Origin of the sequence: Pectobacterium aquaticum, assembly GCF_003382565.3 — a bacterium.
GTDB classification, from domain to species: domain Bacteria; phylum Pseudomonadota; class Gammaproteobacteria; order Enterobacterales; family Enterobacteriaceae; genus Pectobacterium; species Pectobacterium aquaticum.
Genome location: NZ_CP086253.1, coordinates 3399156 through 3456826 on the forward strand (window position 1 = coordinate 3399156; position 57671 = coordinate 3456826).

The following is a 57671-nucleotide window of genomic DNA, read 5'->3' on the forward strand; positions in this document are numbered from 1 at the left end:
CAGGAAGAACTGCGCCGCGCCCCAGCTGTAATTGCCCTGCTGATCGACCGCGCCACCGCCGGAAAAATAGAAGCGTCGTACCTGAGAACGCGCATGGTGATAGCGCCCGGCAGATGACCAGCCGTAGGAACCGGCGAACATGCCGTCCGCACCGTAGCGATCGCGAATACGACGATTTTCCTGCGCAACCAGATCGAGTGCGACGTCCCAATCCACCTCAACAAAGTCCTCCCGGCCGCGCAGCGTTCTGTCGCTGTTTTCGCGTTTCTGAAGCCAGGAACGACGCACCGAAGGCCGACGGATACGCCGGTCGGAATACACCAGCGGTACGATGGAATCGAGCATGGCGGACGGTGCTGGATCGTCAGCAAACGGCTCGCACCGAATCAGTCTGCCGTCTTCAACCACAGCGGTAAACGCGCCCCAGTGCGCAAGATGTGGATAACGTTTAATCGCCATGACAACCTCAGAGAAACATCAATTTTGTTGATAATTAACCAGCAGTGAAGATCCTGAACCGTTCGCAGTACTGCTTTGCGCGTTCTTCAACACCCAGACTCGGCCATAGTGGTTATAGAAGCCCGCCGAGTGACCGGCATCCGGCCCAATGCCCTGATACATATCGAAGTGCTGGCCTTTAATCGCCCCGCCGACATCCAGCGCAATCATCAGGCGCATTTCATACTTGCCGGTGAATTTGCCAACGTTATCCAGCAGCGGCACTTCCATTAACAGAGCCGTACCTGCCGGGATCAGCGAACGGTCAGAGGCAACAGAGGCTTTCGCCACCAGCGGCACGGCGCTAGCCCCTTTGACGGGCGCAGACATCATTGGCTTAAAGAACACAAAGGAAGGATTCTGCTCAAACAGTTCACGCACTTCATATTCAGAATGCTGCTCCGCCCATTTGCGGATCGCCTGCATCGACATATCTTCACGCGCAACTTCACCACGATCGATCAGCACCTTACCAATACTGCGGTAGGCATGGCCGTTTTTGCCAGCGTAACCAAAGAACGTCAGCGGACGTCCATCGCCAAAATCAATATAGGCGCTGCCCTGCACTTCCATCATGAAGTTATCGACCAGCGAGTTAGTCCAGGCGAGAACCAATCGTTCATCCAGCGCACCTGAATAAATACCGGCGCGATCTGGCAGTCGACCGTTCTTTTTGCCTTTTGACGGCATAGCATATAAAGGATGGCGGAATTCCCCCTGACGGGTATGGCGCGCCTGCAACACTGGCGTGTAGTACCCCGTGAACTGCACGTTACCAAAGTTATCAACGCCTTCCATCTGCCAGGCGTTCAGACCAAACTTGCTCAGCTCGCGGGTATCGGCACCGGACATCATCCAGTTTTCAATCGCCTGAAAGGTCGTATTATTGCGCGAGTACAGATTAGGTGACGCCGACCGAATTTCAGAAACCTGGGTCATGAAATCCCGTGCGTTGACCGGTTTTCCTTTAGCATTAGGCTCATTGACCAATTCCAGAGGCTGGTTGAGGTGACCATCTTTATATTGCTGCCCGCGATCGGTTGGCCTGGATTGGCACCCCGCCAGAATGGCAATGACCACTGCGGTCAGCACGTATTTTCCCCACCGTCCCTTCATCTTTGCGCTCGCTTTTTACATCAAAAAATTTACCGTCGAACGATAACAAACGGCTATCGAGAAAGGAATGGGAGAGCACATAAATCCACGGGTCAAACGAATGCCACTCGGCACACGGCATCGTAAAAAATCGATTTTTCTGTTAATCGTCGTATTCCGTTCACAAAACCATCCATTCGGTGACAAATCAATCCGATCGATGATAAATTAACCACCCAACAACCCAATGCCGCGTTTTTTACAGAAATAGGTTGCATCAATGTTCATGACGAGTATAGTGCGCATCCACGGACGCGGGGTGGAGCAGCCTGGTAGCTCGTCGGGCTCATAACCCGAAGGTCGTCGGTTCGAATCCGGCCCCCGCAACCAATTGATGTGAGTCGTCCATCAAGAGATGTGAAAGCAGTAAAAATAAGTCATTACGGACGCGGGGTGGAGCAGCCTGGTAGCTCGTCGGGCTCATAACCCGAAGGTCGTCGGTTCGAATCCGGCCCCCGCAACCAATTGATGTGAGTCGTCCATCAAGAGAAGTAAAGATAAGTCATACGGACGCGGGGTGGAGCAGCCTGGTAGCTCGTCGGGCTCATAACCCGAAGGTCGTCGGTTCGAATCCGGCCCCCGCAACCAACTAAGACTAAAACGATAAAGCACCTTAACGGGTGCTTTTTTGTTTTCTACGTCATCTATTTTCCATGCAGTTCCTATACCGCACCCCAGACCTATTTATTCCCTCTGAACCGCGCCAGCAAGACGCGGTCACCGCACGTGCTACATCGACAACATCAACTACCGTTCGGCCTGACTGGCAAAGTAGGCTTTAATTCCTGCAAAAATGGATTCCGCAATTTGCTGCTGGAAATGGCTAGTGCGCAGCTTACGCTCTTCTTCCAGATTACTGATAAAGGCCGTCTCAACCAGAACAGAGGGGATATCTGGGGCTTTCAGTACTGCAAACCCGGCCTGATCGACGCTGTTTTTGTGCAGACGATTCACCTTGCCCAGCCGGGTCAGGATATCTTTACCAAACTTCAGACTGTCGCTGATGGTCACGGTCTGCACCAGATCGAACATGGTGTGATCCAAATAGCGATCGCCGCTCATGTTCACCCCACCGATCAAATCCGATTCGTTCTGGGTCTCTGCCAGAAATCTGGCAGCGGTACTGGTTGCCCCTTTCTTCGACAGCGCAAAAACCGACGATCCTCTTGCCGATCGATTGGTAAACGCATCAGCATGAATCGAAATGAACAGATCGGCACGCTGCTTGCGCGCTTTCGCCACCCTTACGCGCAGCGGAATGAACACATCTTCATTACGCGTCATATAGGCTTTCATGTTGGATTCATTGTCGATCAGCTTGCGCAAGCGGCGAGCGATTTGCAGCACGATGTCTTTCTCGCGCGTTTTATTCTTGCCAATCGCACCGGGATCTTCACCACCGTGACCGGGGTCAAGCATGATAATCAGCGGACGATCCCACCCTGCTTTCCCAGCTTTCGGCGCTTCTGCCGGCAGCGTACGTTCCAGATCGCCTTTGTTGTAATCCTCCAGCAGCGCCAGCAGCGGATCGTCTTCGTTGTCGTAGCGCCCTGCCGCAGGATACAAATCCAGCACCAGCCGGTGCTTGAATTCAGCCACTGGCCCCAGCGTAAAGACCTTGGTCGTCGCCTGCTGCTTGAGTTCCAACACCAAGCGCACCGTGGTTTTATCAAACTGGCCGATACGCGCTTCTTTAATCAGGGCGTCGTTATCTGACGTAAACTGGCTGGCGATCTCCTTCAGCACGCTGTTCAGATGAACATTTTCGATATCCACCACGATGCGTTCAGGATGACTCAGACTAAACTGTTTATATTTCAGCGGGTGATTGGATTCCAGCGTGACGCGGGTATAGGCGGAGGACGGCCAGACGCGCACGGCAACGACCTGTGTCGTCGCCGCTATCCCTACACCACTTACGCTTAACAGCCAGGTTGCTGCTGCGGTTTGTAATAGACGCCGTCGAGTCAAATGATGATTCGAATGAGACATGCCACTCCGATCTGATTGCTGTGCGCTATCCTGTGCTGTTGTGTTGCCAGTGCACTGGATAGGTCATTAAAAAATGAATAAAGGTAAAAATTGTCAAAAACTTTAACGAATCTATCCCACTCTGTCATGCAAAAATCATGTGCAGGCCTTATAACAGGCGGATATCATAAATTTGAAGCATTAACCTCGCTTTTCTGGTTAATACTTCCTCTTGCCTTTTACGTCATAAAGAATAAAAATACAGAAATTACGAATAAAAATGCAAAGAGGGCTCGCAGTGAAGGAACGGAGTACAGAACTGGTTCAGGGCTTCCGCCATTCAGTTCCCTATATCAATGCCCACCGTGGCAAAACGTTTGTCATCATGTTAGGTGGCGAAGCCATTGAACATGCCAACTTCTCTAGCATCGTAAATGATATCGGGCTGCTACACAGTCTGGGGATCAAGCTGGTGGTGGTTTATGGCGCTCGTCCCCAGATCGACGCCAACCTGACAACGCATCACTACGAGCCTCACTACCATAAAAACACCCGCATCACCGACAGCGCCACGCTGGAGCTGGTCAAGCAGGCGGCGGGAATGCTGCAGCTGGACATCACCGCTCGGCTGTCGATGAGCCTGAACAACACACCGCTGCAAGGTGCCCACATTAATGTCGTCAGCGGTAACTTTATTATCGCGCAGCCGCTTGGCGTTGATGACGGTGTGGATTACTGCCACAGCGGCCGTATTCGTCGTATTGATGAAGAAGCGGTTCACCGCCAGTTGAATAGCGGCGCGATTGTGCTGCTCGGTCCGGTTGCCGTGTCAGTCACGGGTGAAAGTTTCAATTTAACCTCGGAAGAGGTCGCGACCCAGCTCGCCATTAAGCTGAAAGCGGAGAAGATGATCGGCTTCTGCTCCTCGCAGGGCGTGACCAATGAAGAAGGCAACATCATTTCCGAGCTGTTCCCTGATGATGCACAGCAGCGTATTGATGCACTGGAACAGGCTGGCGATTACCATTCGGGTACGGTCCGATTCCTGCGCGGCGCGGTCAAGGCCTGCCGTAGCGGCGTGCGCCGCAGCCACCTGATCAGCTATCAGGACGACGGTGCGCTGTTGCAGGAACTGTTCTCACGCGACGGCATCGGTACGCAGATCGTGATGGAAAGCGCCGAGCAGGTTCGCCGTGCGACCATCAATGACATTGGCGGTATTCTGGAGCTGATTCGCCCGCTGGAAGAGCAAGGCATTCTGGTCAGACGCTCGCGCGAGCAGTTGGAAATGGAAATCGACAAATTCACTGTCGTGGTACGCGATAACCTGACTATCGCCTGCGCCGCGCTTTATCCGTTCCCGGAAGAGAGCATTGGCGAAATGGCCTGCGTCGCAGTTCACCCGGATTACCGCAGCTCATCACGCGGCGATATGCTGTTACTGCGCGTTGCCGCTCAGGCACGTCAACAAGGTCTGCAAAAGCTGTTTGTACTGACGACGCACAGCATCCACTGGTTCCAGGAACGCGGCTTTTTACCCGCCGAAGTGGAAATGCTGCCGAAGAAAAAGCAGGCGCTGTACAACTACCAGCGTCGCTCGAAGATTCTGGTGCTGGATCTCTGAGTTATTCCACTCGATAACACTTCTCGTGGCCGACCGTAAAGTCGGCCACGATCTTTCATCCGCTTATGGCCGCTTGCCAAACTCACCGCTCACGTTGTTCATTTCAATAAGCCATCAGACAGGGATATCATGCCAATTTGTCAACGCAATTCACACCCGCAGCGTATCGTACTTCCCTAACTGAATGGCATCTTACTAGCAGAAGAGCGCACCATTAATGCGCTAATTCTCTCTTCCAAGCCGCTATAGCGCTGCGTTGGCGTTTTCACCGCTCGGCAGAGAATACGGACATCGGTATAAAGTGACAAACGCTGGCGTGCACGCGTGATGGCGGTATACACCAGTTCCCGCGTCAGCACCGGTAAATAGTGGTTCGGCAGCACCAGCGCCGTATGATCGAACTCCGATCCCTGCGATTTATGCACCGTCATCGCATAGGCCGTGTCATGCGGCGGCAGACGGCTTGGCGTAACGTCTTTGGTTTCGCCATTCGGCAAGGGGAAAAATACGCGCAGCTCCCCGCTTTCCCCTATCATGGCGATACCGATGTCACCATTGAACAGACCCAATGCGGCATCGTTACGTTCAATCATGACCGGTCGGCCGGGATACCAGCGGTTAAGCGGATTACGACTGCGTTGAATCAGCCCAGCCTGATGCAAAGCCTGCTCGATGCGCTGATTCAGCCCTGCAACGCCAAACGGCCCTTCACGCAACGCGCACAGCTGGCGATAGCGCTGGAAAGCAAGCAGAACAGCGTCCGGCGTGGCTCCCGCCGCCACAAGCTGTAGATAATCACGATACCCTTCGACACACTGTGCCAGCATGGCCTGATACTCTTCAGCCGCGGTTAACGGGCTACAGGTAATATCGGCAAACTCGCCGTTTAACACAGCACGCACACGAGCGTCATCACCGCCGTTCACCGCCAGCGCCAGTTGGCCAATACCGGAATGCGGATCGAAACGGTAGCTCCGGCGTAACAGACAGATACTGTCACCAACCGTCGTCTGTCCTTCAGGACCACGTTCATCCAGCTTACAACCCGTCAGCCGCTGCAATTGCTGCGCCCGCGCATGGCTATAGCCAGCTTCGGCAAAACGACAGATGTCACCTAACACCGCGCCCGCCTCGACGGACGCCAGTTGATCGCGGTCGCCCAGAAAGATAATTCTGGCGTGTGGTGGAAGCGCGGCGATCACATTCGCCATCATCGGCAGATCGACCATCGACGCCTCATCCACAATCAGCACATCCAAATGCAGCGGGTTGTCCTGATGGTGACGCAGACGATGGCTGTCCGTCACCGCCCCCAAAAGACGATGCAGCGTTGTCGCTTCCTGCGGAAACGCTTCCCGTAACCGAGGATCCACCGCCAGACGGTGCAGGGCCTGCCCCAGCGACTCCGTGAGCCGCGCAGCCGCTTTCCCAGTCGGCGCAGCCAGTTGAATACGTAACGTCTCTCCCGTATTCAGCTCAATCAACGCCGCTAACAACTTAGCCACCGTCGTGGTTTTCCCCGTTCCCGGCCCGCCGGAAATCACCGCAATGCGGCGCGTCAAGGCGACAGCCGCGGCCACCTTCTGCCAGTTAATCTCTTCGTCCGTGTCAGGAAACAGCCGATCCAAAACCGCCCGAATTGCAGGTTCATCGACGGGGATCGTATCGCGCTCGCTGGCGATAAACTGCGCCACGCGGCCTTCACTCTGCCAGCTGCGCTGTAAATACAGCTTTTCTCCTTGCAGCACCAGCGGCGTCGGCTTGCTGCCGTCGCTGACGGCATCGGACGCCAGTAAACGCTGCTGCCATGCGGCAACTGTGCTTAGTCCTGTCTCCGCAAGTAGATGTTGCGCCAGTTCAGGCTCGCGGCCGTCAAACAGCGTCTGCGCCTGCAAGTTCTCCAGCGGTAAACACACATGCCCCGCCCCCGAGTGCGCACTCAGGCAGGCGGCAGCCAACAGCAGATCGGGCTGCGTCTCATCCGCCAGCATTCTGGCGAACTGAACATCCAGCGGGCGCAGCAACCGCCGCGCCAGTGCCGTTTCAAGTAACGCAATCATGAGGGAATTCCTGTATCAGCATCGTCAAGCGTCTTTCCCTTGAAGAGCGCATCCAGCCCGAAAACAAATTCAGTAGAGGGACGACAAGCAAAAATGCCATTGCCGGGATGCGACGCTTCAACGCCGCGTAAAAACAGATAAAAAACCCCACCAAAATGGCGCTCATAGTCATAATCCGCAATGCGATGACGCAGATAGCGGTGCAAAGCCAACGTGTAGAGCTGATATTGCAAGTCGTAGCGGTGTTCAGCCATCGACTGCATCATGGCCGTTTGGGTGTACGCGCTGGCATCAGGGCCGAGCCAGTTGGACTTATAGTCCAGCAGGTAATAGCGCCCTTCCCAGCGGAACACCAGATCGATAAACCCTTTCAGCATGCCTTTCACCTGCTGAAAAGAGAGCGCTGGACACCGCGCGGATAGCGGATCGTGATGCTTTGCCAACCGATCGAGCTGCGCCGCCTGTATTGGCGCATCAATCGGTATATAGAACTGTAATTCGGCCTGCTTATCGGCGTTATCCAGCGCCGATAGCGCGATCCCTTGCTCATTAAGCGGCGTATGCAAAAGCGTATCCATCCACGCCTTTAACACTGGGTTCCAATGCGCTTCAAATCCCTGTAGCTGCAGTTGCTCAGCTAGCCAGTCATCCTCAACGGGCTGAGTAAAATCCAGCGTTTCAAACAGGCTATGCAAAAACGTTCCCGGACTCGCACCGCGCGGGAACGTATGCGGTGTCAGTTGGGTTTCATCCGCTTCTTGACGCTCACCTATCGCTTCGATATCCAGACGCGGCACCAGATCCTGTGCGCTTGCAGAACCCTGCTGCTGAAGCCCCGAATAGCTGGTTACTCGCCAGCCGTCGCGCAGTTGGCGTTCAATGTGACGAGCCCGCAACTCTGCCAATTCTGGTCTATCCGGCTGCCAGCGCTGTTCTTCCGTTGCCTGTAGCGGTGTTAATGCGACACCATCGCCAACCATGCCTTCCAGCTCGCTGACTAACGTGGCAGCCTCGGCTTCTTTACCCCGTTGGAGTAAATAGCCCAGCGCGCTCTGGTGCATATCGCTGCTGCCGTCTTTCTTACGCGACCGCTGAACCGGCGCGACGCCCACGCTACAGTGGTAGATAGAACGGGTCAGCGCGACATACAGCAAACGCAAATCTTCCGCCAGCCGCTCTTCTTCCGCTAGCGCCTGGCTTTCTTCATTATTTTGCAGATCCAACACGGCATGATAGTTCTCTCGATCGTGATAAATTCCCTGATCCTGCACGCGGAAGTTACTGATGAAAGGCAGCCACACCAGCGGATACTCGAGCCCTTTCGATTTGTGGATCGTCACGATCTGCACCAGGTGACGATCGCTTTCCAAACGTAGCTGCTGGTTCTCTGCCTGCGGATTAGGTTGGACGATCTGCTGTGATAGCCAGCGCACCAGCGCATGTTCGCTATCAAGCGTTGCGGAGGCATCCTGCAACAATTCACCGATGTGCAAAATATCGGTAATCCGGCGTTCGCCCTCAGCACTCGCCAGCAGGTTCTCCGCCAGTTGATGTTGACTCATCAACGCCCGCAACATCGGCAGCACGCCGCGCTGACGCCACAGAGCACGGTAGCCCGCAAATTCATCCACCAGCGCATCCCATGCGGCTTCGCTTTGCCCTAAGGCATCAACCTGTTCGGCATCCAACCCCATCAAGGCCGTCGCCATGGCGCTGCGTAACGTGCGCTCTTGCTCGGGTGCCAGCACCGCCTGCAACAGCCACAACATATCGCTGGCTTCTGGCGTACTGAATACGCTGTCTCGATTGGACAGATACACCGAGGGAATGGATAAACGGCTCAGCGCGTCACGAATCAGCGAGGCTTCACGTCGGCTACGCACCAGCACGCTCATGTCAGATGCCCTGACCAAACGGCGAGAATCGTCGGTGATCAGCCAAGCTTCGCTACGCTGGCTGGCCGCCAGCCAATCACGAATCTGCGCCGCACACTGGCGCGCCATCCGCTGCTGATAATCTCCTATGCCAATCGGTTCCGAACCCGTTAGCCAGAATTGCAGCGCAGGCTGCGGCTGTCCCGCAACCTCAAACACCAAACCGCGCTTAGATTCAGCCGGCTTGACTGGCAGAAAAGGGATATTTTGGAAAATAAAAGGATTCTCCAGACGTTCAAACAAGCGGTTAACGCCGCGTACCATCTGGTGCGACGAGCGCCAGTTCGTGCCCAGCGTATAGTGTGCGGCCACTTCTCCGCGTGCGTGCATATAGGTAAAAATATCCGCACCGCGAAACGCATAAATAGCCTGCTTAGGGTCACCGATCAGCAGCAGCCCACACTGCGACTGCCCGACGTACAGCGTTCGGAAAATACGGTACTGTTGGGGGTCGGTATCCTGAAACTCATCGATCATCGCCACCGGATAGCGTTCGCGAATGGCGCTGGCAAGCTGTTCCCCACCCGGCTGCTGCAACGCAACATCCAGACGGCTCAGCAGATCGTCAAATCCCAGTTCTGCACGCTGTCGTTTTTCCTCACGCACTGAATCCCGGATCGCCGACAGCGCACGGACAATGACTAAATCACGCAGCGACAGCGGCGCTTCAAGTAGCCGTTCGGTCTCCTCAAAGAGGGCATGAACAGGCGGCTCGCCTTTCTTCGTTTTCTCGATTAGCGTTTGCTGGGCAAATCTCACCAGATCTTTCGGCAGTTGATAATCCAGCGTCGGCTGCTCTGCCCACAGCATAACTTTCTGTAGCCAGTTGGGAAGATGCTTACTACTGTAGCTGCGTTTATCAACGCCAGAAGCCACGATCAGCGATTCCAGATCCACGGCTGACGCCAGCCAGCGTTGTTTGTATGCATCGATCGTCGCTACGATCTTCTCATGTCGACTCAGTAGCGTTTCATCTTCTTGTGGCGGCAAGCGAAACGCAGGGGGTTCACCGTGCAGATAAGGCGCCAGATCGGCCAGCAGGTTTTCCGGCCCTTTCCACTCCAGACCGATAATGCGTGCGACCTCGACTGGCAGCGGGTAGCAATAACGACGCCAGAAATCAGCGCAGGCCTGACGGCGCAGCGGCTGTTCATCTTCTATCAGCACCTGTTCGAAAAGCACGCCGGATTCAAACGCATTGGTACTGAGCATACGCTGGCAGAAGCCGTGGATCGTGTAGATCGCCGCTTCGTCCATTTGGCGTTCAGCCGCCAGCAATACGTCGGCCGCATCGCGGTGGTCCGAAATCTCCGCCAGCAGTTGCGCTAGCGAAGCATCCTTAGGCTTCTCTGCTTCTTCACCCTGCGCGCTTTTACGCAGGCAGGCGATGCGCAACGCGTGAATTCTGGCACGAATACGCTCCCGCAATTCTTCGGTCGCAGCCTCCGTAAAGGTCACAACCAGAATTTCCTCGACCAGTAGTGGACGTGGATACGCGGCTTGCTTCCCCAGCCCCAATAGCAGGCGCAGGTAAAGCGCAGCCAGCGTATAGGTTTTCCCCGTTCCGGCCGACGCCTCAATCAGCCGCTCTCCGAGGAGCGGCAACGTCATAACGTCTAATGATTGCGGCGCGGCATTTTTCATTCTGCTGGAACCTTACCGACCACTGTCGATGCTGCTGGCGCAGGGATCATCGTAGGTGCTTTCTCACGCGGTAACGTTTTCTGCAATGAAGACGCATCCGCGTAGGTGTGCCATCCTTTCGGTGCGGCATAGTCGGCTTTACCATGATGACTACCGGAAACCTGCGACAGAATAGCCAGGCCTTCAGGCTTCAGCGCCTTCTGGAAGAAATCTGCCAGTTGCGCCACCGTCAGCGGTTTGATTTGTTCGAGCAGTTTCTCGCGCGAATCAAAAGCAAAGTTTTCCTGATCCAGATCGCGACGCAGTCGGCTAGCCTCTTCACCTAAGGTTTGCGGACGCTGGTTAAGTTCATTCATCACGCCCTGCTTATACTGCGTGAACTCTTCTTCACTCATTTCACGCAGTCGTTTTTGCGCTTTCAGGTAAAAATCTTCATAGCGCTGATACAGATAAGCAGGCTGTTTGCTGTTGCTTTGCAGCAGGAAGGCAATGCCCATCTGTCGGCCGACCGTCGTCGGGAAGGCAAACACCGCATAACCCAGTTGCTCTTCCGTTCTCAGTTGGCTATAGAACCAAGGCTGAACGATCTGCCCCAGCACCGAGCTATACGCCATGCTTTCCGTTTCCGAATAACCCGTCGGTACATACACCGCCGCTAACGCAGAATCCGTGCTGCTGCCCGAGCGCTGTAGATTAGCAAGCTGCGGCTTACTGACTTTGACATCATCGCTGCGCGACAGATTGTCGCCACTGGCCTTCAGATGCGTTTTCAGCGTGTTCGCCAGCTCGGTGACTTTCTCTGGTGCCAGATTGCCGACAACCAGCATTTCCGGCGTGGCTTTTTGCAGCAGGTCTTTGCGGTAGTTAACCACATCCTGTAAACGGATATCCTTCAGCAGGTTACGACGTTCTGCGCGCTCAAAGTAAGGCAATTGCGATATCGCCTGAACCGGCTGTAACGCCTGTTCAAAGGCTTTTGATTTCTCTACCGCATCCAACTGCTGTATGTACCAGGATTTCGCCTGCTCCAACTGTGCTTCCGTCGAGGTAAAGGAGGCGTAGCCATCCGCCAACGTCAGCAGCAACTGTGGCAAATGCTGGGTATAGCCATTGGCGCTAATCACCAGACCATCATTGCTGCGAGTGGAGAAACTGATGCCACCGATCGAAGCCTGATAGCTGAGTTCATCCAGCGCCAGACCTGCCAGATAATCGTTTAACGCAAACAGCACCTGATTACGGGCGGTACTGCGCGCTTCCTGATTACGCAGGAACAGCGTGATTTCCGCTTTCGGTTCATCGGCAAAGTAGTGGCTTGGCATATACAGCACGCGCAGCCCTGGCTGATTCAGCAGGAGCGTCGGTTTGGTCATCGCCTTATCGGCTTTGATCAGGGAGAAATCATCCGGGATATAGGGATTGATCGTCGGCAACGACAGTGACATTTTCTGCCCCAGCGTTTTCCATTTTGCGAATGTTGCTGACGGGATTTTATTCATCTCGTACGGCGCATCGACAAAGTAGGCCACTTTATTATGCGGCTCATTCGGGCTGATGACCCAGACGCGCGCGTTCTGCGGCGTCATCTCGTCCAGTCGTGCAGCGATAGCCTTCGGATCGTAGCGATCGGCGACATACTGGGCATCAAGCGTATGTTCGACCGGCACGAGCAGCATGGTATCCACCAACCATTCGATGTAGTCCATATCACGGCTGATGGACGGATAGCGGAAATCCAGATCCAGGACATGCGCGATCTCATCAAAATAGCGCTGCTGAATCCCTTCTGTGCGGATTTGTTGCAGGTAACGGAATATTGCAGCGATCACTTCATCACGCTGTGCCAGACCTTTATCGGTCAGCGAGGCTGAAATAGCAAACATGCCGCCGTTACGGTCGATGATCGGCGAAGAACCTGCCCCGATAGACTCAACCAGCCCTTCCTTTTGCAACCAGTCAGAGAGCGTATTCTGGCTGCGGTTGCCGATCAGATAGCTAATATAGGTATCCGTCTTGCTGCGAAACGCCTGGCTAATATCGCTGACACGAAACTCAATGCGCAGCTGTTTTCTAGGCTGAGCAGGAACATAGTGAATCATTACGCCGCGCTGCTTTTCCGTCGCCACAGGAACGGTAACCGCAGGAACGCTGGCGTTGTGATTGGGAATGCGCCCGAATGTGTCGACCGCCAGTTTCGCCAGTTCAGGCAGAGGTTGATTGCTGTAAATCACCCCTTTCATCAGGTTGGCTGAGTAGTATTTCTGATAGAACTTCACCAGCTCATCATGCAGTTTACTGCCGGGTTTATCGCTCAGGGTTTCAAGATTGCCCCCCGAAAAACGCGCGCTCGGGTGCGCCGGGTTCAGCGTTTCCGCCCCCACCTGCGCCATGCGGTGACCGTCGCGCGAACGCGCCATCGTTAATTCCGCATTGACCGCATTACGCTCACGATCGGCATTCACCGGATCGAGCAGCGGCTCCGCAATTGCATCCGCCATCCGATCGACGGCGGGCCGCAGTGCATCATTTTCCACTTCCAGATAAAACGCTGTGCGGTAAGACGCCGTGCTGGCATTGTGGCTACCGCCATGCTTTTTCAAAAATTCAGACAGCGCCTCTGGCTCTGGATAACGTTTCGATCCCATCAGCACCATATGTTCGAGGTAATGCGCTAATCCCAGTTGATTATTGGGATCGTCCAGCGAGCCAATAGGCAGCGCCAGTGATGCCAGCGATTTGGGTGCCTGCGGATCGGAAACCAGCAGAACGGTCATTCCATTATCCAGTTTGATCGCCTGATAGTGCCGCGGATCTTTTTCGCTTTTTCGAATCGTCTGAGCCAGAGGCTGCCAGCCCGTCTCAGCCCAACTCGCCGGAAGCCAGAATGTGAATAAAAGAAACCACCCGGTAATCCAGACCCACTGTTTACGCATGCAATTCTCCAACCTCATATCCATCACTTTTCACGTTGCAGTGCGTTATCTTCTCGCACCTCGAAATCGACTCGGGCATTACCCAAAACAAACTCATCACGCCAGATTAGAGCGGAACGGTGGCAGTAGCCAGATTTGCGCCGCTTCAATCACCTCATTCATTCGCTTTTCATCCAACTCACGAATAATGCGTTGCAGGTAATAATCCTCACCTTCACCCCGCATTCCCATGTTGCCCTGCCAGGCTTGCAGTAACCGGGTGCGCGCTTTGTTCTGCGCGTCCTCATCCGCCCGCAGGCTATCACTTTCACGATCATAACATTCAGCCAGCCAGGCGCTCCCTGCTTTATTTAGCAATAACAGCGGCTTGCTCATTCCCTGACGATATCCATCCAGCATGACGGCCAAATGTTCTCTGGCCTGCGCTTCCGACAAGGCAGCAAAGCGCCACGCCGTGTCTTCCCGCCCATACAGCCGGCTTTCACCCTGTCCGCCCGTTGCGCAGTAGGCCAGATGTTCCAACCACAGCGTAATGCCATCCTTCATCGAAAGTGTGCCCGGACGCCAGCGCAGCAAACCATCCGGCTGAACCTGATTCAGCCAGCCCCTGACGCGCACGCCGTCGAGGAGGATATCCACTTCCCGACTCACCGACAGCGAAGGCGTTAATTCATCGCGTACACGCGCAGCCAACTGCGCCATCTCCTGCTGCTGTTCCTGCCAGTAAATTTCGCCGAACGCGCCATAGGGCAGTTCACCCGCCGCTCTGGCACGGCGATACAGTTTTTCCGTATCGCCTTCATTAATCAAGGTATTAAGCAACTCGCTATTCAACTGATAGCGGTTAAGGCTATCAACCACAAAGGGTTCTTCATCCAACAGCTCATCGCTGTGCAGCATAAAACTCACGCCAAGCCGCAGTTGAAAAAAGGCTCGCACAGGATGACGATAAAAACGCTTCAGATCGTCCAGACTAACATCCCTATCACTCGCTCTTTCGGACAAGGCTTCACGATCGAAATCAGGCTGCGCTTCCCCTTTTTGGTTCGCCGCAGCCAGCCACTCTGCCGCAAAGCTCAACGGCTGCGGTGAAGGCAGGAAGTTATTCGCATCAAAAGGCATCCGGCTATGTTCGCGGCAAAGGTGCTTCACCACGCGCTCCGCGCTGCTATCGATATCCAGCGCTTCATCACCCGGCAGGACGTAACTTTGTGCAATGTATTCCGTCAGTTCGCTGACCAATACGGAAGGATAGCGACGCGTATTATCCTGGATCGAGCGCCCGATATAGCTGATATAGAGTTTGTGCTGTGCCGACAGAAGCGCCTCAAGAAACAGATAGCGGTCATCATCACGTCGGCTACGATCGCCGCGCTTGATTTTCCGCCCCATCAGATCGAACCCGAGTGGCGGCAGCGTTCGAGGATAAACGCCGTCATTCATACCCAACAAACACACGACCTTGAACGGGATGGAACGCATGGGCATCAGCGTACAAAAGTTGATCGAACCGGCCAGGAAACGCTGGCTGAGCCGCTCCTGATCGAGACGCCGCGACAGTTCATCACGTAACCGGGAGATCGGCACCTGTTGCGGATAATGCGCCATCGTGCCCATACCAATCACGTACTGCCACTGTTTTTCTACCAATGCCAGCGCCGCTTCAGTCTCGCTGTCAGCATCAAAGAAGGTTTCGATCAGCTCTCGACACAGCGGTAACCAGTCAACAAGCACACGTGGCTGAGACAGACGCTGACGCCAGTGATGGATATGCATCAGCAGTTCGGCCAGTTGACCAGCCAGTTCGGCAATCAGGCCGCTGGATTCATCGTAAGGCAATACGCCCTGCCAGTCGCCGACCTGGCTGTCCATCGCATAGCCCAGCAGCATTCTCGTCAGGCCAAAACGCCATGTATGTTGCCCCGTTGGCGGTAGCATCAGATCGCGCACGTTGTCGTCATCCAATCCCCAGCGCACACCTGATTCCACTACCCACAGGCGCAGACGACGTAGCCCTTCTTCCTGAATACCGAAACGCGCAGCCAGCGCGGGCACTTCAAGCAATGCCAGAACCTGTTCTGCCGTAAAACGGCTCGTCGGTAAATCCAGCAGGCTGATTACCGCCTGCAATGCGGGATGCGCATGTCGCGCACGCTGATCGGAGATGGCAAAAGGCAGGTAACGGTTGTCCGGTGCGTTACCAAATACCGCCTGAATAAACGGCGTATAGCTGTCGATATCCGCCATCATCACAATGACGTCGCGCGGCATCAGCTCAGGATCGTCAGCCATCATAGCCAGCAGCCGATCGTGAAGCACTTCAACCTCACGCTGCGGGCTATGGCAGGCGTGAAAATCGATCGAACGATCGTCGAGTGCCAGCAGGCGTTTTTGCATGCTGGTGTTCTGCGTTTCGTGGCTGACGGCAACCACCGCGTGGTCTTCCAGCTCAAGAATGTCGCGCTGCAAGGTTTGCAGCAGATTTTCACCATCCAACTCAACAAAGGCGTCGATTTCCTGCACGCTATCCAACTCAGCCAGCAGATAAAGGTTATCGCGCCCCAGCTTGCCCCACGATGCCAGCAAGGGGTTATTAATCGACTGTTTACCGTCGTCGTTGAACAACGTTTCTGCCTGTGAGGGATCGCGAAAGAGCGGGCGGGTTTCATCAGGCTGTTCACCATCAAAGCGGTGTAGGCGACGGTGGCGGGCTTTTAGCTTCGCCAGAAATTTATAGTCCTGAATGTCACTCCAGTAATGGCGGCAGGGATTGGTAAATAGCAGATGCACGTCAATATGCTGCGCCAGCGCGTTCAACGCCTGTAAATAAATAGGGGGTAACGCCGAAATACCGCAGATAAAAACGCGTGGCGGCAGGCCTTTCGGGCACGCTTTTGCCTGTTCTAGCGCAGTAATAAAGCGTTGATACAAAATCGCATGGTGCCATTCGGGCTGCGCCAGTTCGCGAGTGTAGTCAACCAACGCACGCCACAGCGCCGATTGCCACAGCTGGTTGCCACCGAGATCGTCAACCTGTTTCCCTTCTTGCCATGCCTTGATCCACTCAGGGCGATAAATCAGATATTGATCGAAAAGATCCGCTACGCGTCCGGCAAGCTGATGCAGCTTGCGCTGGTTATCGTCATCCTGCAAATAGTGGTTAAGGGCCGCAAAATCAGGCTGTGCCAACAAATCGGGCAGCAAATGCATGAGCTTCCACGTCATCGCATCCTTGCTGAAAGCGCTTTCTTTTGGAATATCCGGCAGCACATGGCGACACATATTCCACAAAAAAACACCGGGCAGCGGGAATTGAATATTGGCAGCAATGCCGAAGTGTCCAGCCAGTTCAATTTGCAGCCACTGCGCCATCCCCGGGCTTTGCACCAAAATCACTTCCTGCTGGAAGGGATCTGCAAGCGGCTGACGTTTTATCAGCTCAACCATCAGTCTTTTCAAGATATCCAACTGATTGGAGTGATAGATTCTAAACATTCTGGCTCCTGCTCGCCGCGGCTTACGATTGATCATTCATATACCCGTCATACTTCAAACTGCATGTGCGTTGGCTTCCCTTACTCACCCCAGTCACTTACTGGTGTAAGCTCCCGGGAATTCGTGCGGTTGCCGCCTGCCTGCAACTCGAATTATTTAGGGTATAGTTTACCCAAGTATGCCTACCCAACAGGCGATGACAGGCAAAACCAACGGTTTAGTGTAGCCTGATAGCGACGTGGCGTCATGACTCTTGCCGTTACCTGACGGCATTCTGGGCCCTGTAACTGCTCTGACACGCTAAACTGCCAGTTTTTGCTAAGAGATTCTTCATGACCAAGCGCGAACGGATCATACGACACACCCGCTTCATAGGCTTCCAGTTGCTGCATAGCGAACCGCCACGCCTGACGCTGCTGCAACTGGTGTTGAAATGATTGCTGCAAGATCTGGTGATATTGCAGTAACCCCATCAGCGACACGGCGAACAGCAGCGCCGCAACCAGCGTCTCCGGCAGGCTGAAACCAGATTGACGACTCCTGAGCCTGTTGTTCATTGCGCTACTCCGTTGCATCACAGCGTGCGACATCTTTATCCGGGCAAAAGTCTAACCAGCCGTTACCCAATGGTTGAATCGCAATCTGGCCCGACGACAGTGCCGAAAAGGACACGCGTTGGTACAACGTCAACGGCAGCGCTGAAGCAGGAAGAGTTCCTTCGCCACGCAGTAATCCTTGCTCCCCATCCGAGGCCGCACGCAGGCACACTACGAGCTGTTCTGCCGACAGCCGCTGGCACTGCCAGTTTTCCGTTAGCGCGCTCCAACGCTGCCCTCTTCCCCAATTCAGCGAGGACAATGCCTGATTGAACGCTTGCAGATAGTGCCGTTCATCGTTACCCACCTGAATGGCAGCATCAAGCTGGCGTTGCAAACCGGACATCAACAGCAGGCCGATAATGGCGATGAGCAGCACCATAGCCAGCGTTCCACTCCCCTCCTGATGTCCTTTTTTCATTGGTTACGACCAAGAATAAGGCGAGTGATATGCTGCCGAACGGCAGGACGTTTGGCCCAATAACCGGCCAGTTGTAATTCATACAACGCCGCATTGTTTTTCGCAGACAGACGCTGTAACCGGAACACCGTGAGTACCACCTCCTGCGGATCAAACAGCTTCTCCCACCTGTCGCCCTGACAGTTATGCGCTCCACTCTGAATTTCCAACGACCGACCGCGCAGACGATAGCCAAAAGATTCCGCATCCTGCTGCTCCCCACCATCCCAAGCCCCGTTTCGGTTAAGATCGTAGGAGACATTCAGACAGCTGTTTTCTGCCTCTCCTGGATAATTCCCCAGGCTGATCGCCTTTCCCTGACAGGTTCCCACACAAAAACCAGCCCGACGGATGTCTTTCTCAATTCCCATGGCGACCTGACTGAAGAGCTGCTCCAGACGGAAAAGCTGTGCGCTGTCCTGACTTTGACTACGCAGCAGAGGGTATAGCTGTGCCGCCGACAGCATAATCAGGCTACCTAAACTCAGTGCTAACAGGATTTCCGGCAGAGTGAAGCCCCGCTGCTTACACTTCGGCTTTGGTTGCCTCAATTTTGTTCGTGTCAACACGAGCGGTTTCAGCATAGGGGAATCGCCAAGACAACCTGCGCCTCGCTGCACAGACGCATGCGCCCTCTCACCGAGATGATGAGGCGTAACTGACCCGCAGAATTCGACAGCGAGATGTGCCCAGCCTGTGCCGCGTTACGCAAGCCAAAGAACGTAAAAACGTTGCTTGTGAACTTTGCCAACACCACATCCTGCGTGCGGCGAACGAACTGTCCCGGATGGTTCTCACGGCACGAATCCTCTGCCTGCTTTTCATTCTGCCCTGCCACCATGCACCATAATTCTCCCTGCGATATGAGCTTCGCTGTGCGGGTTTCGTTATGCCAGTAGGCATTCGCCTGAACCCGACTTAAAAAGTCCAGCAGTTGCTGCGCACTCTGCTCCAGACGGATTGCCTGCTGATACTGAATCCAGCCATGCAAACCGCCGCCCGCCATTAGCGCCACAATCGTCAGCACCACCAATAATTCAAGCAAGGTAAACCCTCGCCGTTGTCGATTACCTGTTTTCATGGCGTCAGGATAATGAGTCTTATCAGCAAAAACAGCGTGTTAACGACGTTATACGCGGCGGTTCGCAATGTTTTACTGCAACGATGTAACAACAGAAAAAGCGTGCGGGGAAGTAGGGAAGTACAATGAAAAAACGGCGCCAGCCTGTATGGAAGACACCGTCTGCTTGAGTAGGTCGTTAAATCAGTGATCGATACGCATCCAGTTCTTTTACCGTCATTGGTAGTCCCTGACGCTGGAGACAATCCAGATACTCGTCCACATCAAACGGAGGCTTTCTGAAGGCAGTGCGCGAAGTGCGAACCGCTTTAAGCACCAGAGCAGAATTGAGATCAAATAAATCGGCAATGAAGTCGTCTGGATGCATGGCTTCCACTCCAAATTCGAAAAGTGCCGTTGCTGGAAAGTCTTTCAGATTCGCAGTGACGATGACTTCTGCATTAGCGCGTATCGCCGCTGCCAATACATGTCGATCACCCACATCAGGTAAAACCAGAGCAGAGATAAGTTGCTCGTATCCAGTCACATTGGCATCAGGTAATGCCTTATTCATCAGATGCTCAATGTTCCTGAGCTTATCCATCGTTACGTCAGCGTTATTTAGCAACAAATTTCGCTGCCACTCTTCCTGAATTTTTACCGTCCACTTTGGCTGATATAGCCCTGTTAAACCAAGATGCATGAGCAAATCTCGTAGCAAGGATGGATAAATGACACACGCATCAAGTACCACGGGATAGGGGGAGTGATTCATTAGTAAAACCCGAGTTCCTGACTTCGGTCTGTCAGCTCCTGCATGGCTTGCATACTTTCATTTTCACGCTGTTCTTTGTATTGCATCAAATCAGCAAAAAGCACGCGGCGATGACGACCTGTTTTATGGAAAGGAAGATGGCCTTCTTCCAAAAGCTTCACCATATGTGGCCGTGAAACATTCAGAATATTTGCCGCTTCTTGTGTCGTTAACTCAGCCTGCACGGGGACAATCTGGACAGCATTACCCGCCGCCAGTTCGCCAAGGATACTCATCAAAAGCGTGAGTGCTGAGGTAGGCAACTCGATCCGATGGGCAATATCATGCGCATCCTGAATCGAAATTTCCTGTGTTTCCAGCTTCGTAGACAGGTAGGTTGCAAGCTGCCTTTGTCCACGGATAGCGGCCTCCATTTCTTTTGGAGCCGGAAGGCTCAAACTATTTAGAGGAGTATTTTTCATCAAGTATTCCAGCGTTCTTCAGTTTGTTAATTCGTTACAGAGTAGCGATATCAGCGCCAAGGGCTAACATCGTTAAAAGGAACATTAATCGAAATAAACGTAAATCGCAATATTCGAAACGATTAATTCTCACTCAGAGCCGATTCAGGAAGCGGTAGGCCCGTTGCACGAAGAGAAATAAAAAAAGGCCGCATTACGCGGCCCTGAAAAAGGTGGGGAAGTTTTAGATGGCAACGGGCGCTTTGATGGCGGGATGTGGATCGTATCCCTCGATTTCAAAGTCCTCGAAGCGGTAGTCGAACAGCGTATCAGGACGGCGCTTAATCACCAGTTTAGGCAGCGCACGCGGTTCACGGCTCAACTGTAGATTCGTCTGTTCCAGATGGTTGTTGTACAGATGCGTGTCGCCACCGGTCCAGACGAAATCACCGACATCCAGATCGCACTGCTGCGCCACCATATGCACCAACAGCGCATAGCTGGCGATGTTGAACGGCAGGCCGAGGAAGATATCGCACGAGCGCTGATAAAGCTGGCAAGAGAGTTTGCCATCCGCCACGTAGAACTGGAAAAACGCGTGGCACGGTGCCAGCGCCATTTTGTCCAGCTCACCCACATTCCAGGCTGACACGATAATACGGCGAGAATCTGGATCCTGTCTCAACTGGGTCAGGACATTCTTCAACTGGTCGATCTCACGACCGTCTGCAGCGCCCCACGAACGCCACTGTTTACCGTAAACCGGCCCCAAATCGCCGTTCTCATCCGCCCATTCATCCCAAATACTGACTTTATTTTCATGCAGATAAGCAACATTGGTATCGCCATTCAGGAACCAGAGCAGCTCATGAATAATCGAACGCAGGTGGCATTTTTTGGTGGTAACCAGCGGAAACCCGTCCTGCAAGTTGAAACGCATCTGATGGCCGAAAATAGAACGCGTGCCCGTGCCAGTACGGTCGGCTTTCGGCGTGCCCTCTTCAAGCACTTTTTTCATCAGATCCAGATACTGTTTCATACTACCTCACCACAAATATTAAAGAAGGACAGCGGATTATTGCTTTACAGGCTGACGGCGATAGGCCCAGACCATCATCAGAATACCGGCGATCACCATCGGCAACGACAGGATTTGCCCCATGCTGAACAGGCCGCCAAACAGCCCCAGTTGCGCATCCGGCTGGCGGAAGAATTCAGTAATGATTCGGAACATGCCATAACCGATCAGGAAAAGCCCTGAAACGCTGCCCATCGGCCGAGATTTACGGATAAAAAGATTCAGAATGATAAACAGCGCCACACCTTCCAACATCATTTGATACAACTGGGAAGGATGACGCGGCAGCATGCCGTACTGATTGAAAATCGCCTGCCATTGCGGGTTGCTGACGGCCAGCACCATATCTTCGCCGCGCGAGCCAGAAAACAGCATGGCCCACGGCGTATCCGTCGTCACGCGTCCCCACAGTTCGCCGTTGATAAAGTTGCCCAGCCGACCGGCACCAAGCCCGAAAGGAATCAGAGGGGCAATAAAATCAGCAACCTGGAAGAAATTGCGTTTGGTGCGATGAGCAAACCACAGCATAACGCAGATGACGCCCATTAAGCCGCCGTGGAACGACATGCCGCCATCCCAGACTTTGAAAAGATAGAGCGGGTTTTCAAGAAATGACGGGAAGGCATAAAACAGGACATAGCCCAGACGCCCGCCGACGAAGACGCCAAGGAACCCCATATATAGCAGGTTTTCGACTTCATCTTTGGTCCAACCGCTACCCAGTTTATTCGCCCGACGCACCGCCAGCCACATGGCAAATATAAAACCCACCAAATACATCAGCCCATACCAGTGCAGCGCCAGCGGGCCGATTGAGAAAATCACGGGATCAAACTGAGGAAACGCCAGATAGCTTGTCGTCATCATTCACCACATATTTTATTGTGTTATCCCTACTTTCGGGATTGTCATTGATAGGCAAAAGGCAGGAGAATGAATCTGTTCCTGCGAACCGCGGTGGCGAATCATAGCATATGCGCCCACGCTCGTTGATCGCGGAGGGGAAAAGTTCTGTAAAACATTGAGTCGTTGTTAAACATTTACTCGCAATTAAATCTTAATGTCTCCGTCGATATCGCACCGCGACGAATTAGCGCCCACCGCGAATCAAGCCGCCCAATCCGCGCTCTTCCATAAAGATCGCCGCCCACTGTCGGACTTCCGTCGCGCTCTGCGCACCGAGCAATTGCTTCACCAACGCCTGCGATTCCGCCAGCGTAATTTGGCGCAGCAGATATTTAATTCGCGCAACGCTACGTCCGTTCATACTGAGTGAGCGATAGCCCAGCCCCGTCAGCAGCAGTGCGCCGAGCGCTTCTCCCGCCATTTCACCGCACACGGAAAGCGGAATATTATGCCGCTCGCACTCGACGGCAATCATATTCAACGCCTGCAACATGGAAGGATGCAGACTGTCATAAAGCGATGCCACGTGAGCGTTGTTACGATCTACCGCCAGCAGATACTGTGTCAAATCGTTCGTACCAACCGAAACAAAATCGATGCGGGAAGCCAGATGAGGGAGCAGGAACAGCATCGACGGCACTTCGATCATGATCCCGATTCGCGGCTTGGGCTGCGGGAAGCCCAGCAATTCTTCTACTTCGCTCGCGGCCTGATCGATCAGGCGACGCGCTTCACTGATTTCATCCAGACTGCTGACCATCGGCAGCAGGATGTTGAGGTTGCCACTATGCGCGTTAGCACGCAGCATGGCGCGCACCTGAATCAGAAAGATTTCAGGCTGATCGAGCGTAATACGAATACCGCGCCAGCCAAGGCACGGGTTCTCTTCGCTAATAGGCAGATAAGGCAGCGGCTTATCCGCGCCGATATCCAGCGTGCGCAGCATCACGGGTCGCGTAGGGTAAAGCGCCAACATGCTTTGATATTGCGCCATCTGCTCATCTTCAGACGGAAATCCGCTTTGCAACATAAACGGGATTTCCGTGCGATACAGACCCACGCCATCAACCTGATTGATAAAGCGTTTTTCGTGTTCAACGCTGAGCCCCGCATTCAACATGACCTGAATGCGTTCGCCGCTTTTCAGTACGGCAGGCTGTTCCATTTCGCCTTCGGCTAGGCGAGTCAGCTCATTTTCTTCCGTCAACAGACGCTGGTATTCCTGTACCAGCACGGGTTCAGGATCGACCAGCAGCTCACCGCGATAGCCGTCGATAATCAGCTGTCGCTGATGCAGCAGTTCGGGCTGGATGTCTGCGCCCACCAGCGTCGGAATGCCCATGGCACGGACGAGAATCGCTGCATGCGAATTCGCGGCACCGTCATAGACAACAACCCCCGCCAGACGCTCAGGCGGCAACTCTGCCAGTAGCGTGGCCGTCAATTCATCCGCTACGAGGATAAAGCGCTCAGGCCACTGCCCCATGATTTGCGCGTTATCGTCGAGGTGAAACAGCAGCCGCTGCCCGAGCGCACGCAGATCGCCCGCACGCTCGCGTAAATAAGTATCCTGCAAATTGGCAAACTGCGCGGCAAAACGCTCGATCACCAGCTTCACGGCCCACTCGGCGGCATTGCCCGCATCGACTTCCTGAAAGAGTTCACGCTTGAGCCGTGCATCATTGAGCAAGTGCGAGTACAAATCGAAAATCGCAGCGCTCTCTTTCTGCGCGCTGGCGCTAAACCGCTTGCTGAAGCGGCGGAATTCCGCCGTAGCCTCTTCCAGCGCCTGCGTTAAACGGGAGCGCTCACGCTCGCTGTCCAGACTCGATGCGGGAAAAACCTGTTCCAGAGAAGGCTGAGTACAATCCTGCCAGCCGGGGGCAATCGCCACACCGGGTGCAGCCACCAGCGCCTTAACGCGCGTCTGACGGTATTGACCGAAGAGCGTTTTTATCTGTGAAAGGGAAAGAATAGCGGCCATCTGCGTGGCAAGCGTCACCATGAACGATTCTTCGTTTTTATCAAACTGACGATGTTCACGCTGCTGCACCACCAGTACGCCCAGCAGGTGGCGACGGTAGATAATGGGGACGCCAAGAAAAGAGCGAAAATGTTCCTCTTTCACGGCGGGAATATATTTGAAACTAGGGTGTGCACGCGCATCGGCCAGATTGATGGGCTCAGCACGTTGCCCGACCAGCCCGACAATACCTTGCCCGAACGCCAGCGTAACCGTGCGCCCGCGCGGCTTTTTCAACCCGCGCGTTGCCATCAGGTAATAACATTGACGATCGTGATCGGCCAGATAAATGGAACAGACTTCCGTGTCCATAGCCTGACAGGTCTCATTGACCAGAATGTCCAGCGCATCACTAAGGCGGGCCGTTGCCGCAACGTTTTCGACAATTTCTCGCAAGCGCGTGAGCATAATGTGCCTAAATTACCCTCTTTTTCGCCGAAGACCGGATGGCGTAATCACTCGAGCCGCAACACTCTCCTGAAGCAGTATCACCGGATTGATAAATTCCTTCATCACGCGACGATAGACATCTCGCTTAAAAGAGACGACCTGACGTACCGGATACCAGTAACTCACCCAGCGCCAGCCATCAAACTCCGGCGTGCCGCTGCTCTGCATATTGATATCCGATTCATTACACATCAATTGTAGCAAAAACCATTTCTGCTTTTGGCCGATACAGACCGGTTTTGTATCCCAACGCACCAAACGCTTTGGTAATTTATAGCGTAACCAGTTACGGGTAGATGCCAATACGCGCACATCCTTTTTTCTTAACCCGACTTCTTCAAACAGTTCGCGGTACATCGCCTGCTCAGCACTTTCACCGGGGTTAATTCCCCCCTGAGGAAACTGCCAAGAGTGCTGACCATAGCGCCGGGCCCACATCACCTGCCCCTGCCGATTACAAATTACAATACCAACGTTTGGGCGGTAGCCATCATCATCGATCACCGGACTACCTCGATAAACATCAATGCAAAGATGTCCTGATTGTTTCACACTCCCGTCAGGTGGTAAACCACTGCTTAGAAAGCATGTGATACGAATAAAAGTAAGATAACCCACAGATAAGATCAAAGTTATAAACATGTGAAGACAAGAATCGGCAATTTATTCACTTTTTCTGTGGACATCTTTGTGCAGAACCCATGAAGAAGTGAGTAAAACTCATTTTTAATGAAGAAAAAATATTAATGCGAATTAAAAATTAATGCTTTTTATTCATAAAATTACAAACCATTTTACTTGAAATGTCGCTCCCTTATTTTTTGTTCAAATGGCATACAATACAAGGTTGGCGAAAGATCGCACTATGCCGATTTTATCCACAGGCAATACCTCAAAGTCAGGCAATAAATAGGCAAAAACAGCAAAAAGGCCGAGCGTCAAGGCTGTAAATCGAACCAGTAATTCATGTTTATGTGGGTTATCCAAGAAATCTGTGGATAACCTAGTATAAGATCCTGTTTATTGTCGGTGGCTATACGTGCACAGTTTGCAAAACGGAGTTAAGTGATCGTCATCACACTAAAAAAAAGCACTACGAATCATGCTATTATTGTTTTTCTCCACAGTCTTGCAGGCTGTGTATGGGTATTTTCTATCTATTGTATTTTTTTTGAGCGGAAAAACATCGGGCTATACGCTATGAATTCACCCACGGTTCACACGACTGCACCACCAAGTGAGCACACGTTGCTGGAGCGCGCGCAATCCCTCGCGGGCTATAATCTCGCGGAATTAGCGGACATCTCTCGCCTGCGCCTTCCTGCCAACCTGAAACGTGATAAAGGCTGGATTGGTATCTTGCTGGAGCGTTTTCTCGGCGCAAGCGCAGGTAGCAAGCCCGAGCAGGATTTCCCCGACATCGGCGTTGAGCTAAAAACTATTCCTATTGATGAACAGGGCAAACCGCTGGAAACCACGTTCGTCTGCGTCGCTCCGTTAACAGGCAACAGCGGCGTGACGTGGGAAAGCAGCCATGTTCGGCATAAGCTCGCGCGGGTATTGTGGATTCCGGTGGAAGGTTCACGCCATATCCCGCTGGGAGAACGCCGCATTGGCACACCGCTGATCTGGAGCCCCAATGAAGAGGAAGAGGAACAGTTGCGCTGCGATTGGGAAGAGTTGATGGACCTGATCGTGCTTGGCCGGGTAGAAAGCATCACCGCCCGACATGGCGAAGTACTGCAACTACGCCCCAAAGCGGCAAATAGCCGAGCATTAACCGAGGCAATTGGCGAGTTTGGTCAACCGATTCTGACCTTACCGCGCGGGTTCTACCTGAAAAAAACCTTCACCGCGCCGCTACTCGCCCGCCACTTTATGCAGCTAAGCCGCTGAGTTTCATTCGTATCGTGTTTCATTAGCACGATGCTTCATCATCGCCCCGCTTCATCGTACACTAGCCTCATACGCCGCACGCTATTACGCAGCAATCGAGCGGCAAAGGAAACAACGGGGAAAGGCATGACGCCAACCCAGAGCAAAAGGGATGCCAGCACACGGCTGCAATGCGAAGTATGACGAGTATATTTCTACGACATCACACTTTCGCTTGCCTACGCCCCGAGCTGGCAGAGTATAATATCGTTTACGTTTCGTTTAAGGTGTATTGATATAATGTTTGATTGGATTGTTGATCCGAACGCATGGTTGGCATTGGGAACGCTGACTATTCTGGAAATCGTTCTTGGGATCGATAACATTATTTTCCTGTCTCTGGTTGTCGCCAAACTGCCTAAAGCCCAGCAAAACAAAGCTCGCCGTATCGGGTTGATGGGCGCGATGTTAATGCGTTTGGGACTGCTCGCTTCTATTGCCTGGGTCATACGTCTGACCGACCCGCTGTTTACCGTCGCAGGCAATGAAATTTCCACACGCGATCTGATCCTGTTCTTCGGGGGACTCTTCCTGATCTGGAAGTCGAGTATGGAAATTCACGAAACCGTCGAAGGCGGTTCAGAAGACCATACTTCCAAGGTGTACTCTTTCTTTGGCGCGATTGTGCAGATCATGATGCTGGATATTATCTTCAGCCTGGATTCGGTGATCACTGCTGTCGGCCTGTCTGACCATCTGTTTATTATGATGGCAGCGGTTGTTATTGCCGTTCTCGTGATGATGTTCTCTGCGCGCCCTATCGGCGAGTTTGTCGAACGCCATCCGTCAGTCAAAATGCTGGCCTTGTCATTCCTGATCCTGGTCGGGTTCACCCTGATTCTGGAAAGTTTCGACATTCACGTACCGAAAGGCTACATCTACTTCGCTATGTTCTTCTCAATGTCCGTCGAGGCGTTGAACCTGCTACGCAGTAAAAAAGAAAAAGCAGCACACTGATCGCTGCATAGCGAGCGCTCACGATAAAGACGTCATAATCAGGCGGCAACCTGCCGCCTGATTACACAATAATTAATTCCCTCCAAACACATTTTTTCCATTATTCCTACGTTATCCCCCGCAACCATTTGCTAGACTCGCCTTAGATTTGGGCATTTATGAACGGGTTAATAGGATGAAAGTACCGATGAAAATGGCAATCACACTGGCGTTATTATTCACTCTGGCAGGCTGTTCCAGTGACTACGTGATGGCGACAAAAGAGGGGCAAATGCTCCTGACGCAGGGAAAACCCGTGCTGGATAAAGATACCGGGTTGCTCAGCTATACCGATGAGCAAGGTAATCAGAAACAAATCAACCGCGATCAAATCTCCCAGATCGTGCAGCGCTAGCCTCAGCTTTAGCCCGATATTCCCACCATCGGGCGACGTCTTCCAGCAAAATCCTGCTAACGGCAATAGAAGAGACTTCCCCACTCGCCACGGCTTCGTTATAGTCGAATTCAGGTGTGTCTTCCCAAAATCATTGGAATCGCAGCAAATCATGCGGAGATGACGGGAAATGCGCCTGCTATTTTCAGACATAAGGAAGCTGGCAATGCAATATCACCGTATACCTCATAGTTCTTTAGAAGTGAGCGTGCTGGGCCTTGGTACGATGACCTTTGGCGAACAGAACAGCGAAGCAGACGCTCATGCCCAGTTAGATCACGCCATTGCCGCAGGTGTTAACCTGATTGACACAGCAGAAATGTATGCCGTTCCTCCTCGCCCAGAAACACAGGGGTTAACCGAGAGCTATATTGGCTCCTGGCTGAAATCCCGTGGCGGACGTGAAAAATTGATTGTGGCGAGTAAAGTCTCCGGCCCCGTGCGCGGAAGCGATCACAGCATCCGGCCACAGCAGGCGCTGGACAGAAAAAACATCCGTGCGGCGTTGGATGCCAGCCTGCAACGCCTGAACACCGACTATATCGATCTCTATCAGCTACATTGGCCACAGCGCCAGACCAACTGCTTTGGCAAGCTGAGCTATCAGTATACGGATGACAAACCGCAATATACTGACGACAAATCGGTCGTCACGCTGCTGGAAACGCTGGAAGCGCTGAATGAGCAAGTACGTGCAGGTAAGATCCGCTACATCGGCGTATCCAACGAAACCCCGTGGGGCGTGATGCGCTATCTGCATCTGGCGGAAAAGCACGACCTGGCACGTATCGTGTCGATTCAGAATCCCTACAGCCTGCTGAACCGCAGTTTTGAAGTCGGCCTAGCGGAAATCAGCCAGCATGAAGGTGTGGAACTTCTCGCCTATTCATCACTGGCATTCGGTACGCTGACGGGGAAATACCTGAACGGCGCAAAACCGGCCAATGCGCGCAACACGCTATTTAGCCGCTTCACCCGCTATACCGGCCCACAGGCCCAGGCAGCCGTTGCCGAATATGTGGCACTGGCGCAAAAGCACGGTCTGAATCCGGCGCAAATGGCATTGGCGTTTGTGCGTCAGCAGCCGTTCGTCGCCAGTACGCTGCTAGGCGCGACCACGCTGGAACAACTGCAAACCAACCTCGACAGCCAGAACCTGACGCTGGACGGCGAGATACTTGACGAACTGGAAGCGATCCATCGCCGCTTCACATTCCCAGCACCGTAAACGACAAAACCGAGCATTACTTGATGCTCGGTTTTCTTTCTTTATCTGTACTCGACTTGCACACTTACTTCAGCGTCTGCAACAGACTCTTGCGCTGGTTTTCCAGCGATGTGACGCGGCTACATACGTCATTACCGAAGCGCTGGAACTCCAGTTCCTGATTGTTCCACTCGGCCTGAATCGCTTTCTGCAAGCCACCGAGGTTGCCCATCATCGCCTGTAGCGGGTTGCCACCGCTGGACATCTGTTTCACGCCCATTTCGTTCAGGCTATCCTGCAAGACGCCGCCCATGCTTTGCTGCACAAGCTGCTTGCCATCTTGCTCAACTTGCTTAATCGCCTGATGGTGAAACGTCAGGCCATCGCTGCGGTGTTCGATAATTCGGTTCATCTGCTGCTTGAGCTGTTTATCCAGCGTAGTCAGACGATTGCGCACATTGCTGTCGCTGCCAAGCTCCTGCACGATCACGTTATCCAGCGCGACTCGCGCTTTTTCAAGATGCTGCTGCGCGCCCTGATCGATCCACGGCAGCTGCTGGCGTATATCCGCCTGATAGGTTTTGGCCTTCTGGCGCTGTTCGGCATTCAGGGTCAGTGGCGTACCGTTACGGACGATATCGCCCTGCGGGGAAAGCTGTAAATTGCCGCTGGCACCCACGACCTGTACGTGTTGCGGACTGATAATGATGTCGTCCTGCGGATTCACGTTGCACTGGTAGGCCGCCTGCGCTTGCCAGGACAGCAACATCAATAAACCCAGGGTTATTTTACGCGACATATTTTCTCCTGAAGAAAACAACGGCAGTGGCGGGAGAGCGGCAATCCGCCCTTTGATGAGGCGGATAACGCCTGAGCCAGAATCAGCTCAGGCATGCCTTGATAAGACCAAGGATTACAGCAGGTGTTCTGGCAGATCCCACCAGATATCGAACAGGTTGCTGACTTTCACGTCTGTCAGTTTCTGCTCTTCCAACCAGCGGCTCACCAGTTGGCGATGCTCTTCGGTACAGTGACCGATTTTTTGCAGACAGATCAGGCCTTCCCAGAGTAAATAACCGCTGCCTTCGAATGCCAGTCCTTGTGGTTCAATGACGTCATCAACGAACTTATCCATCAGCTTATCGATATCTTCAACGCTAGTGCCTTCTGGAAAGCGGAAGCTGACAGAAAAACCTAATTCCTGAAACTCATCAATGTGAAGTTTTTTACGTAAACGACGGCTACGAGCTTGTGCCATTTTATTTTATCCTCTCAAACATCAGATCCCACACGCCATGCCCCAAACGCTGGCCGCGTGCTTCAAATTTCGTCAGCGGACGGGACTCCGGCCGCTCAACGTACTCATTATTATTGGAAAGATTACGGTACTCGGTGACAGAGGTCATCACTTCGAGCATATGTTGCGCATAAGGTTCCCAGTCTGTTGCCATGTGGAACACGCCGCCGACTTTCAGCTTACGCTGTACCAGTTGGACGAAAGGCACCTGAACGATGCGGCGTTTATTATGGCGGGCTTTGTGCCACGGATCGGGGAAGAAGAGTTGAACCATAGACAGTGAGCCATCTGGGATCATATTCATCAGCACTTCGATCGCATCGTGACACATCACGCGCAGATTGCTGATTCCCGCCTCCTGTGCGGCAGCGAGACACGCGCCCACGCCCGGCAGGTGAACTTCGATACCGAGGAAATTCTGCTCGGGATGCTGTGCGGCCATCGTCACCAGCGATGCCCCCATCCCAAAACCGATCTCCAGCACCACAGGGGCGTCACGGCCAAATAGCGCGTTGAAATCTACCTGCTCGGTCTGATATTCCACGCCCATCACCGGCCAGTAGTTATCCAGCGCCAGTTGCTGCCCGTTGGTCAAGCGCCCCTGACGGCGGACAAAACTGCGGATACGACGCATCGGGCGCCCATTTTCATCAAATTCCGGTGAAATGACGTTGTTAATCATAAAGAGTGCTTACTTGCTGTCCGATTTCGTTAATGAAACGCGCATTATGCAAGGATACCGTGGTTTAGCAAGCCCACTGCCTCGGAAAGTTCCGGTTTACAGCACATTCACTCTGTGCTGGAATCGCTATCAAACTTTTTACCTGCCGGATAGTGACCCCATTTTATGATGCAAGCGCAACAGTTCGCCCATCAGGTGCTGGACTGGTACCAACGCTATGGCCGCAAAACCCTGCCGTGGCAGCTTGAGAAAACTCCCTATAAAGTATGGCTATCCGAAGTGATGTTGCAACAAACGCAGGTCACCACGGTTATTCCCTATTTCCAACGCTTTATGGAACGCTTTCCGAACGTCAGTGCACTGGCGGCAGCACCGCTGGATGAAGTGCTCCACTTGTGGACCGGGCTGGGCTACTACGCCCGTGCGCGTAATCTACACAAAGCGGCACAGACGATTGTGTCACGTCACGGCGGCGAATTCCCCACCACCTTTGATGAAGTCGCGGCGTTGCCGGGCGTCGGGCGTTCCACCGCTGGCGCGGTGCTGTCGCTCGCTCTCGGCCAGCATTACCCGATTCTCGACGGTAATGTGAAGCGCGTGCTGGCACGCTGCTACGCTGTTGAGGGCTGGCCGGGCAAGAAAGAGGTCGAAAAGAAACTGTGGGCGCGGAGTGAAGACGTCACGCCAGCCGAGGGCGTCAGCCAGTTTAATCAGGCGATGATGGATCTCGGTGCGATAGTCTGCACCCGCAGCCGCCCCAAGTGCGAGCTGTGCCCGCTGAGCACTGGCTGCATTGCCTACGCCAACCACAGCTGGGCGCAATACCCCGGCAAGAAACCGAAGCAGACGCTGCCAGAGAAAACTGGCTGGTTCCTGCTGATGCAACAGGGTTCTCAAGTCTGGCTGCAACAGCGCCCCGCCGTCGGCCTGTGGGGCGGGCTATTTTGCTTCCCGCAGTTCAGCGAACGTCAGGAATTGGAACTCTGGCTACAACAACGTGGTCTGAATCCTGATGGATTGCAACAGCTTGTCGCGTTCCGCCACACATTCAGCCATTTTCATCTGGATATCGTTCCGCTCTGGCTGGACGTATCGCAGACCGATCGCTCACAAAACAGGTCCTGCATGGATGACGGTGCAGGTCTCTGGTATAACTTAGCGCAGCCGCCGTCTGTCGGACTGGCCGCCCCGGTAGAACGCCTGCTGAGGGAGTTGGCTCACCCGCAGTCAACACGTTTGAATGCCTGCGCAATTGATGAGGAAGAAGCATGAGCAGAACGATTTTTTGTACTTTTTTACAACGCGACGCCGAAGGGCAGGATTTCCAGCTCTATCCCGGCGATCTGGGCAAGCGCATCTATAACGAAATCTCTAAAGAAGCCTGGGCGCAATGGCAAACCAAGCAAACCATGCTGATCAACGAGAAAAAGCTCAGCATGATGAATGTTGACGACCGTAAGCTGCTGGAACAGGAAATGATCAAGTTCCTGTTTGAAGGGAAGGACGTACACATCGAAGGCTATACGCCTCCGAGCCACTGAGATTGCGGGCTTTCGGGCCCGCTTACGTCACCATTCCGACACGGCTTGTTATATGAAGAAAATGTTAGCGCTGCTAGTGATTGCACCACTGCTGGTTTCCTGTTCGGGAAACAAAGGGAATGCCGACAACGAAGAGTTTCTCAAGGATACCAACGCCTTCGATATTTTGATGGGCCAGTTCGCCAACAACATCGAAAATATCTGGGGGATGAATGAAGTACTGATCGCTGGCCCGAAAGACTACGTCAAATACACCGATCAATATAAGACGCGTAGCCACATCAACTTTGATGCCGGTTCAATCACGATCGAAACCATTTCGGCAACCAATTCCGTTGCCAGCCTGCGCCAGGCGATTATCACGACCCTGCTGATGGGCGATGACGCCAGTAACACCGATCTGTATTCCGACGCTAACGATATTCAAATCAGCCGCGAACCGCTGCTGTACGGACAGGTGCTGGATAACACCGGACAGCCGATCCGTTGGGAAGGCCGTGCCGCCAGCTTTGCGGATTACCTGCTCCAGAACCGTCTGCAAAAACGCACCTCCGGCATGCACGTTATCTGGTCGGTCACGATGCAGCTTGTCCCTAACCATCTGGATAAACGTGCGCACAAATACCTGCCGCTGGTGCGTAAAGCCTCCGAGCGTTACGGTATTGAAGAGTCGCTGATTCTGGCGATTATGCAGACAGAATCGAGCTTCAACCCTTACGCCGTCAGCCGTTCCGATGCGCTGGGTCTAATGCAGGTGGTACAGCACAGCGCAGGACGCGACGTCTTCAAGATGAAAGGGAAATGGGGACAGCCAAGCCGCAGCTATCTGTTCGATCCAGAACAAAACATCGACACAGGTACCGCCTATCTGTCGATTCTGAAGAACAGCTATCTGGCCGGCATTGAGAACCCGACGTCGAAACGCTACGCCGTCATCACCGCATATAACGGTGGCGCAGGCAGCGTGTTGCGCGTCTTCTCCAGCGATCGCGATCGCGCCGTCGGCATTATCAACAGTATGTCACCGAGCGATGTCTACCAGACGCTGACAACGAAGCACCCGTCTGGCGAATCACGTCGCTATCTGTACAAAGTGAACACGGCACAGAAAAATTACCGCCGCTAATTCATGTGCACCACAGAACGCCGCGCTACCGGAATAAACTCGGTAGCGCGGTTTCATCAGACCAGATATCTACAATAACGTTGTTGATAAACACGATGACCGCGATTCCTTTACCGTTAATTACCGCACTTCTGCTGGTTATTTTGTTTTTTCGCATCCAGTTTCTGGCTATTCACAACCCTTCTCATAACAAGAACACCACAAAACGCAGTGCAACGGCAGACGCGGTACTCATCGGCGTAAGCTGTCTTGCCCTGACGCTGGTGGCGTTACGCTGGGGCAGTCATGTTGCCTTACCCGCGTTTATTCAACCCGCGATTGCCGCATTGATTCCACCGCTGTTATGGCTGTGCCTTTTCCCCCACGGCGACAAGACCTCTGAGGACGTAACCCGCAGACGTAGACGCTCTCTCTGGCATCTGTTACCGCCCTTACTCATCCTTGGTGCAAGCACTATCCAGATTAGAACAACCTTTCCACTCATCGATCTAATGCTGGTGAGTATTTACTTCGGTTATGGGGCAATACTGATTTACCGCGCTCGCCGTCTGCAAACGCCATCACCCAAGTGGAAAAGCGCGCCGTTTATCGCTGGGCTGTATGTGCTTATCTCCGGCGCTATCGATATCGTCATTGCACTGGATATCGCGTTCTACAGCGGCAATAGCGCGGCGACCATCATCACCGCATTCCACATCATCATGCTGGCGATATTGACCCTGCTTATCGTCACGCACTCTGCACAACACCCGCAGGCTGAGCTTAGCGTTACACATGACCAGAAGCCGGAAACACTACCCGCAACCGATGATGAACACCAACTGGCGAAAACGTTAGATGATTTCATTCGCACGCATGCGTTATACACCGACCCCAGCATGACGCTTCAGCGCCTGAGCAGGCGTATGGGCATACCGCTCAGACGCCTGTCCGAAACCATCAACCGCGTTCACGGTCGTAATTTCTCGCAGGTGATGAACGAATACCGCATCGAGGAGGCTAAGCGCCTCCTCAGCCAAACGGATGCACGAATCACAGATATCATGCTGGCCAGCGGGTTTCAGACTAAATCAAACTTCAACCGCGAATTTTTGCGGCTCACGGGGATGAGCCCCAGCGTCTGGCGTAGTCAGTATCCACTTCAGGAACAGACTACAGCTTCCGCCACGCCGCCTGAAGAAAATCACTGACATCCTTCCCAACTTCCTGATGGATCTGCTCACGCGAACGCTCACCGCCGTCGAGACAAATCATGCCATCCCCTGGGTTCTCGGCATTAATAATCTCAATGGCACCCGGTTTACAAAGCTGCATGAAGCTAAAATGCGTCGCATCGGCAATTTCCTTGTAGGTTGAATACGCTGGTGGCAGCTTCTGCGCCAGACCGTGAGATTCCAGCTCGGCAGGCAGTTCCTCATTGGGATACCCCGCCGCCATAATCAAGATAGGAATGTGTATTGCCGCCAGACTCTCTGCGGTAAACCCTCGCGCCAGCCCCATATCCAGAGAAATCACGGCGCTAATACGTGGATCTGCGAGTGATTTATCAAGCTGCGCACGCGATGCGGCATTTTTTGCGACCTGCATCTTTTCATACACCTTACAAGACGCCAGCCCAGCGTGCGTCAGGCAATCTTTCTCAAATTGCTCCGTACTAAAGCGCCCCCCAGCCAGCTCAAGCACCGTCCATCCCCCCAGCGAATGGCCAACAGCGGCAATACGCTTCGCATCAACACGCCCCGTTTTTTCTGGAGCAGCGAGTAAAGCGGTAATAACGCGGCTAATATCGTTGGGCCGTAGCCATAATTCCTGAGCCTTCTCAACCCGCATATCTTTAAAGGTGGTTCCGGGGTGGTTGGGCGCAGCGACAATATAGCCTTGTTTAACCAACACCTGCGCCAGCCAGAATTGATTAAACCAACTCCCGCCATAGCCGTGTGAAACCACAATCAGGGGATATTCACCGGATTCAGGCACGGCATTTTTACTTACGGCGATACCGGGAAAAACGGCATTGTCACCAATGGTCGTGGTCTGTGAGGATGACGAAGCCGGATAAAATACGGCGACGTCCAACGGCCTGTTAGTGGCTCCATCCGCTAACGTGATGTGTTGAAACCCAATGCCCGCGTTTGCCATAACGGCAAAGCTGAGTAGTAAATTCGTTATCAACCCTATCGTGATACGCCATGTCATACCTATTTCTCCGAAGTTTCTGCACTGTGAAAAATAGCATTTATAACAATGACTTTCTAACCAATGCGACCTAAAACGCTATTTAGTCCCTCTCTGTGGTACACAAAAAAACTGCGGCCAGCATGTGCTGGCCGCATTCCCTGATAGTGGCGCAAAATTTACCCGCCTTCTTTCCTGCTTTAGGAAGTCTGTTGGGTATAGAACCAAAAAAGTCTGTTAACGCTTAATTTTTTTGAATTGCTGTGTAGTCGCCGTTAACGCGGTTTCTGTCGGCAGCCGCTCCATAGAGCTGGCACCGTAAAAACCATCGCACTGTGGGCAGTGATCCATAATGAACTGTGCGTCCTGCGGTGTTGAAATCGGTCCGCCGTGGCACAGTACAATCACATCCTTACGGATGGATTTCGCTTCATCCGCCCAGTGATTAATCAACGGAACGCAATCTGCCAGATTAAGCGCGGTTTCCGCGCCAATGTTGCCGCCGGTGGTTAACCCCATGTGTGGCACAATAATATCCGCCCCCGCTTTCGTCATCGCGACGGCATCTGCCGCACTGAACACGTAAGGCGTGGTCAGCATGTCTTTTTCATGCGCCAGACGAATCATGTCCACTTCCAGTGCATATCCCATGCCGGTTTCTTCCAGATTGGCGCGGAAATTACCGTCAATCAGCCCAACGGTTGGGAAGTTCTGCACGCCAGAAAAACCCAGCGCTTTCAGGTCATCCAGAAACTTATCAAACTGACAGAAAGGATCGGTCCCGTTTACGCCCGCCAGCACTGGCGTGTGCTTCACAACCGGCAGCACCTCTTTCGCCATATCCACGACAATCTCATTCGCGTTGCCGTAAGCCAACAGGCCAGCCAGCGAACCTCGTCCTGCCATGCGATAGCGCCCGGAGTTGTAGATCACAATCAGATCGATGCCGCCCGCTTCTTCACATTTTGCAGAAAGCCCCGTTCCCGCACCACCGCCAATAATCGGTTCGCGGCGCGCGATCATGTCGCGGAATTTTGCCAGCAGTTCCTGACGATTCATGCCTGACATTATGCTTCTCCCTTCTTATTTCACTAACGCCCGAAACGCATCGACTGCGGCCTGGGCAAATAAAGGATCGTTAATATGGAAAGGCAGACGAGTAATCTGTCGTTTTGCCGTTTGCTGAACGACGCTCTCCAGCGTGCTGATAAACGCGTCACGGGCTTCTGGGTGCCAGAATGCTTGATCCGGTGCATCCAGCGCGGAGAAGCCGCCTTCTGGAATCAGGAAGCGTACCTCGCCTTCACAGCGGTTCAGCTTCTCTCCAATCCAGCGCGCTATCGCGATATTCTCGTCTATCGTGGTCCGCATCAGCGTGACCTGCGCGTTGTGGTTGTAAAACAGGCGATGCGCGTATTTCTCCGGTATGCTAGCTGGTGCACCAAAATTCACCATGTCCAGCGCGCCACAGGACGCCACATAAGGCACCTGCGTCTTGGCTATCGCATCAAACCGTTCCGGCCCGCAGGCCAGCACGCCATCAAACAGTAAATCGCACACCTCTGTCGTGGTGAGATCGAGCACGCCAGTGAGCAAATGGCTGTCCACCAGCTTTTCCATCGCTTTCCCACCGCTGCCCGTCGCGTGAAAGACCAGACAGTCAAACTCCGCTTCCAGTAATTTACTGGCTTCCTGAATGCACGGCGTCGTGACACCAAACATGGTCAGGCCAATCGCGGGCTTATCGTCATGATGTTCCTGAATATGAAACTTCACGGCGCCGGCGATCTGGTGCGCAGCGTTGCCAAGAACCTGACGAGAAATGCGGTTCAGGCCCGCCACATCGGTAACGGAATGCATCATGCTGATATCGCTGGCACCGATATAACCGGAGATATCGCCGGAGGCCATCGTCGAGACCATCAGCTTCGGCATACCAATCGGTAACGCCTGCATCGCGGGCGTAATCAGCGCGGTTCCGCCGGAGCCGCCGAGACCCAGCACCCCAGCAATATCCTCGCGGGACAGCATGAAGTGCTCAAACGCAACGGCCATGGCGCTAATCGCCTGACCTCTGTCATGGCAAAACACCGCCGATGTGCCCTGCGGATGGTAAGAGGCCACCGTTGCGGCGCTGATATCTGTCGCCTCTGACACCCGTGTATCTGCTGACTGTGGTGCCGTTGACAGATCGACCGTGACCGTTTTCAATCCTGTAGTGGCAATTAAGTCGCGGACGTAAACCTGTTCTTTCCCTTTAGTATCCGCAGTACTTGCAATATAAATGTTGCCAATTTTACTTCCCACCTGGTATCCCTCCCATCGTTAGCGAAACAATTAATAGATTGATATAATTATCAATTAATAGAGCCCAAAAACAGAAAAGATTAATTTATCACCATATTGAGACTTAAGTATCATAAAAACAAATCATTAAATATACAAATGAGACAAAAGTCTCAAAATGTTATGTATGGCATTACATTAACAGTAATAAAGCTTGACGTAGCACAAGAATCACTCAATTTGCTATAGTTCAGGCGATAACGCCGTGCTGCCCGATAGCGTCCGGCCCGAAAATTCAATGAGGTCTATGTGATTGAACGGGATGAAAAACTGACATCGACACGGGCGAAAACCCGTCGTTTACTGATTGATACTGCCATGAATATGTTCGATCAAGGCATATTCCCTTCCATTACGGATGTTGCCGCTGCGGCTCAGCTTTCACGCGCGACGGCCTACCGCTATTTTCCGACGCAAAGTGCGTTAGTCTCCGCTGTTGTCGGCGAAAGCCTGGGGCCGATTCTGGCGTGGCACCCGGCACAACCGGACGCCAGTGAACGCGTGTCTGAACTGCTGCGTTTTGCTTACCCGAGAATGCTGGAGCATGAAGGTGCGCTGCGTGCCGCGCTGCATCTGTCACTGCAACAATGGGCCGATCGCCGCTCCAACCGCCTGCATACGGATACGCTGACGCGCGGCAATCGTAAACGCCTGCTCAAGATTGCCACTGAACCACTGGAAGGAAAAATCACGCCGGAAGCACAACAGCGGGTGATTTATGCCTTATCGCTTATTTATGGTTCGGAGGTTTTCCTGGTGCTGAAAGATATCTGGCATCTGGAAGAAGACGGCATTCAGGATGTCACGCAGTGGGTCGCCAAAGCCATTTTACGGCAGGCAGAAGAAGACGCTGCACAGGCAGCTTCACAGAAAACCTAACGAACACATCTATGCTGCGTCCCGCCCTGTCACCGGATACGCAGCAACGGAAGAACACACGTTGCCAAGGGAACACATGATGCTGAAAGGTAAACGCGCGATTGTCACCGGCGGTGGCCGCGATTTTGGACAAGCGGTATCCGTCTGGCTGGCTCGCGAAGGGGTGAAGGTCGATCTTTGCGCCCGCAAACTGGCCGATGCACAGGCCAGCGTCGACATCATTTATCAGGAAGGCGGCACAGCACGCGCGTATCAGTGCGATATTGCCAACCCTGGTGACGGGGTTTTATCCACCAGATTTTGAGGTTACCGGCCTTGATGACAATCCCGCTAGCGGGGAAAAAATGGGCGAGCATCTACTGAATGCCCGCTCGATATGGGAAGCCATGCGTTTCGTGCTCATCCAACCGCGCAGTTGCCATATCAACGCCATCCATTTTCAGGGGCCGACGCGCGCAGATATCGGCGTGTAACCCATCGCCTTTTGTTCTCCATCCCGCTCCGGTATTTATCATATAACTGGGGCGGTGAAGGGTTTTCCCCGACTAATGCCCCACGTTCCCCCACGCATCATGCTCTGACACACTTTCCTTCTCTCCATTTTTTGCCACAGAACACAGGAAAAGGTAGCATCGCTGCCGTTGTTTTCTGCCATGCGGCTTACCGCGCTCAGCGCACTATAAAAAAACTCCGGGAGCGTTTTTCAACGTTGCGTAGCAACGGCCCGAAGGATGGCGTACAGGGATGTACGACATAAAAAAACGCCACAGGCAAAAACATAACCAGTTGAATTAGAAATAATCATATCAAACGCATCATCACAAGATGCGTGACAGACAGGAAAACACGGACACCAATGACACAACATTCCTCCCCTCACGGCAAGCGTCATGCCGCTGAACAGCGTCTCCACGAAAAGGGTTACCACCAAAGTCTCGGCAATCGCCATGTGCAGATGATCGCCATTGGTGGTTCCATCGGCACCGGGCTGTTTCTTGGCGCGGGAGCCCGTCTACAAATGGCGGGGCCTGCATTGGCGCTGGTCTATCTGGTTTGCGGCATCTTCTCTTTTTTCATCCTGCGCGCGTTGGGCGAACTGATCGTGCATCGCCCCACCAGCGGTAGCTTCGTGTCGTACTCGCGTGAGTTTCTGGGGGAAAAGGCCTCCTACGTTGCAGGCTGGATGTACTTCCTGAACTGGGCGATGACTGGGATTGTCGACATCACCGCCGTCGCGCTCTACATGCACTACTGGGGCACGTTTGCCGACGTTCCACAGTGGCTGTTCGCGCTGAGTGCACTGTCCATCGTCACGCTGATGAACCTGATTGGCGTGAAGTGGTTTGCCGAAATGGAGTTCTGGTTCGCGCTGATTAAGGTTGCAGCTATCGCCATTTTTCTGGTGGTCGGCACGGTCTATCTCGGCACGGGCAGCCCGCTGGATGGCAACACGCCAGGCCTGCACCTGATTACCGATAACGGCGGCCTGTTCCCACACGGCATTCTGCCTGCGCTGGTGCTGGTTCAAGGGGTGATATTTGCCTTTGCCGGTATCGAGATCATCGGGACGACGGCAGGCGAATGTAAAAACCCAGAGCAGGTGCTGCCGAAAGCGGTCAACAGCGTCATCTGGCGTATCGGCCTGTTCTACGTCGGCTCGGTCGCGCTGTTGGTCTGCCTGCTGCCGTGGAATGCGTATCAGGCCGGACAAAGCCCGTTCGTGACCTTCTTCAGCAAGCTGGGCGTTCCTTATATCGGCACGATCATGAATATCGTGGTGCTGTCCGCCGCGTTGTCCAGCCTGAACTCCGGTCTGTACTCAACGGGGCGCATCCTGCGCTCGTTGTCGCTGGGTGGTTCGGCTCCCGCTTTCCTGTCGAAAATGAGCAACCAGTCCGTACCCTATACCGGTATTTTAGTCACGGTCGGCATCCACATTATCGGCGTGGTACTGAACTACGTGGTGCCATCGCAGGTGTTCGAGATCGTCCTGAATATCGCCTCGCTCGGCATTATCTGCTCCTGGGCATTCATCATTCTGTGCCAAATGCAGCTGCGCAAAGCGATTCGTCAGGGGAAAGCCAAGCCGGTGGCGTTCAAAATGCCTGGTGCGCCTGTGACATCATGGCTGACGCTGGCTTTTCTGGTGAGTGTGCTGGGATTGATGGCGTTTGATTACCCGAACGGCACCTGGACGGTTGCAACAATTCCGGTACTGGCGATCATGCTGATTATCGGCTGGCGTGGGCTGAAAAAGCAGCGAGAAGCCGTGAAGCTCACCGACCAGCAGGAATCCAGCCTGCGTTAAGGTTAAGACAGAAAAAACGCAGGCTCGTTTCCGAGCCTGCGTTTCTTAGCCTATCTACATCCGTAATTACTCTTCTACTACGTAACCATACAGACGCTTGCTGCCATCTTCTTCTGCGACGCTGTAAACGCCCTGCAATTCTGGGGAAAAGCCCGGCAGCAGGTTAATGCCCGCTTCCAGCGCCAGAAAATAGCGCTGTACCGCCCCGCCCCAAGTTTCACCCGGCACGACACACAGTACGCCCGGCGGATAAGGCAATGCCCCTTCTGCCGCGATACGCCCTTCTGCTGCGTCGATAGGAATCAGCTCGATATTCCCGCGCACAAATTCCCTGTTGGCATCCTGCGGCAACATCACCACGGACGGAAACTCGGTTTTGCGGAACATCGCTTTTTGCAGATCTTTCACGTTGTGTTGAGCATAAAAATCATGCATTTCCTGACACAGCCGACGCAGCCGGTAACCGCGATAACGCTCTTTATATTTCTGATACAGGCTAGGCAGCACTTCACTCAGCGGTGCATCGCGGGCGATCAGCGTTTCGAAATGCACCAGCGCATTCACCAGCTCCTGCATTTTTGCAGCGTCTTCTGCTGGCGTTAGCAGGAACAGGATCGAGTTCATGTCGCATTTTTCAGGGATGATGCCGTGCTCGCGCAGGTAGTTGGCCAGGATCGTCGCCGGAATACCAAATTCGGTATAATCGCCGCTAATCGCATCAATACCCGGCGTGGTCAGCAGTAACTTGCAAGGATCGATAAAATACTGATCCTCCGCGTACCCTTCGAACGCATGCCATTTCTCGCCCGGCTCAAAGTTGAAGAAGCGCACGTCCTGCGCGATCGTCTCCGTATCGTGATCCTGCCAGAGCGCGCCGCCCACCGTCACAGGCACGAACGGTTTGATGAGCGAACAACGCGTCAGCAGTTGCTTACGTGCTTCAATGCCCAGCTTCACGCAGTCCATCCACATCCGACGCCCACTTGCTCCTTCGTGCATTTTGGCATTGACGTCTAGCGCGGCGAACAGCGGATAAAACGGGCTGGTCGACGCATGCAGCATAAAGGCGTTATTCAGCTGTTTATGGTTGCAGAAACGGCGCTGACCTTTGATGTGCGTATCTTTCTTGTGGATCTGCGAGGTCTGGGAGAAGCCAGCCTGCTGCTTATGCACCGACTGCGTCACGAAAATCCCCGGATCGTTCTCATTCAGATCCAGCAACAACGGCGAACACTGCTCCATCATCGGGATAAACTGCTCATAACCGACCCAAGCGGAGTCAAACAGAATGTAGTCGCACAGGTGCCCGATGCTATCGACCACCTGACGCGCGTTATAAATCGTGCCGTCATAGGTGCCAAGCTGGATAACGGCCAGACGGAACGGGCGCGGCTCGTTGGCGCGTTCCGGCGCGACTTCCGCGATCAGCTTGCGCAGATAGTCTTCATCAAAACAGTGCGCATCTACGCCGCCGATAAAGCCGAACGGGTTGCGCACGGTTTCCAGATAAACCGGCGTCGCGCCCGCCTGAATCAGCGCACCGTGGTGGTTGGATTTATGGTTGTTGCGGTCAAACAGCACCAGATCGCCGCGCGCCAGCAGCGCGTTCGTCACCACTTTGTTCGCCGAGGAGGTGCCGTTCAACACAAAATAGGTTTTATCGGCATTAAACACGCGCGCAGCGTGCTTCTGCGCCTTCTTCGCCGCCCCTTCGTGGATCAGCAAATCGCCCAGTTTGACGTCCGCATTACAGATGTCCGAACGAAACACGTTCTCACCGTAAAACTCAAAAAACTGGCGCCCCGCTGGGTGCTTGCGGAAGAACTGGCCGCCCTGATGCCCCGGACAGGCAAAGGTCGTGTTTTTCATGTTGACGTATTTGGTCAGCGTATCGAAAAACGGTGGCAGCAGCGTATCCTGATAGGCTTTCGCCGCTCGCTCCAGCACGTTGGCGTGCTCGCCGTCGTCATCAAGAAACAGCCATTCGCTGCCCGCAGGCAGAACATCTAACTCTTTATCTTCATCGGGCTCTTCGACAAACGCCGGAATGCTAAAACCGGTGTGCTGCAATATCGACAGAATGCCGCTACGGGCTTCCTCAATAGAAACCACGACCGCCGCCACATCAGTGAAGTCAGTCTGACTCAACGCGACAATCTCGCGCGTTGTGATTAAACGGGTGGCAACCGCTGCATTCGCCGCAATTTTTAACTGTTTCATGTAACCAAACCCAAACGGTTAAGGGTAAGTGTACGTGCCTAAAAGACACCGTTCAGGGATAACAATCCCGACCAATCACAATGCCAATCAATAACGACAAGCGTATGATCCCTACAGGTAAACTGTAGGCTAAGAATGGAAAAACTGGAGCCAGCACCATCCGATAGACATCAGTAAAAGCAGAGTTGTACTCTATTTTTACTCATGCCTAACAGTGAGCGAACGAACGCCTCACCGCATGGTGAAGGAGGATAATCGACGGGGAGAAAAGTAAACCGCGCAGCGGTGATAAGAAGAAACGCGCAGTGGCATCATCAACGAACTGGCGCGAACATGCGACACCATGAGCAATGAATCTGACATATCGGCGATCCTCTTTTAGCTATACGCTAACTACGCTTAAAGGGGCGTTCAGGTGAACGAGACGTTAAAAACCGCGCAATAGTGGCATTATTCTTCATCAAATTCAACAATCCAGCCCACACTCAACACGGTAAAAAATGCAACAAAACATGCCACGCGAATCAGGAAGAAACGCTACCACGCTATACCCTTGTATCTTGAAGTTTAGGTATTATTGACAATGTAGGTTTGGCACGGTTCATGTAGCCTGGTTTACCCTGGGGTTTCTAAGCCCGTTATTTAGCTCATTGCGCATGAACCGCGTCACTCATCTGAAACCCGTACAGTTGTTTGACCTCATTTCGTATTTGCAAGGAGGGGTAAAAATGAGTCTGCCAAATTTACTTCACATCGGCATTGATGTTTCCAAAGCCTCCCTCGATGTCGCTATCGGTTCCGCATTGCCGCCCTTTTCCGCCAGGAATGACCTCGATGGCTTTGACGCTATTCTGGCTGAACTGGCAAAACATCCTGTTTCCCTTATCCTCATGGAGGCTACTGGTGGCCTCGAAGCCCCACTCGCTTGTTCGTTACAAGCCGCTGGGTTTGAGGTCGTGGTTATCAACCCACGTCAGGCCAGAGACTTCGCGCGGGCCATGGGATACCTCGCCAAAACCGACACGATTGATGCCAAAGCCTTGGCTATGATGGCCGAGGTCATCGACCGTCATCCTGAGCGCGAACGTTTTATTCAACCGCTGCCAGACCCTCAACGTCAGGCTCTGGCGGCTCTCGTCACTCGCCGACGCCAACTCGTGACCATGCTTGTCGCTGAACGTAACCGCCTTACTCAGGCTCATCCTCAGGCTCGTAAGAGCATAAAAACGATTATTGATGCGCTGAAACACGAGCTGGCTCGCATAGACCACGACATGAACAGGCATGTTCAGATTCACTTCAGCGCCTTGTCCGGTTTACTCAATAGCGTCAAAGGCGTCGGAACCACGACCACCGCTACGTTGCTGGCAGAGATACCCGAACTGGGAAAACTCTCGCGCCGCGAGATTAGTGCGCTGGCAGGCGTCGCGCCCCTCAATCGGGACTCTGGCAAAATGCGGGGCAAGCGGACAATATTTGGTGGTAGGGCCCACGTCCGTAGCGTGTTGTATATGGCAACGTTGGTCGCGACTCGGTTTAATCCGGTGATTCACGCGTTTTATACGCGTCTCGTGACGGCGGGCAAACCGAAAAAAGTCGCGCTGGTTGCCTGCATGCGCAAACTTCTGACTATTCTGAACGCTATGCTCAAAACGGGTAAGGAATGGGATGCGTCTTTTCACCTGATTACCTCATGAAAAATAGTGTTCAAGACAGTTGCTAAATAATTCGAGTTTCAGGAAGGCGGCAAGGAAAGGAGTCCCGATGAGCTTACTCAGGTAAGTGATTCGGGTGACTGAGCGAAGCCAACGCACATGCAACTTGAAGTATGACGGGTATAAGCGTGCTGAAAGGATCGCCAGGAATCGGCTAGCAAATAATACAATTGCCTGAAAATAGCGCAGGCGCTCCGCTTTGTGACAGAAACCCATTGACGCCATGCGGCCAATACGGTTTAATGCGCCCCGTTGCCCGGATAGCTCAGTCGGTAGAGCAGAGGATTGAAAATCCTCGTGTCCTTGGTTCGATTCCGAGTCCGGGCACCACTTATTTAAAGAAACCAGCCTAACGGCTGGTTTTTTGCTTTTGGGGGATTCGGGCTCTCCATCGAACACCGTTCGATTATTCGCCGCAAGCGGCTCACCCTTTCAGGGCCAGCGCGACAAGCGCGCTGTTCAACGCCTCCGGCGTTTGTCCGAGTCCGGGCACCACCTTTCCTTTTTTATGCCTCCTTATCAATCCCTATGTGTATGTAATTCAATAAGTTGGCGTGAAAATCTTTTCCGATACGTTTTGATTTATCCCTTCGTATCGGGGAATTTGTGGGTCAGATTGCGGGTCATTCAGTTCGATGAACGGGAGTGACCCTCACATGTTAACTGACAGCAAAGTCCGATCCGCGAAACCTCTCGCAAAATCTTACAAGCTCACTGACTCGCAAGGCTTATACCTGACGGTATCCACCAGCGGCACTAAGCTATGGTATTTTCGCTACCGTTTCGGCGGTAAAGAAAACCGTCTGGCTTTTGGCCCCTACCCGCAAACTACGCTGGCGGAAGCCCGTGAAAAGCGCGATGCAGCACGTAAGCTGCTGGCGTCCGGTATCAGTCCCTCTCAGCTTCGCAAAACGAACACCCCCGCCGTTGAGGAATCCCGCACCTTTCAGTATGTCGCTCTGGCATGGCACACCAGCAGCCTTAAACTCTGGTCGGAAGCCCACGCCGATAAAATTCTTACCTCCCTGAAACGCTACGTTTTCCCCGCCATTGGCGCAATGGATATCGCTCAGGTTGAAACACGACATCTGGCACAGTTGGTTAAGGCGATTGACGATAAAGGCGTGCATGACGTCGCCGGACGGGTGCGCCAGCATCTGACTAAAATCATGCGTCACGCCGTCCAGCAGGGCGTCATCAAATACAATCCGGCTTACGATTTGGACGGCGTCGTGACCCCAGTCGCGACCCAACATCATCCCGCCCTGCCACTAAAACGCCTGCCTGAGCTGCTGGCGAAGATTGACAGCTACAAAGGCCGGACGTTGACCCGTCTGGCGCTGGAGCTGAATCTGCATGTGTTTCTGCGCTCCAGTGAACTGCGTTTTGCCCGCTGGGATGAATTTAACCTGAAGGCGCATATCTGGAGCGTTCCCGCCCAGCGCGAAGCGGTAAACGGCGTGCGGTTCTCAGAGCGTGGCGCAAAGATGAAGGATGAACATCTGGTGCCGCTGTCACGGCAGGCTGTCACCCTGCTGAAACAGATTCAGGCGATTTCCGGCGAATCGGTCTTCGTTTTTCCCAGCGCACATACCCTGAACAAGCCGATGAGTGAAAACACCATCAACAAGGCGCTGCGCGTGATTGGCTATGACACCAAAAGCGAGGTGTGCGGCCACGGCTTCAGAACTATGGCCTGTAGCGCCCTGAACGAGTCCGGGCGCTGGTCAAAGGATGCCATCGAGCGACAGATGAGCTACAAAGAGCGCAACGGCGTACGGGCGGCTTACGTGCATAAAGCGGAGCATCTGGAAGCCAGAATCGAAATGATGCAATGGTGGTCGGATTATCTGGACGTCAACCGTGAGGGCTATGTCGCACCGTATATTTATGCGCGGAGTCATTCGGCTGGCTAACGCGCTGCGCTTGTTGGCTCCTGACGGGCTTTCTATGTGATAGAAAACCCGTCAGGAGCATTGTCATAAAATCATTCGAGCATCTTTTAGCACCTGAGCATTCTGCCAAAGCCTTCTTATGAATCGAAGCCGAGTTACCCAATTTTCTAGCAGAAAAGATCATGATATTATGAAAAAAATTCTATATATCACGATTAAAATACGAAGATATATTTTATTGGTTCGTTATTCCAAATGGGATATGTACTGAAGGAACTACGGAACTAGCAAGTTGCAGATGGCTAGACTGATCATCGAAAAAAATATGAGGTTTTAAAATACCAAGCACCTTTCTCTTCTCTATTCCTCCTAAGAAAAATGCATCATTCGTCATAACTCCCCATTTCTTAAGTGTATTCAAAGCTCTTTCGTGTGAAGGAGCATTCCTTGCAGTTACTATAGATATTCTGAGGCGATTCTCATACTCTGGATGAGATATTTTATATTTCTCTTCCACAGATTGAATTTTTGAAACTCTGACCAAAAACTCCTTAAGAGGGCCAGGAGTATGAGGCTCCATAACATTTTTCACTTCATTAGCATGGAATTCATCAAGCCCCGATGCCTGCATAACAGATTCGGAAGCGTCATCAGCAAGAACACCATCAAAGTCGAATGCGATTCGAAGAGAGTTATCAGCCTCATCATCAATGAATTTTGAGTCAAGAACTCTGCCTGCTGGGAATCCTGATTTAATTGCAATATCAACATCTTCTTTATTTCCCGATAGAAATAAAGAAATATTTAATGCTGGTATATATTCATAGGGAGACTTGCCTTGCATAAATATCGCACGGGTTATATTTAAACCATAATGCTCAATTGTTTTCATGACCCTAAGACCTGTATCTGGATCATTTTTTGAAAGTAATACAACTTCAACTAAAGTGTCATCACTTAAATCATTTAAAGCAAGTAATCTCTTTATAAAAGGGTATGCAATTCCTGTTGGCAAAGGATTATTCAAATTTGACTCTTGAAATTTCCGATACTCTTCCTCCCCTTTACTTTTGAATACCTCGTCTGATTCGGTCAAATCAAATACTGCGCTGGATGCTACACCGATGACTAAGCGACTTTCAAGATCGTATGCCATAAACTCATTATCCTTAAAATAAATATTTATAACACTAATGGTTTTTTCTATCAGATGAAAATGAAAAAAATCCAACCGTGATCAATTTCACTATTCTTCAGAGGGACTATCAATTAAAAATAGTAGACCTATATATTCGATTCCCCCGATATTGGGAACTTGTTAATATTTACGCAGCCTGCACGGAGAGTGTAAACGAAGTTTTCGTCTCCGATTAATCTACACCGTAAGCTTTTCACTCACAAGATTCATCGCATCCTTCCTTTTCAATATGTTACAATGCAGATTAAAGATACAGACTATTATTTAATAGGCTTATCGCCTTTTAGCGCTGCCAATTTTCTGTTACAAGCATCCAGAACCCAGGCTGAAAAATTAGCATCGGGATCTTCCGCTTTCTCCTGCGCAACGCTGGCATTGATTTCTTCGATAAGCTCATGTGGGAAGCGAATTCCCTTTGTGGTTGAACGCTTGTTTTTAGAACCTGTAGGCATGACGTTTTCCTTTCTCGCTGAACATACACTATACAAGGAAAAATATTTTTAAACACGTTGACGTGTATGTGCACCTAGCGTCATGGTGTATGAACACCAAGAGCGAATTCATGGTGAAAAACGAAACCCGGCAGTGCGCCAACACTAACCGGGCTTCTGACCACAACATTATGAGGACTAATGCTATGGCTGACACCGATAGTAACACGGGCGCGTCTTATCAATCACTGCCGGATTATGAGAACCATTACTCCGCCATGAGTGCCGCGCTGGCTCGTCTGGACTTTTCACGCATGGACAATGACGAACTCTCGCAGGTCACAGAATATTGCGCCGAAACGCAGGCAGGACTTTGCCATTGCCTGAATTTCATTGGCGATGCTCTGATTACCTTTGCCGATAATGATGTGTGCGAATCGACGCCAGAAAGCTTGTGCCAGTTGGGTCATGGGTTAACCGCAATCAGTTTACTCATCCCCGCCCTTACCACGATGCACAAACTCGCACATTCACTCACCGCCAGATAGCCATCTGAACATCACCAGCCTGATTAAAGCTCTGCCGTTAGGTCAGAGCTTTTTTGCGTCCGACGCTGAATAACAATAACTCTTCCCATCCGATATTGAGTTGTTTGCAGGCAATACCGCCCTTTCCCCGTAGCCTTCCCTACTGGCTGATTTCAGTGGGGAGAGAACATGCCAGCACGTTTTATTTTCGCAACGCTGACCGCACTCAACAGGCCATTCAGCCACGACGCAGGACGCGACGGGGTTAGGCGGGTGAAGGACTGCGTCTCGCGGGCATTCAACCGTGGCATGAGGCGAGTAAATGCCCTTTCGCAGAAAGGGCACATTTGCGTCGCCCGAACCCACCGGCGAGCGTTCCCCCCAAGGGGAACCGAGCAGGCCGGGGGGAGCCGAATAAATTTTGCCGCCCCAGCGAGCAAAAAGACGCGCCCATGCGTCGGTTTATTTGGGGGGCGTCAGCCCCGCACACCGTCGCGGCTAAGTCTCCGGCCACAAGCCGGTAGCGAGGCGCGACTACCCGCTTTGAAGGCGTTTTCCCATTTTTTCGCTGACCGGGACGGGCAAAAGAAAAAGTGGGCTAAAAACGGCGTCTCAAAGGGGGTAGTCGCGCGTAGCGTGCGACGGTGTGCCGCCGTTGACCTTGAGGGTTTTGGCGTGGCGTCCAGCCGCGACATTACCCCCATGTGCCAGGCAATAAGGGCGTCCAGCCCGCATGAACTGGCGCACGCCGTTTTGTGCCGGGAAATGTATTTTCCGGCGCATGGCTGCGAAGCGGCCACCTCTTTATCCCCACAAGATCGCCTCATGACGTCGACTCATGCCAGTACCCCAAGGTATGCGCCCATGTAATGAGGCGATAAAGCCGAAAGAGCGAACACCTCAGTAAAATGTGAAGGAGGATGCATGCTTATTTACGATTACAGTGAACGACGGGCGCGTAATCACGAAAAGATCCGGATCCTGCTCAATTTTCTGAAACAAGAAACCTACAGCGATTTTAAAACGCTGATGCTACTTTTTGATTATAAAAATCACAAACCGCTTTATCTGTTGCTGGCAAAGGCCATCGACATGGGATTCATTCAAAAGCAGACATTTTGCACAAGGATGGAGAAAATCTCACTGTGGGGGATCACCAACGACGGATTGGCCGCGGTAGTCACGCCAGATGATGACGGCTTTCCTGCACGCTTTGAGCCTGCCAAAATCACAGGCTGGACGCTGGAGCATCACCTTGATAACCAGCTCGCCCGGCTTATTCTGGAGAAGCAAGGCGCTTATGGGTGGCTTCACGGCAACCGCCCAACATTTCGCAGCCATTATCGAACCACACACCGCCCGGATGGGGTGGTAACGCTCCCGAACGGAACGGTCATCGCAGTAGAGACTGAGCGACGTCTGAAAACCAAAGCCCGCTACCAGTCGATTATCACCAATCATTTACTGGCTCGCACTCAAAAACACTGGATGTACGTTTTCTATATCGTGCCAGACTCACAGAAAAAGCTGGCTCTCGAACTGCTGTTCAATAGCATCAAACACGCCATCGTCAACCATCAGCACATCCCGCTGGAAGCGAAGCACCGTCATGTTTTTTGGGTTTATACGTTTGAGGAGCTTAAACGGTTGGAGTTGGATCGCTGTGCTTCCGCTCAGTAAGCCCACTTTTGACAGACTTCAAAATGGGTGGAACCAACATTAGCGTTCTTTTTGATATTTATTGCTCTAGCAAGCAACAAAAATTGACAATCAGCGTGTGATGATCCAATTTATCTCAAAATGAGATATTTTTGAGATAAATTTATGACCATCAAACATCCGCCAAAATTAGTCCCTTTCATGGAAATAGCTAAAGATGCTACCGAAGATAGAGCGGATCGGCTATCGAAGTTAATGGGTTATCATAGGGTAACAGATGACAAGGGACGCTATCAGCATTGGGATGATTTTCAATATCGAGTCGAAAAAGGTGTCGATGCTATCCATGCTTGGTCTGTACAAAAAATGGCACGTATGTCTCATATACACCATATGACCTATAAAGATAAAAATGGTGAACGCGCAAAGATAAATGTTCTACCATCCATGCATAAAGCCTGCTCGCTTATAGATCAGCAAACCTCAAAAGCTGCGTTTGAGGCAATGATTTCAAATATGGAAGGAGTTAAATATTTAATTCGTGAGCTAAGGGAAGAAGAGTCAATATCCTCAAGCCAATTAGAAGGAGCTGCGACCACAACCATAGTGGCAAAAGCTATGCTTACGGCTCAAAGAAAACCTAGAACAGAAGATGAAAGAATGATTCTCGGCAACTATCGTTTGATGGGTAGCGTCTGGGATAAACGAGGAGAAGATTTATCGTTGGCTCTTATAAAAGAGCTTCATTCGATTGGCACAAGAGATATTAACAACGAAAAATACAAGCCAGGAGAGTTTAGGCAGGCTGACGACATCGTTATTTGTGATTATGACGGTAATATTGTTCATTACCCCCCATCTCATGATGATTTAGATGACAGATTACAAACTATTTGCGAATGGGCCAACACAAGACATGAGGATTTACTTACGTCAAGATATTTACACCCTTTAATTAAAGCTTGTATTTTACACTTCATGATAGGTTATGAACATCCTTTTAATGATGGCAACGGAAGAACAGCAAGGGCTTTATTTTATTGGTATTTATTCAAATGCGGATATACAGCATTCAAATACATATCAATTAGTCGTCTATTAAAAGAAGCCTCAACAGCATATGGTAAATCCTATCTATTCACTGAAACTGATGATTTTGATTTAACTTATTTCGTAGATTATCAATGTCAGATTGTATGCCGTGCTACAATGAATTTCACGGATCACATAAAAAAAGTAGCCACCCAGCGTGCAGAAATTGATAGTTTGCTATGGAATGGTGGGCTAATTAATAAGTTAAATGACAGACAGAGAACAGTATTGTTAGTTGCCATTGAAAATGCTGGTCGGCATTTTACGGCAAAAGAAGTTAGCGAAAATCTTAATATTTCTGATAATACTGCACGTACTGACCTTAAAAATCTAGTGGAAATTGGGCTTTTTGATAAAATTGAGAATGGAAAGAAAACAATCTACGTTTCGCCAAAATCCTTAAAAGCAATGTTAGAAAAATTGAAAAGCATGAAGGAATAATATTTTTATGATTAACAGGTGAAAGTCGGTTTTTTAAGCTAAATTTAAGAATGCGAAAATCTAGCTTACCAATTTTTCATCAATTAAACTGAGTTTAAAATCAATCATAATAAAGCAAGAGAATGCTGTAAGTATCCGGGTAAACCGGATCATTCAATTTAGGGATCTTACGGCATACTGATTACTCTAAGAGAAGGTTGGCATATACAAAGATCGCTTTGCCACACGTCAGCTAACACCATTATGAAATCGGTCTAAATCGGATAATCTCATTAAGACTGATTTACATCACAGGGAATCGAACCGAAGGAACGAACCGGGCATTTCTTTATCGCATGTGCCCCATCATTCTGATTTATCTATGAAAACATGGTCAAATCATGGGTCTTGACAACAAGGTCGATTAAAATTTATGCTACATTTCAACTTAATAGAAAGCTGAATGATCCCAAATCCGGCACCACTAATTCTTAACCCTCGCCTTTGGCGGGGGTTTTTCGTTTCTGGCGTGTGGACTCTTCATCGAATACCGTTCGATTCTCTACAAGCGCGTTATCCCGCCTCCCCTTCCCCATGATTCGGTCTCATACTCTAATAGCGTGACGGCCAGATCTCCTCAGGCCGCTTTCCCAATGCGCAAGCAATTAACCTCTCGCCTTTGGGCCAATGTATTGTTAAGAAATTATCTATGGGGTTAAATCGATGGATTCTGTTTACTCTGAAGAATATCAAATCGTTATCAAGGCATTACGTGAAGCACGCATTGCCAAAGGGGTCACGCTGGGAAATCTGGCGCTCACGCTGGATGGGTAACCAGATATAAGCAAGATGGTGCGGGAAACTGATTCTTTCTGGCTCGTAGTAAAGTGGAGCCTTATCAGATCTTATGAGCTAATACGTAATCCACAAAAGCGCGCAGTTTTGGAAGAACAGTACTCCGGCTGGGGTAGTAGAGTGCTAATCCAGGAAACTTCTGCGAGAAATTGCTGAGAATAACTTCAAGCGTTCCTGCATGGATGTTGCGTGCGACGATAGAGCGTGGGAGCCTGAACAACCCTACCCCTTGCTCTGCAGCGTGGACACTGGCGGCAACGTCGTCAAGAATTAATGCTCCGCTGACGTGGATGCTACGTCGCTCTCCATCAACATTGAATACCCATTCGTCGAGCAAGATTCCTGCCTGTCGGAACGTGATACAGGGAACGTTTTGGATGTCTTCCGGTCTTGCTGGACGCCCGTAGCGCGCCAGAAATGCAGGTGAACCAACCACCACTTGCGGCTCTTCACGAGTGAGCGGCACAGCTACCATGTCCGCATGCACAAATGACCGAGGCCGTACCCCAGCATCACACCCCTCAGCCACAATATCTACCAAGCGATCGTCTCCGACGAACTCCAGTTGCAGTTGGGGATGCTCAACAAGGAATCCCGCAACAAAACGCTCGGTTAGTAGCTGGACACTCGCTCTGGGAACGCTGATGCGCAATAGTCCAGTAACTGAGTGCCCCAGACTGCGAGCGGACTCTATTCCGTTGAGCAACTGCTGTGCTGCTGGCCGAACTTGCAGTAGCAACCTTTCCCCAGCTTCAGTCAGTCCGACGCTCCGCGTCGTACGTGCCAGCAAAGTCACTCCGATACGACCTTCAAAAGCGCGGATTGCCTGACTAACGGCGGATGGGGTAATCCCCAGACGTCTGGCAGCCGCGCGAAAGCCGCGCTCCTCAGCAACTGCCAGAAACACCACCACGCCATCCAGATCATTTCGACCAATTGTGTAGTTCATCTACACAGTATGAGCAGTTGGAGGTGGATTCTCAAGATCTGTTTGCTGATGAACAATAGAGACCTCAACTATCGAGGATATTTTCATGACGAAAAAAACTAAACAATCTCGCGCTTTTAGCATCAATGAAACCATCGGCATTTCTGGCCTATCCGTTCGTCCAGCGCCTATTCCCACGCCAGCGCCCGGCGAAGTTCTTGTGCACGTGCGGGCGTCTTCATTGAACTACCGGGACCTGATCATTCTGGAGGGCAATTACAATATCTCCATCCCAGCAGGCCGCATTCCGCTTTCAGATGGTGCTGGCGAGGTTGTAGCCGTCGGGCAGGGTGTCACCCGATTCAAAATAGGTGACCGGGTTACCAACTCATTCTTCCCAGAGTGGATCGATGGCCCCTTTACTGGAAAGTACTCACAATACTCTGGAGATGTAGACGGTTGGCTTGCGGACTATCGTACGGTGGCAGCTGATTCATTGATCTCGATTCCAGACAGCCTGGATTTCGACGCCGCCGCTACGCTGCCTTGTGCAGGCGTCACAGCATGGTCTGCCATTAAAGGTGTGAAAGCGGGCGACACAGTACTTACTCTGGGAACTGGTGGTGTGTCGCTGTTTGCCGTCCAACTGGCGAAAGCGATGGGGGCCAGAGTCATTGCCACCACGTCCAGCGACACAAAAGCCGAGCAACTCAAAGCCTTGGGCGCAGACGAAGCGATCAATTATAAAGAGCATCCAGAATGGTCTCAGCAGGTTCGAGAGTTGACTGATGGGTACGGAGTGAACCGCATCGTGGAAGTCGGCGGCCCAGGCACATTTGAACAGTCGATCAAGGCCATCGCAGTGGGAGGACAGGTATCAATAGTGGGTGTAGTGGCTGGCTTGCAAGGAACGATCGAATTCATGTCTATGTTCAGGAGCCACGCTCACTACCAGTGCATCGCGCTAGGCAGCCGCCAAGACCTCGAAGATCTGGTGCGATTCATTACCGAACATAATATCCACCCCATCATCGACAGCCGTTTCGCATTCGACGATGCAAAACTCGCGTTCGAGCGGCTGATGACACGCAACGTTTTTGGAAAAATAGTGGTCAATAACTGACAGTGAATCACCATAATGAAACCGGACGGCGAATTATTGCTGGTATCAGCAATGGTGATTGTTTTTGCGGGCGTGCGAGTTCGCGCACAATAACACGCTATGCCACACCTGAGAGTAGGTGTGGCATCTGTCACTTACCATCCTGTTTGCTCCGTTCGCATCGCCAGATCGACCCGATGATTCGAGAATCCTCGAGTTGCAGAAACACCTGAAATAACGGCTTGATATCGCAACACGCCAAATGATAAAAGCCCTGACTATATTAGCCAGGGCTTTTAGGGTACTGCAGATTTAAGATTTAACATTCATTGACTTAATAACATCTTACTACTATCGGTACAGCTTCAAATGTACACGTTTATAACAGATAATATTGGGCACTAAAATTAACTAAACCTCCCTATATTTACTGATTTAAACACTCTGCCAACCTTATCACCATTCAAAGATATGGCAGGTCAACAAGTACATCCCCCTGCGCGATATAGACTCTTTGATGCGTGGCCTTACTTCCGTTGCGATATTATTCACATCACTAAACCAACACGTAATCGCAACCAAAAATAACAAAATCATGGCCTTACATCATCGCGCTTTCACCCCATTTTTGCGATTGTCGATACTGACTACGTGGCCTTAAAACATCATCGATGTGAGAGTATGAATTCTTCTCAACATCGACTCCCCATACAAAAATATTTCGTGACCTGTATCGCAAAATATTTATTAAAGAACACATTCGATGTCTTTAACATCACAGCAAGCTGAAACTTTACTGCTGTAATTCCAATCTACGCATTTTAAAAACGGTGTCAATACTGTTTTTAATAACATGGCTTTAATAACAGTGTTCGTTAGTTCAGCATGAGGAAAAAGTAGAAAAAAAGAGCACCCACGGTATTCAACCCTACGCCGCCGCGTTTAATTTAATCTCAACGACCGTATGGCCAGTGGTTATTTTCTTTGTACCAACGATGATTAATCCACTTAACTTCAGAATATTTTCCATATCTTTCAACGTTCTGTATCGCGTGCCATCCTGGCAGATAACGGATTGAAAAAGCGCATTCATCAATAACCTTGGTGAGGATTCTTCATGATCCAGCAAAGGTTCGATGATTAATAGCGTCGAATGCCCAATTGATTGCGCGATGGCTTTTAATATTTTCAGGCAGAATGCGTCGTTCCAGTTATGCAATATATTTTTAAGCAAATAGACGTCATAACCAGAAGGAATTGCCTCAAAGAAACTGCCGGGAGTGAAGGCCATTCTTTCTTTCAATTCAGGATAGTGCTGTGCGACACGCTTTTCGCTTCGATTGCAGACGCCGGTCATGTCGAAAAGACAACCCGTTAAATGATGATACTGCTTTATCAGCTCAGTCAGAATAACACCGCTACCACCGCCAATATCAACAACGCTGCCAGCCGTTTTAAAAAGAGATGCATATTCTTTCGCCAGCACATATCCCACCGGGCGAGATAAATCCCGCATGGCAAGATCGTAAATGTCTGCTCGTGATGCGGAGTGCGCCAGATGATCATATAATGTCAGCCCAAAGACCTGCTTAAACCCCGACTCCCCTGTACGACTCGTATGCAATAGTCCATCAAACCCCT

The 57671-nt window shown here is 52.0% G+C and carries 47 protein-coding genes, 4 tRNA genes and 3 pseudogenes (2 of these 54 cut by a window edge); 23 read left to right on the plus strand and 31 right to left on the minus strand.

From position 1 onward, the window contains the following. Positions 1–459 carry the start of a molybdopterin-dependent oxidoreductase gene (locus DMB82_RS15785; RefSeq protein ID WP_116163962.1) on the minus strand. Its footprint begins 1800 nt before the window's first position, so 459 of the gene's 2259 nt are visible here — the first part of the coding sequence; the start codon lies at positions 457–459; its stop codon lies beyond the left edge, outside the window. Positions 460–477: 18 nt separating this feature from the next. Beyond that, the gene (gene mltA / locus DMB82_RS15790) at positions 478–1614 is read right to left on the minus strand and encodes a murein transglycosylase A (protein ID WP_116163964.1); all 1137 of its coding nucleotides are present in this window, start codon (positions 1612–1614) and stop codon (positions 478–480) included. Between the two features lie 292 nt (positions 1615–1906). Between mltA and DMB82_RS15795 the strand changes: the two genes are divergently transcribed. From DMB82_RS15795 to DMB82_RS15805, 3 genes are all read left to right on the plus strand, one after another. Beyond that, positions 1907–1983, plus strand: a tRNA-Met gene (locus tag DMB82_RS15795). A 57-nt stretch (positions 1984–2040) separates the two neighbouring features. Continuing rightward, positions 2041–2117: transfer RNA gene (locus tag DMB82_RS15800), tRNA-Met, on the plus strand. Positions 2118–2164: 47 nt separating this feature from the next. Next, positions 2165–2241 (plus strand) — tRNA-Met (locus DMB82_RS15805). 159 nt (positions 2242–2400) lie between these two features. On the opposite strand, the gene amiC is transcribed toward DMB82_RS15805, so the two are convergent. Further along, a complete protein-coding gene (gene amiC, locus DMB82_RS15810; RefSeq protein WP_116163966.1) occupies positions 2401–3645 on the minus strand; it encodes an N-acetylmuramoyl-L-alanine amidase AmiC in 1245 nt (414 codons plus the stop codon). 259 nt (positions 3646–3904) lie between these two features. On the opposite strand from amiC, the gene argA reads away from it, so the two are divergent. Beyond that, positions 3905–5248, plus strand: a complete 1344-nt coding sequence (argA, locus tag DMB82_RS15815; protein WP_169743505.1) for an amino-acid N-acetyltransferase — start codon at positions 3905–3907, stop codon at positions 5246–5248. Positions 5249–5424: 176 nt separating this feature from the next. Here argA and recD read toward each other — a convergent pair whose 3' ends face one another. The 14 genes from recD to rppH form a co-directional block, all read right to left on the minus strand. Then, on the minus strand, positions 5425–7308 hold the full coding sequence (gene recD / locus DMB82_RS15820; RefSeq protein WP_116163968.1) for an exodeoxyribonuclease V subunit alpha: 1884 nt from the start codon (positions 7306–7308) through the stop codon (positions 5425–5427). Further along, positions 7305–10886 (minus strand): exodeoxyribonuclease V subunit beta, encoded by a 3582-nt coding sequence (gene recB, locus DMB82_RS15825; RefSeq protein ID WP_116163970.1) that lies wholly within the window; start codon positions 10884–10886, stop codon positions 7305–7307. The genes recD and recB overlap by 4 nt, the downstream gene beginning before the upstream one ends. Then, positions 10883–13819, minus strand: a complete 2937-nt coding sequence (ptrA, locus tag DMB82_RS15830) for a pitrilysin (RefSeq protein ID WP_116163972.1) — start codon at positions 13817–13819, stop codon at positions 10883–10885. Before ptrA ends, recB begins: the two co-directional genes overlap by 4 nt. A 96-nt stretch (positions 13820–13915) precedes the next feature. Further along, positions 13916–17314 (minus strand): exodeoxyribonuclease V subunit gamma, encoded by a 3399-nt coding sequence (gene recC, locus DMB82_RS15835; RefSeq protein ID WP_116163974.1) that lies wholly within the window; start codon positions 17312–17314, stop codon positions 13916–13918. 182 nt (positions 17315–17496) lie between these two features. Then, positions 17497–17889 (minus strand): prepilin-type N-terminal cleavage/methylation domain-containing protein, encoded by a 393-nt coding sequence (locus DMB82_RS15840; protein WP_116163976.1) that lies wholly within the window; start codon positions 17887–17889, stop codon positions 17497–17499. Further along, positions 17876–18331, minus strand: coding sequence for a YgdB family protein (locus DMB82_RS15845; RefSeq protein WP_228400003.1), 456 nt, complete (start codon positions 18329–18331; stop codon positions 17876–17878). Before DMB82_RS15845 ends, DMB82_RS15840 begins: the two co-directional genes overlap by 14 nt. Then, positions 18328–18954: a prepilin peptidase-dependent protein gene (locus DMB82_RS15850; RefSeq protein WP_116163980.1), complete on the minus strand. Its 627-nt coding sequence runs from the start codon at positions 18952–18954 to the stop codon at positions 18328–18330. The genes DMB82_RS15845 and DMB82_RS15850 overlap by 4 nt, the downstream gene beginning before the upstream one ends. Further along, entirely contained in the window at positions 18948–19451 is a 504-nt protein-coding gene (locus DMB82_RS15855) for a prepilin peptidase-dependent protein (RefSeq protein WP_116163982.1), read from the minus strand. Before DMB82_RS15855 ends, DMB82_RS15850 begins: the two co-directional genes overlap by 7 nt. A 178-nt stretch (positions 19452–19629) precedes the next feature. After that, positions 19630–20205: a PIN domain-containing protein gene (locus tag DMB82_RS15860; protein WP_116156327.1), complete on the minus strand. Its 576-nt coding sequence runs from the start codon at positions 20203–20205 to the stop codon at positions 19630–19632. Next, positions 20205–20666 carry a helix-turn-helix domain-containing protein gene (locus tag DMB82_RS15865; protein ID WP_039497370.1) on the minus strand — a complete coding sequence of 154 codons (462 nt, stop codon included), beginning with the start codon at positions 20664–20666 and terminating at the stop codon, positions 20205–20207. Before DMB82_RS15865 ends, DMB82_RS15860 begins: the two co-directional genes overlap by 1 nt. 223 nt (positions 20667–20889) lie before the next feature. Continuing rightward, entirely contained in the window at positions 20890–21684 is a 795-nt protein-coding gene (thyA, locus tag DMB82_RS15870; protein WP_039312476.1) for a thymidylate synthase, read from the minus strand. Between the two features lie 36 nt (positions 21685–21720). After that, the gene (gene lgt / locus DMB82_RS15875) at positions 21721–22587 is read right to left on the minus strand and encodes a prolipoprotein diacylglyceryl transferase (RefSeq protein WP_116164006.1); all 867 of its coding nucleotides are present in this window, start codon (positions 22585–22587) and stop codon (positions 21721–21723) included. A gap of 226 nt (positions 22588–22813) precedes the next feature. Then, positions 22814–25060, minus strand: coding sequence for a phosphoenolpyruvate--protein phosphotransferase (gene ptsP, locus DMB82_RS15880; protein ID WP_102118308.1), 2247 nt, complete (start codon positions 25058–25060; stop codon positions 22814–22816). A gap of 12 nt (positions 25061–25072) precedes the next feature. Continuing rightward, entirely contained in the window at positions 25073–25606 is a 534-nt protein-coding gene (gene rppH / locus DMB82_RS15885) for an RNA pyrophosphohydrolase (protein WP_116163984.1), read from the minus strand. A gap of 696 nt (positions 25607–26302) precedes the next feature. On the opposite strand from rppH, the gene mutH reads away from it, so the two are divergent. From mutH to DMB82_RS15905, 4 genes are all read left to right on the plus strand, one after another. Then, complete coding sequence (gene mutH, locus DMB82_RS15890) at positions 26303–26998, plus strand: DNA mismatch repair endonuclease MutH (RefSeq protein WP_102118310.1); 696 nt, start codon at positions 26303–26305, stop codon at positions 26996–26998. A gap of 279 nt (positions 26999–27277) precedes the next feature. Continuing rightward, on the plus strand, positions 27278–27994 hold the full coding sequence (locus DMB82_RS15895; protein ID WP_116163986.1) for a TerC family protein: 717 nt from the start codon (positions 27278–27280) through the stop codon (positions 27992–27994). Between the two features lie 187 nt (positions 27995–28181). Then, complete coding sequence (locus DMB82_RS15900; RefSeq protein ID WP_102118312.1) at positions 28182–28388, plus strand: YgdI/YgdR family lipoprotein; 207 nt, start codon at positions 28182–28184, stop codon at positions 28386–28388. 205 nt (positions 28389–28593) lie between these two features. Then, on the plus strand, positions 28594–29655 hold the full coding sequence (locus DMB82_RS15905) for an NADP(H)-dependent aldo-keto reductase (protein ID WP_102118313.1): 1062 nt from the start codon (positions 28594–28596) through the stop codon (positions 29653–29655). Between the two features lie 64 nt (positions 29656–29719). Here DMB82_RS15905 and DMB82_RS15910 read toward each other — a convergent pair whose 3' ends face one another. The 3 genes from DMB82_RS15910 to trmB all read right to left on the minus strand — a co-directional run bounded on the left by DMB82_RS15910 (position 29720) and on the right by trmB (position 31613). Continuing rightward, positions 29720–30433 carry a YggN family protein gene (locus DMB82_RS15910; protein ID WP_116163988.1) on the minus strand — a complete coding sequence of 238 codons (714 nt, stop codon included), beginning with the start codon at positions 30431–30433 and terminating at the stop codon, positions 29720–29722. 114 nt (positions 30434–30547) lie between these two features. Continuing rightward, a complete protein-coding gene (locus tag DMB82_RS15915; RefSeq protein WP_010299679.1) occupies positions 30548–30892 on the minus strand; it encodes a YggL family protein in 345 nt (114 codons plus the stop codon). Position 30893: 1 nt separating this feature from the next. Then, positions 30894–31613, minus strand: coding sequence for a tRNA (guanosine(46)-N7)-methyltransferase TrmB (gene trmB / locus DMB82_RS15920; protein WP_102118315.1), 720 nt, complete (start codon positions 31611–31613; stop codon positions 30894–30896). A gap of 165 nt (positions 31614–31778) precedes the next feature. On the opposite strand from trmB, the gene mutY reads away from it, so the two are divergent. The 4 genes from mutY to DMB82_RS15940 all read left to right on the plus strand — a co-directional run bounded on the left by mutY (position 31779) and on the right by DMB82_RS15940 (position 35470). Further along, positions 31779–32885, plus strand: a complete 1107-nt coding sequence (gene mutY, locus DMB82_RS15925) for an A/G-specific adenine glycosylase (RefSeq protein ID WP_116163990.1) — start codon at positions 31779–31781, stop codon at positions 32883–32885. Then, positions 32882–33154 (plus strand): oxidative damage protection protein, encoded by a 273-nt coding sequence (locus tag DMB82_RS15930; protein ID WP_005975842.1) that lies wholly within the window; start codon positions 32882–32884, stop codon positions 33152–33154. The genes mutY and DMB82_RS15930 overlap by 4 nt, the downstream gene beginning before the upstream one ends. Positions 33155–33206: 52 nt before the next feature. Beyond that, the gene (mltC, locus tag DMB82_RS15935; RefSeq protein ID WP_116163992.1) at positions 33207–34280 is read left to right on the plus strand and encodes a membrane-bound lytic murein transglycosylase MltC; all 1074 of its coding nucleotides are present in this window, start codon (positions 33207–33209) and stop codon (positions 34278–34280) included. Positions 34281–34375: 95 nt separating this feature from the next. Further along, positions 34376–35470, plus strand: coding sequence for a helix-turn-helix domain-containing protein (locus DMB82_RS15940; RefSeq protein WP_116163994.1), 1095 nt, complete (start codon positions 34376–34378; stop codon positions 35468–35470). Here the strand turns inward: DMB82_RS15940 and DMB82_RS15945 are convergent. The 3 genes from DMB82_RS15945 to DMB82_RS15955 all read right to left on the minus strand — a co-directional run bounded on the left by DMB82_RS15945 (position 35433) and on the right by DMB82_RS15955 (position 38762). Further along, on the minus strand, positions 35433–36476 hold the full coding sequence (locus DMB82_RS15945) for an alpha/beta hydrolase family protein (RefSeq protein ID WP_116163996.1): 1044 nt from the start codon (positions 36474–36476) through the stop codon (positions 35433–35435). The genes DMB82_RS15940 and DMB82_RS15945 overlap by 38 nt on opposite strands. Before the next feature lie 216 nt (positions 36477–36692). Then, complete coding sequence (locus DMB82_RS15950; RefSeq protein ID WP_102118320.1) at positions 36693–37523, minus strand: phosphoenolpyruvate hydrolase family protein; 831 nt, start codon at positions 37521–37523, stop codon at positions 36693–36695. 15 nt (positions 37524–37538) lie between these two features. Continuing rightward, complete coding sequence (locus DMB82_RS15955) at positions 37539–38762, minus strand: Tm-1-like ATP-binding domain-containing protein (RefSeq protein WP_116163998.1); 1224 nt, start codon at positions 38760–38762, stop codon at positions 37539–37541. A gap of 288 nt (positions 38763–39050) precedes the next feature. Here DMB82_RS15955 and DMB82_RS15960 point away from each other — a divergent pair, with 288 nt between their 5' ends. The 3 genes and pseudogenes from DMB82_RS15960 (at position 39051) to ansP (ending at position 41988) form a co-directional block, all read left to right on the plus strand. Then, the gene (locus DMB82_RS15960; protein ID WP_102118322.1) at positions 39051–39680 is read left to right on the plus strand and encodes a TetR/AcrR family transcriptional regulator; all 630 of its coding nucleotides are present in this window, start codon (positions 39051–39053) and stop codon (positions 39678–39680) included. A gap of 79 nt (positions 39681–39759) precedes the next feature. Next, positions 39760–40153, plus strand: a pseudogene (locus DMB82_RS15965) (SDR family NAD(P)-dependent oxidoreductase). Positions 40154–40536: 383 nt separating this feature from the next. Next, positions 40537–41988 (plus strand): L-asparagine permease, encoded by a 1452-nt coding sequence (gene ansP, locus DMB82_RS15970; protein WP_116164000.1) that lies wholly within the window; start codon positions 40537–40539, stop codon positions 41986–41988. A 66-nt stretch (positions 41989–42054) separates the two neighbouring features. Here ansP and DMB82_RS15975 read toward each other — a convergent pair whose 3' ends face one another. Beyond that, positions 42055–44208 carry an ornithine decarboxylase gene (locus tag DMB82_RS15975; protein WP_116164002.1) on the minus strand — a complete coding sequence of 718 codons (2154 nt, stop codon included), beginning with the start codon at positions 44206–44208 and terminating at the stop codon, positions 42055–42057. A 231-nt stretch (positions 44209–44439) separates the two neighbouring features. Next, a complete protein-coding gene (locus tag DMB82_RS20695) occupies positions 44440–44571 on the minus strand; it encodes a hypothetical protein (RefSeq protein ID WP_264291640.1) in 132 nt (43 codons plus the stop codon). Between the two features lie 365 nt (positions 44572–44936). Here DMB82_RS20695 and DMB82_RS15980 point away from each other — a divergent pair, with 365 nt between their 5' ends. The 3 genes from DMB82_RS15980 (at position 44937) to DMB82_RS15990 (ending at position 47839) form a co-directional block, all read left to right on the plus strand. After that, the gene (locus DMB82_RS15980; RefSeq protein WP_102119603.1) at positions 44937–45905 is read left to right on the plus strand and encodes an IS110 family RNA-guided transposase; all 969 of its coding nucleotides are present in this window, start codon (positions 44937–44939) and stop codon (positions 45903–45905) included. A 272-nt stretch (positions 45906–46177) separates the two neighbouring features. Next, positions 46178–46253: transfer RNA gene (locus tag DMB82_RS15985), tRNA-Phe, on the plus strand. A gap of 326 nt (positions 46254–46579) precedes the next feature. After that, entirely contained in the window at positions 46580–47839 is a 1260-nt protein-coding gene (locus tag DMB82_RS15990; RefSeq protein WP_228400004.1) for a tyrosine-type recombinase/integrase, read from the plus strand. Between the two features lie 214 nt (positions 47840–48053). Here DMB82_RS15990 and DMB82_RS15995 read toward each other — a convergent pair whose 3' ends face one another. Together DMB82_RS15995 and DMB82_RS16000 are read right to left on the minus strand one after the other, a co-directional pair. Next, on the minus strand, positions 48054–48974 hold the full coding sequence (locus DMB82_RS15995) for a 5'-nucleotidase (RefSeq protein ID WP_116165066.1): 921 nt from the start codon (positions 48972–48974) through the stop codon (positions 48054–48056). 302 nt (positions 48975–49276) lie between these two features. Continuing rightward, positions 49277–49468, minus strand: a complete 192-nt coding sequence (locus DMB82_RS16000; protein WP_116165064.1) for a YlcI/YnfO family protein — start codon at positions 49466–49468, stop codon at positions 49277–49279. A gap of 185 nt (positions 49469–49653) precedes the next feature. On the opposite strand from DMB82_RS16000, the gene DMB82_RS16005 reads away from it, so the two are divergent. Further along, complete coding sequence (locus DMB82_RS16005) at positions 49654–49995, plus strand: hypothetical protein (protein WP_102118396.1); 342 nt, start codon at positions 49654–49656, stop codon at positions 49993–49995. Positions 49996–50586: 591 nt separating this feature from the next. On the opposite strand, the gene DMB82_RS16010 is transcribed toward DMB82_RS16005, so the two are convergent. Beyond that, complete coding sequence (locus DMB82_RS16010; RefSeq protein ID WP_228400005.1) at positions 50587–50757, minus strand: hypothetical protein; 171 nt, start codon at positions 50755–50757, stop codon at positions 50587–50589. A 141-nt stretch (positions 50758–50898) separates the two neighbouring features. Here DMB82_RS16010 and mobC point away from each other — a divergent pair, with 141 nt between their 5' ends. Beyond that, positions 50899–51654, plus strand: coding sequence for a MobC family replication-relaxation protein (gene mobC, locus DMB82_RS16015; RefSeq protein WP_228400006.1), 756 nt, complete (start codon positions 50899–50901; stop codon positions 51652–51654). Positions 51655–51798: 144 nt separating this feature from the next. Beyond that, a complete protein-coding gene (locus DMB82_RS16020) occupies positions 51799–53166 on the plus strand; it encodes a Fic family protein (RefSeq protein ID WP_116164923.1) in 1368 nt (455 codons plus the stop codon). A 591-nt stretch (positions 53167–53757) separates the two neighbouring features. Here DMB82_RS16020 and DMB82_RS16025 read toward each other — a convergent pair. Beyond that, a pseudogene (locus tag DMB82_RS16025) lies at positions 53758–53850 on the minus strand (helix-turn-helix domain-containing protein); the annotation flags it as partial. Positions 53851–53868: 18 nt separating this feature from the next. On the opposite strand from DMB82_RS16025, the pseudogene DMB82_RS16030 reads away from it, so the two are divergent. Continuing rightward, positions 53869–53973 (plus strand): annotated as a pseudogene (locus DMB82_RS16030) (helix-turn-helix domain-containing protein); the annotation flags it as partial. A 70-nt stretch (positions 53974–54043) separates the two neighbouring features. Here the strand turns inward: DMB82_RS16030 and DMB82_RS16035 are convergent. Beyond that, positions 54044–54949 (minus strand): LysR family transcriptional regulator, encoded by a 906-nt coding sequence (locus DMB82_RS16035; RefSeq protein ID WP_102118400.1) that lies wholly within the window; start codon positions 54947–54949, stop codon positions 54044–54046. Positions 54950–55034: 85 nt separating this feature from the next. Here DMB82_RS16035 and DMB82_RS16040 point away from each other — a divergent pair, with 85 nt between their 5' ends. Next, positions 55035–56051, plus strand: a complete 1017-nt coding sequence (locus tag DMB82_RS16040; protein WP_102118401.1) for a zinc-dependent alcohol dehydrogenase family protein — start codon at positions 55035–55037, stop codon at positions 56049–56051. A gap of 907 nt (positions 56052–56958) precedes the next feature. Here DMB82_RS16040 and DMB82_RS16045 read toward each other — a convergent pair. Next, on the minus strand, positions 56959–57671 hold the 3' portion of the coding sequence (locus tag DMB82_RS16045) for a methyltransferase (RefSeq protein WP_116164921.1). It continues 319 nt past the right edge of the window; 713 of the gene's 1032 nt are visible here — the last part of the coding sequence; its start codon lies beyond the right edge, outside the window — the gene reads right to left on this strand; the stop codon is at positions 56959–56961.

Bases quoted from the DNA above. Each gene is read 5' to 3' on its own strand.
- mltA (WP_116163964.1), bottom strand. From the start codon at position 1,614: ATGAAGGGACGGTGGGGAAAATACGTGCTGACCGCAGTGGTCATTGCC.
- amiC (WP_116163966.1), bottom strand. From the start codon at position 3,645: ATGTCTCATTCGAATCATCATTTGACTCGACGGCGTCTATTACAAACC.
- argA (WP_169743505.1), top strand. From the start codon at position 3,905: ATGCAAAGAGGGCTCGCAGTGAAGGAACGGAGTACAGAACTGGTTCAG.
- recD (WP_116163968.1), bottom strand. From the start codon at position 7,308: ATGATTGCGTTACTTGAAACGGCACTGGCGCGGCGGTTGCTGCGCCCG.
- recB (WP_116163970.1), bottom strand. From the start codon at position 10,886: ATGAAAAATGCCGCGCCGCAATCATTAGACGTTATGACGTTGCCGCTC.
- ptrA (WP_116163972.1), bottom strand. From the start codon at position 13,819: ATGCGTAAACAGTGGGTCTGGATTACCGGGTGGTTTCTTTTATTCACA.
- recC (WP_116163974.1), bottom strand. From the start codon at position 17,314: ATGTTTAGAATCTATCACTCCAATCAGTTGGATATCTTGAAAAGACTG.
- DMB82_RS15840 (WP_116163976.1), bottom strand. From the start codon at position 17,889: ATGCAACGGAGTAGCGCAATGAACAACAGGCTCAGGAGTCGTCAATCT.
- DMB82_RS15845 (WP_228400003.1), bottom strand. From the start codon at position 18,331: ATGAAAAAAGGACATCAGGAGGGGAGTGGAACGCTGGCTATGGTGCTG.
- DMB82_RS15850 (WP_116163980.1), bottom strand. From the start codon at position 18,954: ATGCTGAAACCGCTCGTGTTGACACGAACAAAATTGAGGCAACCAAAG.
- DMB82_RS15855 (WP_116163982.1), bottom strand. From the start codon at position 19,451: ATGAAAACAGGTAATCGACAACGGCGAGGGTTTACCTTGCTTGAATTA.
- DMB82_RS15860 (WP_116156327.1), bottom strand. From the start codon at position 20,205: ATGAATCACTCCCCCTATCCCGTGGTACTTGATGCGTGTGTCATTTAT.
- DMB82_RS15865 (WP_039497370.1), bottom strand. From the start codon at position 20,666: ATGAAAAATACTCCTCTAAATAGTTTGAGCCTTCCGGCTCCAAAAGAA.
- thyA (WP_039312476.1), bottom strand. From the start codon at position 21,684: ATGAAACAGTATCTGGATCTGATGAAAAAAGTGCTTGAAGAGGGCACG.
- lgt (WP_116164006.1), bottom strand. From the start codon at position 22,587: ATGACGACAAGCTATCTGGCGTTTCCTCAGTTTGATCCCGTGATTTTC.
- ptsP (WP_102118308.1), bottom strand. From the start codon at position 25,060: ATGCTCACGCGCTTGCGAGAAATTGTCGAAAACGTTGCGGCAACGGCC.
- mutH (WP_102118310.1), top strand. From the start codon at position 26,303: ATGAATTCACCCACGGTTCACACGACTGCACCACCAAGTGAGCACACG.
- DMB82_RS15895 (WP_116163986.1), top strand. From the start codon at position 27,278: ATGTTTGATTGGATTGTTGATCCGAACGCATGGTTGGCATTGGGAACG.
- DMB82_RS15900 (WP_102118312.1), top strand. From the start codon at position 28,182: ATGAAAATGGCAATCACACTGGCGTTATTATTCACTCTGGCAGGCTGT.
- DMB82_RS15905 (WP_102118313.1), top strand. From the start codon at position 28,594: ATGCAATATCACCGTATACCTCATAGTTCTTTAGAAGTGAGCGTGCTG.
- DMB82_RS15910 (WP_116163988.1), bottom strand. From the start codon at position 30,433: ATGTCGCGTAAAATAACCCTGGGTTTATTGATGTTGCTGTCCTGGCAA.
- DMB82_RS15915 (WP_010299679.1), bottom strand. From the start codon at position 30,892: ATGGCACAAGCTCGTAGCCGTCGTTTACGTAAAAAACTTCACATTGAT.
- trmB (WP_102118315.1), bottom strand. From the start codon at position 31,613: ATGATTAACAACGTCATTTCACCGGAATTTGATGAAAATGGGCGCCCG.
- mutY (WP_116163990.1), top strand. From the start codon at position 31,779: ATGATGCAAGCGCAACAGTTCGCCCATCAGGTGCTGGACTGGTACCAA.
- DMB82_RS15930 (WP_005975842.1), top strand. From the start codon at position 32,882: ATGAGCAGAACGATTTTTTGTACTTTTTTACAACGCGACGCCGAAGGG.
- mltC (WP_116163992.1), top strand. From the start codon at position 33,207: ATGAAGAAAATGTTAGCGCTGCTAGTGATTGCACCACTGCTGGTTTCC.
- DMB82_RS15940 (WP_116163994.1), top strand. From the start codon at position 34,376: ATGACCGCGATTCCTTTACCGTTAATTACCGCACTTCTGCTGGTTATT.
- DMB82_RS15945 (WP_116163996.1), bottom strand. From the start codon at position 36,476: ATGACATGGCGTATCACGATAGGGTTGATAACGAATTTACTACTCAGC.
- DMB82_RS15950 (WP_102118320.1), bottom strand. From the start codon at position 37,523: ATGTCAGGCATGAATCGTCAGGAACTGCTGGCAAAATTCCGCGACATG.
- ansP (WP_116164000.1), top strand. From the start codon at position 40,537: ATGACACAACATTCCTCCCCTCACGGCAAGCGTCATGCCGCTGAACAG.
- DMB82_RS15975 (WP_116164002.1), bottom strand. From the start codon at position 44,208: ATGAAACAGTTAAAAATTGCGGCGAATGCAGCGGTTGCCACCCGTTTA.
- DMB82_RS20695 (WP_264291640.1), bottom strand. From the start codon at position 44,571: ATGTCAGATTCATTGCTCATGGTGTCGCATGTTCGCGCCAGTTCGTTG.
- DMB82_RS15980 (WP_102119603.1), top strand. From the start codon at position 44,937: ATGAGTCTGCCAAATTTACTTCACATCGGCATTGATGTTTCCAAAGCC.
- DMB82_RS15990 (WP_228400004.1), top strand. From the start codon at position 46,580: ATGTTAACTGACAGCAAAGTCCGATCCGCGAAACCTCTCGCAAAATCT.
- DMB82_RS15995 (WP_116165066.1), bottom strand. From the start codon at position 48,974: ATGGCATACGATCTTGAAAGTCGCTTAGTCATCGGTGTAGCATCCAGC.
- DMB82_RS16000 (WP_116165064.1), bottom strand. From the start codon at position 49,468: ATGCCTACAGGTTCTAAAAACAAGCGTTCAACCACAAAGGGAATTCGC.
- DMB82_RS16005 (WP_102118396.1), top strand. From the start codon at position 49,654: ATGGCTGACACCGATAGTAACACGGGCGCGTCTTATCAATCACTGCCG.
- DMB82_RS16010 (WP_228400005.1), bottom strand. From the start codon at position 50,757: ATGCGCCGGAAAATACATTTCCCGGCACAAAACGGCGTGCGCCAGTTC.
- mobC (WP_228400006.1), top strand. From the start codon at position 50,899: ATGCTTATTTACGATTACAGTGAACGACGGGCGCGTAATCACGAAAAG.
- DMB82_RS16020 (WP_116164923.1), top strand. From the start codon at position 51,799: ATGACCATCAAACATCCGCCAAAATTAGTCCCTTTCATGGAAATAGCT.
- DMB82_RS16035 (WP_102118400.1), bottom strand. From the start codon at position 54,949: ATGAACTACACAATTGGTCGAAATGATCTGGATGGCGTGGTGGTGTTT.
- DMB82_RS16040 (WP_102118401.1), top strand. From the start codon at position 55,035: ATGACGAAAAAAACTAAACAATCTCGCGCTTTTAGCATCAATGAAACC.